Here is a 55,917-nt window from a genome sequence, read left to right as displayed (position 1 = left end):
TTTATGCTGTTTCAACAAGTAATAAATCACCTCGTTTCAACGGATGCGGATATTACCGAGTTGCTTAGCCTCAGTCAAACCTTTTTTATAAAAAAAATGCCGTTCGGTCGTTTTTAACACAAGTCGTTGAATTGTTCAGCTAGCAACTGTGATTTACTCGCTTATTTGACCTGATTTTCAACTAACATCATTTCCACTTCATATAAAAAACATTTAGCTTATAAGTTAACTTAAGCCAATATTGTTAATGTTATTATTAGTAGGGAAACACTGGAGGTACCTCTTCCTTACGCCTAGTTTGATATTTAATTAAGTTGCCTGTGTAATGACTCAGTATTGTCTAGTAAATAAATATGTCACCTTTACTCATTCTTAATTTCACAAATACGCTCTGATCTATATAATACCTGACTATTGTATACAATACTGACAATGCCAATAGAAATTAACTCATTTATGTAACGCTACTTATCTTGAGGTAATGTTAAGTAAAGTAAACCTACAATACGGCTGTAGTTTGTGGCAAAATAACCGTGTTTTTTTATTACTTAAACCAAGGCTAATAGTAGAGTTATGACAGCATCATTGATCGATGGCAAAGTAATTGCCAAACAACTTAGAGATTCAGTTAAAGAAAAAGTTAGCTTACGTATTAGTAAAGGCCTAAGAGCACCTGGTTTAGCCGTGATTCTTGTTGGTTGTGATGCTGCGTCACAGGTTTATGTTGGTAGTAAACGCAAAGCCTGTGAAGAAGTTGGTTTTGTTTCCCGCTCTTATGATTTACCTATAACAACGTCAGAGCAAGAATTATTAGCCTTAGTAAGTGAATTAAATAACGATGATTCTATTGATGGAATTTTAGTGCAACTTCCCTTACCTGCAACATTAAATGCTGATTTAATTATCGAGCACATCAATCCACTTAAAGATGTTGACGGTTTTCACCCTTCCAATGTCGGCAAGTTAGTATTAAGACAACCTGGCCTAAGACCCTGCACACCAAAAGGCATCATCAGCTTAATTGAATCTACTGGTATCGACCCTAGAGGTCTAGATGCACTTGTTGTTGGCGCCTCAAACATTGTCGGTCGACCTATGGGCTTAGAGCTTTTACTAGCCAAGTGCACGGTAACAACAGCGCATCGCTTTACCAAAGACTTAGAAGGTAAAGTACGAAACGCAGACCTTATTGTGGTAGCCGTTGGCAAACCCGGCTTTATCCCTGGTGAATGGATTAAAGAAGGCGCGATAGTGATAGATGTAGGTATTAACCGCCTAGATAACGGTAAATTAGTGGGTGATGTTGAATTTGATGTTGCTAAAGAAAAAGCTTCATTTATCACACCAGTACCAGGCGGCGTTGGCCCAATGACAGTGGCTAGCTTAATTGAGAATACCTTGCTTGCTTGTGAGCAAGCGTCTCAATAATAACTCGCTCTAAAGCCTAACAAATAAAGCGTACTCACTAATACTTAAAGTTAAGGTTAGAGTTATGCTTAAGCTTAGAGATAAAAAAGGGTGAACACCTTAAAGTGTTCACCCTTTTTGTTACTTAATAATTACTTAATGCATAATATTCGTAGCTTAGTGCAGTATGTATCAACACTAAAGTTCTTTTAAGCTTTACGCCATGTTGTTTTACCGGCGCTATCTTCTAACACAATATTCATCGCATTAAGTTTGTCACGAGCGTCATCTGCAAGTGCCCAATCTTTATCAATCCGTGCTTGGTTGCGTTGGACAATAAGTGCCTCAATTTCAGCCACTTCGTCATTATCATTGTCACCTTGCAAGAAAGCGGCAGGATCAAGCTGTAATAAACCAACAATATCACCAAGGGCAACTAATGTTGCCGCCAATTCGCCAGCTAAGGCTTCATTATTGGCGGCTTTAGCAACATTTAACTCTTTCGATATTTCAAAAAACACAGCTAATGCTTGTGGGGTGTTAAAGTCATCATCCATTGCTTGGCAAAATTGCTTAACAAAACTTAAATCTTTATCTAACACATGATTACTTGGGATATTTACATCACGTAGCGAAGTGTAAATTCGCTCTACTGACGATCTCGCTTGCGTTAAGTTATCGGTGGAATAATTTAATTGACTGCGATAATGCCCTGTCGTTAAGAAAAAGCGTACCGTTTCGGCATCATATTGAGTTAATACATCACGTATAGTGAAAAAATTACCTAATGACTTAGACATTTTTTCTTGATCGACCTGCACCATACCTGTGTGCATCCAATAATTTACGTAAGGTGTATCAAGGGCACAACAACTTTGTGCAATTTCATTTTCATGATGGGGGAAAGTTAAATCAGAGCCGCCGCCATGAATATCAAAATGATGACCAAGCTCTTTCGCGTTCATCGCCGAACATTCAATATGCCAACCAGGACGACCTTCTCCCCAAGGAGATGACCAACTAGGCTCACCGGGTTTAGCCGATTTCCATAAAACAAAATCAAGTGGGTTATTTTTATTCTTATCAATTTCTACACGTGAACCTGATTGTAATTGCTCAAGGTTCTGGCCACTAAGTTTACCGTAATCAGCATAACTAGAAACATCAAATAAAACATCACCCTGCCCGCTACTTTGAGCGTTAGCACCGGCAACATAAGCATATTTCTTAGCCACTAAGGTTTCAATCATAGTAATGATTTCATCCATATGCGTGGTTACTCTTGGCTCCAAATCAGGTCGTACCATATTCAATGCATCAAAGTCTTGATGCATTGCGGCAATGGTGCGCTCAGTTAATTCCTCTGGTGTTTCATTATTTTCTTTAGCACGGTTAATTATCTTATCTTCAACATCGGTGATGTTGCGTACATAATTAACCTCATAACCAGAAAACCTTAAGTAACGGGCAATATTGTCAAAGCTAATATAGGTGCGACCATGACCAATATGGCATAAGTCATAAACTGTGCAGCCACAAACATATAAGCCTACTTTACCTGGATTAATTGGTGTAAAGGTTTCTTTTTGACGACTTAAAGTGTTGTAAATCTGCAACATGATATTTTATGACTCCTACTGAGTATTTTTATTTGATTAGGTTGTAGATTGTACCTGAACAAATCTAAAGGATCACCAAGACTAATGCACTTTATAGCAAGTTAGCGTACAATTACGGCAATTAATTTATCAGAACAATTCATCAGAACTAAACAAGAGACAATTATGATCATATTAAAAACAAGCCTTGGCGATATTAAAATTGAATTAGACTTCGATAACGCACCTGTTTCAGCAAAAAACTTCCAACAATATGTTGAAGAAGGTCACTACAATGGCACGATTTTTCACCGTGTAATTAAAGGTTTTATGGCACAAGGTGGCGGTTTCGCTCCTGGTTTAGAAGAAAAAGAATCTCGCGCTAGTATCAAAAATGAAGCAAATAACGGTGTAAGTAATAAACGTGGTACTTTAGCTATGGCACGTACTCAAGAGCCACATTCAGCATCAGCACAGTTTTTTATCAATTTATCAGATAATGACTTTTTAGATTTCACCGCTGAAAATGTACAAGGCTGGGGTTACTGTGTATTTGGTGAAGTTGTCGAAGGCATGGATATCGTCGATAAAATGGCTTTAGTTGAAACAGGCACTTATCATGGTCACGGCGACGTACCAAAAGATGACATTTTGATTGAATCAGCAATTGTTGAATAAGTTTAGCCGCAAACAATGATTAACAAAACTAAATCAGCAATAACGTATTTTATTGCTGATTTGCATTTATGCGAAAACAGGCCAGATATAACGGCCTGTTTTTTACGCTTTCTAAAAGATGATGCCATTGAGGCCGAAAAGCTATATATCCTTGGCGACTTATTTGAAGCTTGGGTTGGCGATGATGATGATAGCCCTTACCTTAAAACCATTGCCGATGCGCTAACTAAGCTAAGTCAAATAGGCACAAAAATTTATTTTATACACGGTAATAGAGATTTTCTGCTCGGTAAGTCTTACGCTAAAAAAGCAAAAATGCAGCTACTGCCTGAAATCGATACTATCGAGCTTTATGGTCAAACTGTGGTCATTATGCATGGCGACACCTTATGTACGCGAGACATAAACTACCAAGTGTTTAGAACAAAATCCCGGTCTTGGTGGTGGCAAACAGCCGTTAAAAGTCTGCCATTATTTATCCGTAAAAAAATGGCGGCAAATTATAGAAAACAAAGTGCTGCTGCTACGGCAGTGAAATCGCAAGAAATTATGGATGTCACCGAAAGTGAAGTGGTTACATGCCTTGAGCAATACCAAAGCCAATTGTTAATTCATGGTCATACACACAGACCGGCAGTACATGAAATAATGGCTAATGGTGAAAATGCTCAACGCATAGTATTAGGTGATTGGTACGAACAAGGTGCTTGGCTAAAAGTCACACCTGAATCTATTGAATTGCTCAATCACCCTTTAGTTTAGTAACCCTTCCCAGAAGTACTATTATCTTATCGCTTTAACTCTCTCAATCAATATGTAGTTAAAGCGAAAACCGCTAAAGCGTTACCAATAACTTAAACTGGCGTGCCAGAGTGAAATTTAAAGTCTTCATCTGGGCTAGAAATAAGTTCAGCTTCTACCTTAGCAAAATAAGCAATACGCTCGCTAATATCTATCCCTTCACCGGCAACTTGTGCTGCTAAAGCTAAATAGTCTTGATAATGACGTGCTTCTGAGCGTAATAAAGACACATAAAACTTATTCAACTCATCATCTAAATGCGGCGCTAATTTCGCGAAACGTTCACACGAACGTGCCTCAATGTAAGCACCAATAATCAATTTATCAATTAACGCATTTGGCTCATAAGTTGTCACATGTTTGAGCATACCTTTGGCGTAACGTCCGGCAGTAAGACCATCAAAAGGAATATCCCGTTTAACCATAATCTCTAATACTTGATAAAAATGATGCAACTCTTCTCTAATTAACAGTAGCATTTTATCAATAAGATCTTGGCTATAAGCTGGCTTACCTTGAGAGCTACTAATTTTGGGTAAAAGACCCTTAGATAGCTTATTTCTCTTGGCAAGTGATGCTAAATCACCTCGCTTTCGATATAAAAAGTCTTCATAAGGTTCAAACCATGCCAGTAAGATCTTATGACTGGCTTTATCAATAGCATATTTTCGAATGAGAAACATAGCGGTTTGCCCGGCTTTAAGCTCACAGGCAAGATGATCTCGCAGAATGATCGGTAAATTTTCTTTTTTCTTCGCTTCATCTATCCAAGCATCAGGTGTTTCGCATGATAAAAATTTTAATATCGGTGTTAATAGTTGCTCTACTTCAGTCATCTGTTCTCTCAGCTCTATATAGCTAGGCAGCTCATTTATGCCAGTCCCCTATTTTAAAAGTCTATTTCTTGAGATACTAGCAAAATCTGTTTTTTAGCTTACATAGATCAAATTTATGCCTTCTATAATAAAAAAAACGCTTAGCAATAAAAATTCCGCTCAGAAACTTATTAAAAAACACGATAAGTTGGTGCATAGCGAACATATGAAAGTAAGCTCCCATGTGCAGCGAGAGTGTGATGATTGGATAGTCAATACACTGATATTAGATAATATAGATGTGCCCTTTAAATACAAACGTAAAAAGCTTTATAAAAGCTTGCAAGGACAAAGAGTCAATTTAACTTATTACCCTGAAACTGAGGTTGTCGCCGGATTTGATATAGAAGTAATGTCAATTGTACGTATAAAAATCAGTTAGCACTCACTCAAATCAAATTATTTTCGTTATCGCAAAAAAGTATTAAAAGCTCTTCCTATAGAGCTTTATTGTTTATTTTTACAGCAACACTTGACGAATCATCTTATATCTTTCATAAATAAAGAAGTAATAATAAGAGTACTGATGGCTTAATTATTTGTTGTTGTTTATTTTGACTAAAAAGTACTTTCCGAATACTTACGTGCGAGAGGAATGATTATGATACTGAACCACATATGGGGCTTATACACTCACCCTAAAGAAGAATGGCATGTTATTGAAAAGCGCCACGAAAGCTTAAGTTATAGCTTGATGCATATTTTAACCATAGCTTTGATTCCAGCGATATGCAGCTTTTATGCTGCGGCTTACATTGGCTGGACAATTGGCGTTGGCGACCCGATAAAAATAAGCGTAGAAAGCGCTAAAATAATGGCAGTGAGCATGTATTTTGCTTTAATTTCTGGCGTTTTTGCCTTAGCTTATTTAATCCAGTGGATGGCGAAAACTTTTGACTCAAAACCAGATTATGTTCAAGCACTTGAACTTGCTGCATATACCGCAACACCATTACTTATGGTAGGTATTACCACTTTATTCCCGGTACTATGGTTTGTCGCCCTAGCCGGCCTTGCAGCTGTAGTCTATTCAATCTATTTATTATATTCAGGCGTTCCAATCATGATGAATATTCCGGAAGAAAAAGGCTTTATCTACTCAAGCTCAGTGGTAACTTGCGGTTTAGTCTTATTGGTTGCCTTAATGGGGCTTACCGCAATGATGTGGACCATGGGATTTGGTCCTGAATTCGTCTCTTAGATTACGGAGATAGTTTTAAACTAGACAAAACTACTTAAGACCAACATTAAAAAAGCCTTATCTCTATTGCAGGGATAAGGCTTTTTTTACTGCATATTGTTAAAGCAGCTGATTTTTAACCGTTACAAGAGTAAAAGCTACTCTGCACCTTCATTATGCATATCAATGATCGAGTCAGCATTTTTATCTGATGTTTCTTTACTGGTATTATTGCGTAACGCATCTAACCGCTCTAAATAGGCCTGATCAATATCATTGGTCACGTAATTACCATCAAACACTGAAGTATCAAAAGATTTTATTTCTGGGTTACCAGCGCCAACAGCAGCAATCAAATCACCAATAGATTGATAAATCAGCTTATCTGCACCAATTAAATTACAAATATCGTCTAATTCACGACCATGAGCAATGAGTTCATTAGCACTTGGCATATCTATACCATAAACATTTGGAAATCTAACTTCAGGCGCAGCAGAAGCAAAGTAAACTTTCTTGGCTCCAGCAGCGCGTGCCATTTCAACTATTTGCTCTGAAGTCGTGCCGCGAACAATAGAATCATCTACCAGTAGAACATTTTTTCCTTTAAATTCAGTGGTAATAGCATTTAATTTTTGACGAACAGATTTTTTACGTTGTTCTTGACCAGGCATAATAAAGGTACGGCCAATATAACGGTTTTTAACAAAACCTTGACGGTATGGTAAGTCAAGATGATGAGCTATTTGTAGCGCTATATCGCAAGACGTTTCAGGGATAGGAATAACAACATCTATATCAAGATCTTGCCATTCGTCTGCAATTTTCTCACCAAGCTTAGTGCCCATTTCCACTCGTGATGCATAGACAGACATTTTATCCATGGTGGAGTCAGGACGAGCAAAATAAACAAACTCAAAAATACATGGGCTATAAACTGGGTTTTCAGCACATTGCTGGCTGTGGATTTGGCCATTTTCAGCAAAGAAAATTGTTTCACCCGGGGCAACATCACGAACAAAATCAAAAGAGCAAGCATCCAGAGCAACTGACTCAGAGGCAACCATATACTCAACGCCCAACTCAGTTTCTCGTTTACCAAAAACTAAAGGTCGAATGCCATTCGGGTCCCGAAAAGCAACCATACCATGGCCAACAATTAAAGCGACCGTAGCATAGGCGCCACGAACTCGTTTATGAAGCTTAGCTACTGCAGTAAAGACATCATCGGGGGTAAGTGAAATATTTTCACTTTGCTGTAATTCATGGGCAAAGATGTTTAATAAAACCTCAGAGTCTGAAGTAGTATTAACGTGGCGACGAGCATCATTAAATAACCAAGTTCTTAATTCTTCAGCATTGGTTAAGTTACCATTATGCGCTAATGATATTCCAAAAGGAGAGTTTGCATAAAAAGGTTGTGCTTCTGAAGAGCTTGAAGTGCCTGCGGTCGGATAACGAATATGACCAATACCTATATTACCTTGTAAACGATGCATATGGCGGGTATGAAAAACATCTTTTACTAAGCCATTGCCTTTACGAAGTCTGAACTTATTATTATGAATAGTTACAATACCTGCCGCATCTTGACCACGATGCTGAAGTACAGTTAATCCGTCATATAACAACTGACTAACTGAGGTTTTACCGACTATACCAACAATGCCACACATAAATTTTTCTCCACAAAAAAATTAATTACAATATTTATATGGGCTAAACATTGTGCTTAGCATGATGTGAACCATCATATAAATATTGAGTTATAGAATATTGAAATAATACCCTATAAATTACAGTATACGGAGTGACTCCGCATGAGCTTAGCCATTACGAGCAACAACTAAGTTAAAAAACTTGATGAACCTTTAAGGTACTCAAAAAACCACTCGACCACTAAGGTAAATTCAGGGATTAATTGTGAGCTTTGCCACCACTGTGTTGTGGCCGCACCGGTAAAAGCATCAACAAAAAATAACAGTGCACTGATAATAAGTACGCCACGAAGTGCGCCAAAAACTAGGCCTAATATACGGTCCGTGCCTGAAAGGCCGGTTTTACTGACCAGTTGCCCAATAAGGTAATTAACTAAAGCACCAAGTACTAAGGTTGTTATGAAGAGAATGGCAACGGCTGCAGCATTACGCAGGAATTGATCAGAAATGTTGGTTAACAGATTAGCGAGGTTGGCATAAAAAGTACTGGCGATGAAAAAGGCACTGATCCAAATCACTAAAGATACTGCTTCTTTTACAAAGCCCCGTATCAAACTAACTAGTGTTGATATGCCTATAATGGCCAAAATGGCGTAATCTATCCAAACCATAACTTGAGTGTCTCGTTGAGTTTCTCTAAATTAGAGGCGCGCATTCTACCAGAATTAGCCAATTAATGCCTAACATTTTATAAAATGTCTGTTATTTACTTGGTTTAAAATACGCTACTTTTCCTTGGATACCGGTAAGCTTGTGCAGAGCGGGTAGCTTTTTAACCATGGCGGACTTTATCAACTCTGGTCCGATAATGACTTTAGTTAATGTACCCTGCTTGGTTTGGATTGGTTTGGTAAAAGCGATATAACCTTTAGCCTTTAATTTTTTTAATAACTGAGCAACATTATCTTTATTTTTAAAGCTACCTAAATGAATCACCCAAGCCTCTTTGGCGATAGCTTTTTCTGGTAATGTTTTATTTAACTGACTCTTTGATTTTACTGGCGGTTTAGCTACAGGCTTAGTTACAGATTTAGCTATTGATTTAGTAACGGTTACTTTATCTTTGACTTTACTTGTCGGTTTCGTCGACTCTTCAATCGACTGAGCACTAACAAACTCATCGATGGCTTTTTCATTAGAAATAGTTATAGGTTTTTGTCTTACTAATTTATCTTCTGGAAAGGGTTTATTAGTTAATTTCCCCGTAAACACTTCTGCCTTTGGAATAGCTTCAAAATCTGCTTGGTGTGACTGTTTTTCGCCATCAAGTACATCAGGTAGGAAAATGATAACCACGGCGGCAACAATAATAGTACCGACCAGACGATTTTGAAACGGTGTAGACAAGAGACACTCCTAATTAATACAACTTAAACTATTCGGAAAAAATTTTAGTCAAAATGAATACCGCAAAGTTAATACGTCTAAGCTAAAATGGCAAATATAATATGGCTTAACTAACAGGTAATTAGCTGAGATCTGATTTGAGCAACGGTAAAAAATGAGCCAAAAACAAGAATCAAGTCAGACGAACTTGCCTGCATGTTCGCCATTTTAAATGCCTGGTCGACATTGTCAAAACAATTAGTCGCATTAGTGAACATTGCCAACTTCTTCTGCATGGTTTCTTTGCTGGCAGCCCTTGGCACATCAAGTGCACCTGCATACCAATAATCAACATCATCTTTGAGTGATAACAAACAGGCGCTGATGTCTTTATCTGCCAGCATAGCCACTACAGCATAAACATTTTCATAGCTAGCTTGCTCTTTTAAACGTTTAAGGTGATCCGCTAAGTATCGAGTCGCTTGCGGATTATGACCAACATCTAGAATAACATCACAATGGTTTGCTTGATGTATTAACTCTGTTCGCCCAGGGACTTTTGTTATCGAAATAATTTTATTGACAAACTCAGAGCTAAGAGCAATATCGAGTTTCTCTAACACCATTAACGCGGTCGCCACGTTATCTTGGGGGATAAAAGGTGTTTTTAGCTGGGTTAGCTGGGTTTGCTTGGATTGCCACTGCCACTGCAATTGGCTATGAGAAGGGGACTTTTCACTTTTAACCACAAACTCGTGTTCGCGTAAGAATAATCTTTCACCATGAATGGCCTGTAACGAATGGGCATGGGCTAGCACTGACTTAGGCACACTGGTATCACCAATAACAATGTCTTGCTCTTGTCGCATGATACCGGCTTTTTCAAAGCCAATGCTTTCTCTATCATTTCCTAGAAAATTTTGGTGATCGAGATCTATGGTCGTGATCACAGCGATATCGGCATCAATAAGGTTTGTTGCATCTAAGCGACCACCTAGACCTACTTCAAGTATGATATAGCGTGGCTTAGCGTCCATTAAAACCAGCAATGCGGCTAATGTTGTATATTCATAGTAACTAAGAGAAATCTCAGCACGGACAGCTTCAATTTTTTTAAAAGCATGCATTAACGGCTGTTCGGCAATATCTTGCTTATTTATCCGCAGGCGCTCATTAAAGCGCTCAATATGGGGAGAGGAATAAACAGCAACGCCATCTTGCGAGCCATGATTTTTGGCCTTAAGTAAGGCATTTTCGATAAAAGCACAGGTGGTACCTTTACCATTTGTGCCTGCAACGGTAATAACCTTAGCAAAGCTTAAGTCAATGGCTAAACGCTGGGCAACTTTGCCAATCCGAGCTAAACCAAGGTCTATCTCAATACTGTGTAGGTTTTCTAAATAATAAAGCCACTGTTCAAGATTGGTGAAATCTTGATAGTGGCTTGAATTTGATTTTAACATTTATGCTATCAACAACTGATTTGAGTTAAATAGACAATAATTACTATTGGCTTATTTTGCTTTAGCAACTACGCTAACCTGGCCCATAAACTTACCTAGCATTCTAGCTATAGTTGTTTTCATTTCACGGCGATCAATAATCATATCAATTGCGCCTCTTTCTAATAAAAACTCACTACGTTGGAAACCTTCAGGTAACTTCTCCCTAACGGTTTGCTCAATAACACGTGGACCGGCAAAACCAATAAGTGCTTTAGGCTCAGCAACATTAATGTCACCTAGCATAGCCAAACTTGCTGATACACCGCCCATTGTAGGGTCAGTTAATACTGACACGTAAGGAAGGCCTTTCTCACTCATTTTCGCTAAAGCGGCACTGGTTTTTGCCATTTGCATTAAAGAGAACAGCGCTTCTTGCATACGGGCTCCGCCACTGGCAGAAAAACAGACAAATGGTACATTATGCTCTAAACAGTACTCAACACCTTTAACAAAGCGAGCACCTACTACAGAAGCCATTGAGCCGCCTAAAAATCCAAATTCGAATGCAGCTGCAACAACAGGCATACCATATAGCTCACCTTTCATGACAATCAGCGCATCTTTCTCACCGGTATTTTTTCTAGCGGCAGTTAAACGGTCTTTATATCGCTTAGAGTCTTTAAACTTTAAGATATCTTGAGCTTCAAACTCTTCACCTAATTCCATGCGGTTATCTTTGTCAAGAAAGCTATCAATACGTTTACGTGCACTGATACGCATATGGTGATCACATTTAGGGCATACTGAGATTTGACGCTCTAATTCAGCTTTATAAAGCACGGCATTACATGAAGAACATTTACTCCATACACCCTCTGGAATATTACTTTTTTGTGTCGTTTTTGCTTTCGGGAGAATTCTTTCTATCCAGCTCATAATTTTATTTTTGCCTGTTGCAACGAAATATCTGTCGGTTTATTGATGGAAATACCCCACCAAACTCTAGTTTAAAGTTATACGAATTATAAACCGAACATTAGACCATACTATACCCCATAGAATATAGAAAAAACTGGTCTGCTTAGTAAGAAACTGTGAGTTCATAAACTTTTTTGTCTATAAAAACAATGGTCCCAAACGGCTTTTAGGTAAATTGAAGGTTTCTGGATAATCAACATCAACAAAGTATAAACCTTCTGGTGGCGCAGTAACTCCAGCGACACAACGATTTTTAGCCAACAAAACTTCTTGCATCCAAACGGTTGTTTCTTGTGATTGTCCAACCCGCATTAAACTACCAACAATATTTCTTACCATATGATGTAAAAAAGCATTCGCCTTGATATCAACAATAAGGTAATCACCCTGTCGAGTTACCCGACAATGTTTTATCGTGCGAACCGCAGAATGAGACTGACAATGTACGGTACGAAAAGAGGTAAAATCATGCTGACCAAGAAGGTAATCGGCGCCTTGCTGCATAAGGTTTTCATCTAAGGCATAGTGACAATGGCTGATGCCATGACTTAATATCGCTGAACGTAGCGGTTTATTATAAATGATATACCGGTAGTTTCTCGCGGTGGCACTAAAACGTGCATGAAATTCTTCATCAACTTGTTTTACCCATGCAACAGCAATATCAGCAGGTAAGTGAGTGTTAACGCCTAAAGTCCAAGCAACATCTTTACGCTTTTTTAAAGTATCAAAATGAATCACTTGATTAGTCGCATTCACGCCGGTATCTGTACGCCCCGCACAAACAACCGCTATCGGCTCATCAGCGATTATTGATAATGCTTTCTCTACTTTTTCTTGTACTGTGATAGCGTTATTTTGTCGTTGCCAGCCACAATAATTTTTACCATCATACTCAATGCCTAACGCGTAACGCATGTAAACTTGCCTTTCTAATAAGGAGGATATTTTCGCTGCACATTATCCTTTATTTTACCCAGTTAGGCTATTTTATACTTAACTTTCTGCTATGGGAATTTAGCGCCTTACAGTGAATCTAATAATGCTTGTGCCTCAACTTGCTGACTTGCATCACCCTTTACCATGACTTCTTGTAAGATTACTTGAGCATTTTCTTCATCACTCATTTCTATATACATTTTTGCTAAATCTAATTTACTCGACATTGAGCCATCTTTATCAACATCAATACCACTGTCATTTTCAGCAAACTGTCCTAGGCCAACATCAATATTGGTTTTTTCGTAAGGCTCTGCTGTACCAACCTCATCGAAAGTGTCAGAGAGCAGATCATCGACTGATACATAGTCTGGTGTTGCCTCTGTTGCTTTTACGCTTGGCAGACTATCTTCGCCAAGACTTTTTTCTGTGAGGTCGTCACCAATATCATCAAGGATTAATTCAACTTCATCATCAGTTGATGTACTTGGAGCCGACTCCTCTTCAATATTAGCCAGCAGTTCATCAAAATCGACATTATCTAACTCTTCAATTATGTCTAGAGCATCAGCGTTTTCAATGCTCTCTTCTTCCTCCAATTCAGCCGTCTCGGCCAATAAATCAGCTAAAACCTCTTCATCAGAAAAATCAGGCGCTAATTCAATACCTTTAAAAGGGCTTACTTCTGTTTGTTCATCTGATTGCTCAGCCGTTTCATCTAGCGCTTCTTCTGCCAGTAATTGAGTTAATGCTGACTCAGTAAGTGATTCATCACTTTGTTCATTAGATACTTCATCTGCTACATAATCCGTTAAGCTATCACCAATATCTTCTTGCGTGGCTGCTTGCTCATTTTCAACAACTTCATCTTCACTTTGTGTATCAGCAATGAGGGCATCAATATCTAGTTCATCATCGACTTCAGCGCTGTCATTACTCGCGGGCTCTTCAGTAGCTAACTCCGCTTCATTTTGTTTCGCGAGAATATCGCTAAAATCTGCAGTGAGAAATGGTGTGACATATTCGGCAGTAAACTCGGCAATTTTAGCTTCATTTTCTGCGATTTCCTTTTGGATTTGTAACTCTTCGGCACTTAATTCACTATCTTGTGCCATTGCCTTATCCTCAATGTCTTGCTCAGCCACTGCCATATCAGATTTTGCTTGATTCTCTGGCTCTGTCACATCTGCTTGCTTCGGCGTAGGAGCGTTATCTGACATAGAGGCTAGCAGCGCATCAATATCATCGGGATCTGTGACATCAACGTCTTCAACTGGCTCTTCAACCTTTTCTTCGGCAGGTGCATCACTTGTCTGATCACTTCCCTGTTCAGAAGCTGAGGCAAGTAAAGCATCGATATCATCAGGGTCAGTTACATCAACTGGTTCTTCGGCTTTTTCTTCGACAGGCTCTTCAGCAACAGGAGCAGCAGCTGAGGCAAGCAAAGCATCAATATCATCTGGGTCAGTTACATCGACTGGTTCTTCGGCTTTTTCTTCGCTAGGACCTTCAACATCTAAGTCGTCATCATCAAGATCGTCTAAACCGCCAAGCAGGTCATCTAAGTCGTCTTGGCTTAATTCTCCGCCTTCAAGCTCGTCTTCCTGATCATTTTTTTCATCATCGGCTGAAGGCTTATCAGAGGCAGGAGCGTCATCATCTAATCCGGATAACAGGGAGTCTAAATCATCTTGACCTAGCTCGCCGCCTTCAAGAATATCGTTGTCATCATCTAGTAGTATATCTTCAAGATCGTCGAGATCATCTAGACTATCATCGTCATCTAAATGAATAACCTCGTCATCGAGTAACTTTTCATCATCATTTTCAATGAGATCTATTGAAAGATCATCATCTAAATTTAACTCATCATCGAGAGATAATTCATCATCCAATGATAAGTCATCACTTAAATCCAGCTCGTCATCCAAGCTCAACTCATCGTCTAATGACAATTCATTATCAAGTGATAGTTCTTCCGCAGCGACTTCTTTCTTAGGAGCAGGTGTTTTTTTCTTCTTATCTAACTCACTAAAAAATGCTTCATCTGAGACTTGTTGCCTACGTTTAAACAAAAAACCCAATAAACCGAGAATTAATAACGCTGGCAATGTGCCCATAACAATCTTAAACCACAAGCTTGAGGTAATGTCTTGCTCAGCTAGCTCGGCAAGTTGTTTTTCGAGTAGCAGTTCTTTTTCTCGAGCTTCCGCTTTTGCTAATAAGGCTTGCTGTAACCTGATCATATCGTCCATTTGCAACTTAATTTCTTTGCCTTTAGCTACCTCATTTTGCATAACACCAAGCTTGTCATTAAAAGAGGTTAGTTGCTGACGTAAATGATCATTTTCTTTTAATATAGCTTGCAGGCCATCAATTGAGTCTAAGACGTCATTTTGAATAGTTTCTAAACGCTTTTGCTGTTCATTATCAATTTTTGTCAATTGCTCGTTGATTTGAGTTTTTACCGTATCTAAATCTTTTTTATTGACACTAGGCTCGGTGATTACCGCCTTTTTAGTTACTTTCGGTTGAGCTTTTTGCCAAGTTTTACTGTCTCGGGCTGATTTCTTTTTCGCACTTGCAGTATTAACCGCCATCATGTTATTAAACGATGGGATTTTTAAATATTGTCCTTCAATTAAGTGGTTGATATTACTATCAACAAACGCTTGTGGGTTTTCTTGATATAGCGCCTGCATTACCTGGTAAACACTCAAGCGAGTATCAGGTTTCACTCTAGTGGCAATATTCCACAAAGTATCTTTTGAGGTGATGGGGCCATAACGGTCATAAGGAAAAACATCACTACTTTTAGGCCCGCGCATGCGAATGCCGCGCTCTTCTTCTGCACTAACTGGGAAATGAGCAGTGAGTATGCCAATAATAATCGCCTGCCATAGGCACAGGCGTAATAATTTTTGCATCAGGATTCCTAATTAAGCTAATTTAACTATTTTATGTTACGAGCGCTAATCAATATATTTTGGCGCCAAAAAAATACCGCTTTACTCCACCTTTATCAGATAAAGCTTATCTCAAAGATAAAATGCAATCTTTATTCCAAAAAATCATTAACTAACAAGATAATAGCAAATTCACTCAATAAGTCTTCTATTTTTGTAACTGTTCCGTAAACAAAATCCTCTATGCGCTAGCGTTGTAAATAATTAGCTAGAGGCCTTAACTAACTTGTACTCTGGATAAGCAGCGCTTGCCTGAGTAATAAGTTATTTATCGAGAGCTAATAGAGCTATTAAACGAAAAAAACTCGCCGTGCACTATAGTGCTCGACGAGTTTTGTTTATCTTTCTTAGCTTTATATCACTTAAAGTTACTTAATTAATATAGTTAAGTAACTTAGGTCACTAGCTTAAATAATCTTTTACCAATAATTCAGCGATCTGGATACTATTAGTTGCCGCCCCTTTGCGAACATTATCGGCAACAACCCACATATTAATGCCGCAATTGTGACTGATATCTTCACGAATCCGGCCAACATAAGTATCATCTTTACCACTAGCATCACCAATTTGGGTTGGAAAGTCTTCATCATTACGACAAAGCACGACACCAGGAGCTTGCTCTAATAAGTCTTTAACTTCATCGGCTGAAATAGGTGAGTTAGTTTCAATGTGTAAAGCTTCGCCATGACCAAAAAATACCGGTACACGTACTGCGGTTGGGTTAACTAATATATTTTCATCACCTAATATCTTCTTAGTTTCCCAAACCATCTTCATTTCTTCTTTGGTGTAACCGTTTTCTAAGAAGACATCGATTTGTGGAATTACATTAAAAGCGATTTGACGAGAAAAGTTTTTACTTTCTACTGGCTTGCCACTTAATAAGGCTGCAGTTTGTTTGGCCAATTCATCCATAGCCTCTTTACCACCACCAGAAACTGACTGATAAGTGCAAACATTGACTCGGCTAATACCAACGGCATCATAGATAGGCTTTAACGCCACCATCATTTGAATGGTTGAACAATTTGGGTTAGCAATGATGTTGCGATTGCGGTAATCAACTAACGCTTCTGGGTTGACTTCCGGCACTATCAGAGGGATATCTGCGTCATAACGGAACTCTGAAGTATTATCGATAACGATACAACCTGCTTCACCTGCTATTGGTGCGAATTTGGCAGAAATATCACCACCCGCTGAAAAGAAACCAATTTGCGCTTGGCTCCAATCAAAATGTTCAGCATCAAGCACTTCAATACTTTTGCCATTAAACTCAATGATCTCACCAGCAGAGCGAGCACTTGCTAATGGATAAAGTTTATTAATTGGGAAATCTCTTTCTTCTAAGATTTCCATAATGGTTTTGCCAACTAATCCTGTTGCGCCAAGTATACATACATCAAATTTCTGTGCCATGATTCTCTCTCTAGTTGGACGTTTTACTAAAACCTAAGCGATGTGGCACATCACTTTCGGTATTGGATGACAAGTTAACAGTAACCGCGGAAAACTCCCTGCGAACGGGGTAATTTTTACGTAAACTGTCAAAACCTTGTATTGATAACTGTTGACGAAATATTGCATCGTCTCGCCTAACATCGTAAACCATTTTAACAAGCTGGTTTAGTAGTATTTGACTAAATTCTTGATTAATTTCAATTATTGGGATACTTGCTGACGGTAAAAAATTTGCTAGCTGATATTTCGGCTCAACGTGAAGCTGTTGACATAATGCCTGATAGAGCATTTCACTACCACGAGCTTTTCCTTCTAAGCTATAACCCGCAATGTGTGCTGTGGCTATTTCGGTAAAAGGAATCAGTGCAGTAAGAACATCGGGCTCTCCTTGCCAAACATCAAGCACAACTTTTAAGCCATGCCCTGCCTTTTTAAGCGCCAATAAAGCGTGGTTATCTATAACATCACCACGACAAGCACTGATCAATATTTGCCCGTCGCGCAGCCGTGCTAAATTATCTTTATTTAATAATTGGTATGTTGGGTGTTCACCACCAACCACCTTAGGCACATGCAAGGAAATCACATCACAGGCTAATACTTCCTGCAGTGATACATAACTGCGTTTATCTACTTCAGTTTCGCTAATGTCTTGCGCTTGTTTGTTAACCTGCTCTTGGGCCTGTTTTTCAGCAAGCAGTGGGTCGCATATTTTATGCCCAATACCCAATGCCGTTAGTTTTTCACTTAAACGAGTACCGGTATTACCACCACCGACAATACCGACGGTTAATGACGATAAATCAAGTAAATAGCGTTCAGCTAAAACCACTAATGCACTCAAAACATATTCAGCCACTGAAACAGCATTACAACCTGGTGCTGAATGAAAGGAGATATTTCGTTTAGCTAAGTAGTCTTTATCAATATGATCTGTACCGATAGTAGCACTACCAACAAAGGCGAGTTTACAGTTAAGGTGCAGTAACTGCTCATTAACCTGAGTAATTGAGCGTACCAGTAACACATCAGCATCGGCAACTTGCTCTGCTGTTAATGTGCGGCCAGAAAACGGCACTAACTCGCCCTGCTCTACGGTATCAATACCGCCACTATTACCGTCTCGAGTAGCAAAATGAAGGTGACAAAGCTCACTAAAAAACTCTTCGGCAAAATGCATATTTTCATCAAAATATATTTTCATTGATTTTAACTAACTGGCTTGAGGCATTAAAGAGCCCAATTATACGCGAATTTATTGATTAAACGCTAGAGGTAGCCAAGTACCAAGCTAAAGTTTTAGTGACTTTACCAACAAAAAAGCCACGTTAAATTATATTTAACGTGGCTTTCTTTTATTTTTATGTTGTTTTTTACCTAGAAAATAAATCTAAGTAAGCAGCTTAGCGGCAACAATATAAATTATTTAAACAAGCTTATTTATACTTCTTCATTACTAAGGTGGCATTAGTACCACCAAAACCGAAGCTGTTAGACATAATAAGATCTAATTCAACATCACGTTTTTCAGTAACAATATCTAAGCCTTGTGCTTTTTCATCTAAATTTTCAATGTTAATTGATGGCGCAACAAAGCTGTGTTCCATCATTAAAATTGAGTAAATAGCTTCGTGAACACCAGCCGCGCCAAGTGCATGACCTGTCATTGCTTTGGTCGCGCTAATTGCTGGTGAATCATCACCAAATAATTCTTGAATTGCGCCTAATTCTTTAACATCGCCTACCGGAGTAGAAGTACCGTGGGTATTTAAGTAATCAATTTTACCTTCAACACCTTGCATTGCTTGTTGCATACAACGAACCGCGCCTTCACCACTTGGTGCTACCATGTCATAACCATCAGAAGTAGCGCCATAGCCAACAAGCTCAGCGTAAATGTGTGCACCACGAGCAAGGGCATGTTCAAGTTCTTCAACAACAACCATACCGCCGCCGCCAGAAATAACAAAACCGTCACGGTCAGCATCATAAGTACGTGATGCTAGTTCAGGTGTATCATTACGACCCGCTGATAATGCGCCCATGCCATCAAACATCATAGCAAGTGACCAATGAACTTCTTCACCACCACCAGCAAAAACGATATCTTGTTTGCCTAATTGGATAAGCTCCATAGCGTTACCAATACAGTGAGCACTCGTTGCACAAGCAGAGCTAATTGAATAGTTAACGCCTTTAATTTTAAATGGCGTAGCTAAACAAGCTGATACTGTACTACCCATAGTTTTAGGTACGGCATAAGGGCCAACACGACGAATACCACGGCTACGTAATGTATCTGTTGAAGCAACAATATTCTCTGATGACGCGCCGCCTGAGCCAGCAACAATACCAGTACGAACATTTGAGATTTGCTCTTCAGTTAGCTTGGCATCTTTAACTGCTTGGTCCATAGCAATGTAGGCATAACCTGCCGCATCACCCATAAAACGAACAGCTTTACGGTCAATGTGATCTTTAATCTCTACAGTTGGCTTACCCCAAACATTACTTCTCAAGCCTTGCTCCGCAAAACTTTCAGAATGAGTGATACCTGACTTACCAGCTTTTAATGAGGCTAATACTTCATCAGCATTATTACCAATACTTGAGACAATACCTAAGCCTGTTATTACGACACGTTTCATTTAACTAACCATCTATAATTATAAAATTTTGCGCTATTATACTCGAAATAGCCGTTGAACTGGTAGTACTAGTTGCTCATCACAACGTAAACCAGCGTACACTTGTACACCATAATATGATATCCATTCTGATTTATCTATGACATTTTAACTTATCAATCGTTATTTTCTGTTCAATATCAATATATCGGATAAAACATATAAGGTAAACTAGCCTTAAACATGCACTAAAACTATCACTTAAGCAAAAGAATTTTTCATGAAAAAACTAGATAAAACAAATGCCCGCAGTAAATTATCCTACCAAGAAGATGGTAGCCCTTATTGCCAGCGTTTTGATGAAGTTTATTTTGATAGAGAGTCTGGTTGCCAGCAAAGTGATTTTATTTTCATACAAAAAAGTCACATAAAACTACGTTTACAAGCAGCAGAAAAAACTTTCACAGTAGCTGAAACCGGCTTTGGTACTGGCTTAAATTTTCTATTAACCTTACAGGCGTACCAAAAAGCGAAACTAGCCTCAACGACACCACTTGCTCCCTTGCATTTCATTAGTGTTGAGAAATATCCGCTGTCAAAAGAGCAACTAGTTCAGTCTTTATCTCTATTGCCGCAATTAGAGCAATTAGCTTTAGCACTCACCAATAGTTACCCCGAAGGTGCTGTTGAGCAATTTGAACAAGAGTTTCAAGCAACCTTTTTAAATGGCCAAGTACGTTTAACACTTATATTTGATGATGCAGCCTTAGGTTACTCTTCGCTAAGGTGCTCAAAACATGGCTTAGTCGATGCTTGGTATTTAGACGGTTTTGCTCCACAAAAAAATCCTGACATGTGGAGCAGTGATTTATTTGTTCAAATTGGCCGGCTGTCAAAAGAGCAAGCGACACTCACCACATGTACTACAGCAGATTTAGTAAAAAGACATCTTGGCGATATCGGCTTTCGCTTTGAGCAGAAATTAGCCGCCGATAAAGACCAAGCGATGCTGGTTGCTGTCATGCAAAGTAACCCGTTAACAACTAAAGGTTACCAATTAAGACCCGCAATTATAAAACCTAAACATGTGAGTATTATTGGCGGCGGTATAGCTTCGGCGTGCTTAGCTTATGCGCTCACTAAACAAGGGGTAGACGTTACCTTATATTGTAAAGATGCCTCACTTGCTCAAGGTGCTTCAAGTAATGCTATTGGCGCTTTATACCCTTTATTGCACCAACAAAAAGATGATATCAGTGCTTTTTATCAGCAAGCCTTCTGGCGGGCTAAAGCGCTCTATACAGAAATTTCTGAGCAAGGCCATTCATTCGACCATCAATGGTGTGGTTTATTAGAAGTATCTTATAAAGCAGCATTAGCGAAAAGACAATTAACATTTGAACAGCTGAATACTTGGCCTAAAGAACTAATCCATGGTGTTAATGCTAAACAAGCCAGTGAACTTGCCAATATAGAATTACCTTATGGCGGACTTTTTATGCCTAACGCCGGCTGGATATCACCACAAGACTTAGTTAAAAAAATGTTTAACGCGGCTAAAGCAAGTAAGCGCTTAAAAATAGTGACCGATACCCATATTACTAAGATACAACAAGTGCCTAGTTTAACTGCAGCTAGCACTGTAGGAGAAAGCAGTACGGCTGATAAAAGCGGCACCACAAATGAAAGTAGTACCTCATGGCGTTTATCGAGTAAGCAAGGCGAATTTAACGCCAGTGTTTTGGTCATCTGCGGCGGCGCAGACTCGATTGAAATTGAGCAACTAAAATCCCTGCCTCTGACAGCTACCCGCGGTCAAATCACCAGTATGACGACAAATAACAAGATAAATAAGCTAGCTACCGTTATATGTCATAAAGGCTACTTAACCCCAGAAAATAAAGGCATCCACTGTATAGGTGCTACTTTTCAGAAAAATGATACCAATATCATCCCGAATAAGGCTGATGATAACTATAACTTAACCATGTTAGACAAGTGTTTACCCGAGTTATCAGCGACAATAAATTGGCAAGAACAAGATATTACTGCCAGTAAGGCGAGGTTACGCTGTATGTCGCAAGACCATCTGCCCCTAGTTGGCGCAGTGCCCAATATCAGTGAACATATAAAAGCTTATCCACATTTAGCCAAAGATAAGAATTGGAAATACAGTCAGCCTGCGCCGTGTATAGATAACCTCTATGTTTTACTTGGGCTTGGTGCCCGTGGCTTGTGCTCAGCGCCGTTAGCTGCCGATATTTTAACAGCCGAGTTGTGTAACATTCCCTACCCTATGGATAACCAAATGATATTTAACTTAAGCCCTAACCGCTTTATCATCAGAGACATTATTAAAAGAAAAGTCTCGGAGCAAAGATCGTGTATGCTGTAGGTAATATCCATCGATTTTTTCTCACTATGTTCAAAAACACCAAGGTAATAACCAGTCTTAGCAAGGCATTACAACAGTTGGCACTGGTAATGATGATGGGGTTATTTTGTCATTCAGCTTTGGCAAGCGAAGCTGAGATTTCTGAAAGTAACATTACTGAAAATAACATTGCTGAAAGTAGTGTTGAAGGTAATGTTGGCGAAAGTAACATCGAAAAAAACACGTCCAATAAAATACGGGTTTTATTAGTTAATCCATCTATTGAAAATGATCCTTTCTGGCATAAAATCGAGAAAATAACTAAGCAAGCAGCTACTGAGTTAAATATTGATTTAGCAATAATTTACGGTCATGGCACGCGCTTTTTCCAACTAGATGAATTAAAAAAATACTTTGAGCATAACCCAGTCCCTGATTATATTGTATTGCTAAACTACCCAGGCCATGCAAAATTAACTATGGATTTTCTCCAGCAGCAACAAGTGAAAGTAATAACCTTAGAGCAAACCATAGCTAAAGAAGAAAAGACCCTTATTGGTACTCCTGGCAATAAATATAAAAACTGGCTTGGTGAAATATATTTCAATAATAGCAGTGCTGGTCACATGTTAGCAAAATCATTGATAAATATGGTTAAAAGCGCTAACAAAAAGCCTATTGTCGCCGGAATTAGTGGTCACTTTGGTTCAGAATCTAGCTTAAGAAATAGCGGATTACAAAAGGCAATCAAGGAGAGTGGTGCTCAATTAACACAAATTGTTCATGCTGGTTGGTCTGCAGAGGACGCCTATCAAAAGACAATAGGATTATTAAAACGCTATCCTAATATCAACATCATTTGGTGTGCCTCTGATCATATGGCCTTAGCAGTAGTTGACGCAATTGAAGACAGCGGCAAGGTAGTAGGGGTTGATATTTTAGTAGGTGGTTTTGATTGGACGCCAAAAGCAATAATAAGCATAAATAATAATAAGTTGACGGCAAGTATTGGCGGCCACTTTATGATGGGAGCTATGGCAATAATGGCAATTTATAATGAAGAACAAGGCATAAGTCATAACGTTTTTGTCAATGAACACTACAATAGCTTTGAACTAGCTCTTATTAGCAAAAAAAATATTAGTGAGTACATTCACTTACTGCAAAGCGAAACACTGACCCAAGTAAGTTTTAAAGAGCTGGTGCAACTTTATAGCACTAGAGCGGGTAAATCATCGGGCAACTTGTTAGAAATGCTAGAAAAAACATCTCTAAAAAAGAGTAACATCAATCACTAACCGCTCATTATAAATATAAAAGTGCGTAAAGCTTGGACTAAAGTGGAAACCGCTGTTGAATCTTCAGCCAAAAATTAGTCACTATAGCGTGATCTTGTGGTGATAATTCGGTTTTAGCTTGAGTTAATTTTTCGTTTACTCCTGTAACCAAGGCGCTTGTAATAGCTTGGCTCTCATCGCCAAACTCGGTAGCCACTAGAGAAAATAACCCGCGCAAGTAACCTCCCGAAAATAATGTATCACTGTCAGTATCATCTAGATCGAATAAACCATCTAAATACTGATAAAAATCGGCAATGGTCGTTAATTTCTCACTTGAATTGTTTGAAGAGCTTGTATTTGTTGGCATGTAAATCACTTTAAATATGTTAAGTTATAAAATTATTGTTGCTGTGTATATTACTGAGGGCTAGCAAGTGGGTAAAGTACTTGGTCTTTATAGCCTGTTGTTATTGGCATAAATCCAGATAACTGCTGATCTAACTCGGCATCACCGGTATCGCTAATCAATGGCTTATTTGCCAAAGCCGCTAACTTGGCTTTAGTAGCGATAATCATAATATTATCACGGCCGCCTGGCTGCGCTAAAATAGTACGAATAACACGGGGACTTAATTGTTGATTACCTCGACCAAAAACATGACCTTGGCCGCCAATTAAGGTGATAACCAGTTTGCTGATACCTTGATAAGCACTGATCGCTTTAAAGAGCTGGGCTTCAGTAACATCAGCAGCAGAAAGTGTTTGCTCGCTAACAATATCAACACCGAGCAAGGTATTATCAAGATTCAATTCTGCCATTAAAAAAGCAGTAGTAGAGCCAGAGCCGATGATAAACTGCCTATCATCGTAATCGTTCATTTCTTCGATAACATTGGCGGCAATATCTTGCAGCACAAATTCATCACTTTCTTTACCGCCCGATTTAACGGCTTGCACATAGCGCAATTCACTGGGAATTTTCATCTCGCTATAACGCTTGGCTTTAACGATACCTTGTCTGAATAAACTCTCATCGATATCCATGACATCACCAGTGGTTAAAGTCACTAACTCCTTGGTGACCATCAATTCAATAATACGACCTGCAGCTTTTGGCGTTATGGCATAAACACCAGAATGAATTTTACACCCTGCCGGTATACCTAGCACAGGCACTTGCTGATAATCGTCATCACTGGCGACAACATTAGCAATATCTCGGGCAGTGCCATCGCCACCCGCAAATAATATAATATCTACCCCTTCACGAAGTAAAGCCTGCGCGGCTTGCTGGCTATCTGCACTGTTCGTCTGTATGTGTTCTGCTTGATAAAGTACTTCAACGCTAAAACCCAACTCACGAGCACACTGCTCACCCATTTGATCATTGGCTGTATAGATAACAACTTCATCTTGATAAGGCAGTAATATTTCAAGCGCCAATTTTGCTCGATCATTGGCTTGCGGTTTTGCTCCTAACGCTAATGCATGCATAACCATGCCATCACTGCCTTTTAGAGCAACACTTCCACCTATGCCGGCAATAGGGTTGATCACTAAACCTAGCTTAAATTTTTTCATGATTCTACCTGCTTAATGCTACAGCGCAAACTGTACTCGGGTTAATGGTAATGGCGTTTGATAAAAGTCAGCCAGCGCTGCAATATATATTTGTGCATCACGGGGGAAGCCTGAGCTTAAGTAAATTTCCACTTGCTGATAAACAGCCAGTTTAAAGGCAACACGGTCAGTATTACCCGTGCCAGATAGGTTATCTACCGAGACATCAAATTTTTTCCCTACAGCAACACAAAACGCCCATTCAATTGCCTGTGGCTTTATTTCTACTTGTTCAAATTTTAGTTGCTGTGCTTGATCACGCCCATCGGGAATATACCAATAACCAAAGTCTTCCAATAAACGCCGCGAAGCTCCAGCCAAACACCAATGTGCAACCTCATGTAAGGCACTCGCAAAAAAACCATGAGCAAAAATTATGCGGTGATATTCGTATGTGTCACTTATTGGCGCATATAAAGGTTCATCCCCCCCTTTAACCAACTGAGTATTCATACTGGTAGTGAAAGTGTGATTAAAAATACGGATTAAATCTTGATATTGATATGACATGCGCAGTGCAGCTGAAAATAAAAAGCTTATTCTATCTAAAAGCCTTAGTGCTTGCACTGGCTATTTTTATGAAACTGTCGAAGGTTTCATTACTCAAGGTCAAATCATCTTAACCCTGTATGTTGCTAGCCATGCAATTATTTACCGCTAGAGGTTTAACCGTATTTACCTGTACACGTAAATGTTACATTTATGTAAATATAGATAGCTTATTATCAATGTATCATGGTATTAATTAACAGTAGTGTCAGTTTTTAAAAAGATACAAATTATCATCAAGGAAGATATAATATATGGGCTTAATTAATACGCCTAAACTCAAGGCATTTTTTTTAATCAGTGGTGGCGAGAATAATATCAATACCGGTGAGTTTCATCATTCCATTCATCATTTTACTGGTTTAGTGCAAACCTGTAATATTGATACCACAGTAGAAAAATCATTACCTGATGACAGCCAAAGCAGAAGCTATAATTTAATTTTTATCGATTTATATCACTGCACTTGGGGTGATGTGATCCCCTTAGCCATACAAAAAACAATACATAACGTACGAACTATTTTTTTTAATGCGCCAAAAAACAAATTCGATGAAAAGAAGTTGTTATTATCAGGCCTTGCCGGCATTTTTTACCTCAATGATCGTCTTGATATTATCTTACGTGGTATCACCAAACTACAAAAAAATGAGCGCTGGTTTAAGCGAGAAACGATGAATAGTGCATTGAATGAGCTACTTAAAAAAGAGAGACGACCGAGTCTGCTTACAGCTCTCGACCCTAAGAGACTCACACACTTACCTAGCCTTACCCGACGAGAAAACACCATAATTGGCTTAGTTTCATCGGGTGCCAAAAATCAAGAGATTGCCGATCAGCTGCACATTAGCCCTAATACAGTAAAAACCCACCTCTACAGTATTTTTCGAAAAACCAGTTCCAGAAATCGCATCGAATTGATTAGTTGGACATTAAATTATGCCGTAACTATCTATTAACGAAAAACAGCACAAAAAAGCCAGTGATTAGTCACTGGCTTTTTTATTTCGAAACAACTACAAACTTAAGCTGTAGTTGTAACAAACGCATTAAATATTAGCGCGCCAAACGTTTCTCTTTATCCCCTTAATAACTAATTCGGTAATGGCTTTTTCAATCGCTTGTTGCACACAAACATGCATAGGCTCATTGTCACTAAAGCCACCTTCTACTTCAGCTAAACGCTTAAAACTAACATAGCGAAAAAAACCAGCACGCATTTCTTGACTCAATACTTTTTTATTGGTTGATACTGACACCAGTACTTGTCCTGTGCGCACGTCAACGGCACGAAGGTAAACCGTTATTTGATCTTCACGATAAAGCTCAGAAGCACCAATGCCGAAATATTCCGCACCAAAGCCACCGGTCCTGGTATTAGAGTCATAACTAATAATACCGCCTTCAAGGAGTATTTTTGCCGAAGTTAATGGCGGTAATTCAATATGTTCTGTGGCTTTGTTAGCCTTATTTGCCGCACGGGTAATTTTTCGCTCAGTTAATACATTTTGTAGACCTTCTCGTTCCACCGGTAAAAACCAATCAGAATCACTTAATGCTTGCATCAAAATAGACGTTGCCCCTTGTGTTACCGCGGTAGAGAATGAGCTTACATTAGCTTGCGGTTTGTATTGACCGGTTTGGTCTCGATAAGCATAAACCGAAACAGGTATTGCACCTTTAGGTTTAGGTAGCGCTTTCAGTTCCTTAAAGCTTTCTAATGGCATCATCTTCGTCGCTAACGACTTGTCTGGAGGAATGAGGCGACTGGTCGATTCAAGTACGCTACAGGCCGACAATAAGCTAAGTAAGCCGATTAACATAATTATTTTTATTGGCTTTTTTATTGGGTTTCTCATTGAATTTTTCACTGGCTTTTTTATTGAATATTTCACTGAGTTACCCAAACTTCGGTATTTCAATTATGGTCACTTTATCTGTCAATAGATCAGTGATTTCAATCGTGATAGTGTCACTATTAGACGATAAAATATCAATTTGATAATCACCACTAATAAAAGTGCTATCTTCAGCATTATTAATGACCACACTTTCACCCAATACTGTATCTTTATATTTTCGGACAATATCGCTGATAGTTGCACGTTCAATGGCATTAGCTACCTTTTCCTCAAAGCTTTTCGTACTTTGTGGTGCCTTATGTTTATTTTGGCCTTGTGCTTTACCTAACAGAAAATTGCCGTTTAATGGGCTGCCACCAAAACTTGGGTTAATGGGTTTGTAAACCAATTCAGAGCCCGATGCATAACCACTTACGCTAATGCTAATCACTAACGCCAAAATTAACTTCTTCATTATTACTACCTTTCTGATTCTATTAATGACTACCAACCATCTCCAGCCATATCAAGACTATCCTGTTGATATTGAGACCTTTTCATGGCATCAATCAATATAAATATCGCTTGTTCTACTTTTTCTTTAACAGGTGTTTGCCGGCGGCCAAAATGGGTAACATAAATGGTTCGACCATTCAGCCTAAGGCTAAGTCTAGTACCTGCCCTTGGTACAAGTTGCTCAATTATTTGCACATTGATACCTTGCGTATTTGGAATATCTCGCCATAACTGACTGAACTCATAATAAAAATCATGACCTAAACGGCTCTTAGTATTATCCAGTAGTAAACCACCAATTTCGACTTCGCTAGTAGCATGACACAAAGAAGTAAATAACAGGGTAATAGCTACCAGCAAGGAACATATATATTTAGTCATATTATGATAGATAAAAGGGGCCATAAGCCCCTTATTCAAATACCTATTAATTGCAATTATTGCTGAACAATTACAGCAGTATTCCAATCACCCAGTTGGGTAATAGAAATCACACCAGAATCACTGATAAATGAGCCTTCAACAATGTTGCCATTACCTATTTGGCTTATATTAAATTCAATATTATTGCCTCCAATAAGCATAGTGGCACCACCCTCGCCAGTGATTAAGTTTTCATCACCTATTTGCTCGATACCAATTTGATGGTTACTGCCTTCAACTAAAATATCTAATGAGTTCAACTCACCTGTTTGATCAATATCAATGGTGTTGGCATTACTATCAATAATCGTACTCAACATAACTACAGCGTCATTAGCAAAACCGGTTTGAGAAATATCAATATCATTTTCGCTGGTAAGTAACTCCTTATTCTCAGCTGAAGCTTGCACAACAACAACATTTTCACTACCTGATTGCATCACGTCAATGTCATTATCATCACCATTAAAGTTCATCACATGGCTTTCGTTTAAGTCACCTACTTGCACAGAGCTGTACTCATTATTCATACCAATAGTAGCAATGTAACTAATATTGCTGTCACCTACTTGGGTGAAATTAAAGTCGTTATCATCACCAATGGCATCAAAGCTGGCACTGTTGCCATCACCGTTTTGCATGACATCAACAGAGTTAGACATCCCTGTATATATCGAAGATTCAACGATGTTGTTATTGCCTTCTTGGTCGATAGAAATTTCGTTGTCATCGCCCTCAATTGAAGCAATAGTAATCTTATTTCGATCACCTTCTTGCTCAATCGATAACTCATTGGCATCACCTTCAATTGAAGCAATAGTAATATTATTTCGATCACCTTCTTGATCAATCGATAACTCATTGGCATCACCTTCAATCGAAGAGATAGTTGTAACACTCCAATAGCCATCTTGAGTCACTTCAATGGCATTATCGTCACCGACAATAGTCGTTAAGTAGCTCTCATTCCATTCACCATCTTGGACAATATCAATAGTATTATTAGAACCTTTTATTTCTGAGTTAATAGCCCAATGACCACCTTCACCTTGGTCAATAACAACCTCATTACCGTCACCAACTATTTCATTGACGGCACGATTACCAATACCTAAGTAACCCGCACCTAGCTGAGTCACTTCAACGCTGTTTTCATCACCTGTTACGTTATTTTCAGTTTCGTTAATTTCACCATCTTGTGCAATGTAGAGCTCATTGTTATTGCCCTTAAAAGTACCAACGACTAGGTTGTCATTGCCTATTTGATTAATTTCAGCGACATTACCTTCACCGATTACAGTAAAGCCAGTGCCGTTTACATCACCTTCTTGGAAAATAGTCGTTTCATTACCGATATTTGAACCTTCGCTAGAAGTTTGTGACAAGGTAATCACATTACCTAAGGCATTGACCATCAGATCTGATTGAATAACAGCTACGGCTTTTTCTTCTTTCACAGTTTCAGCCGCGAAAGCCGTTTGACTTAGACCGAGTGCCATAACAACAGCACAAGTGATTATTGATTTATTAAAATTCACAATATATCCCTATTCTTTTTGTTTTATGTAAGCAAACAATTAACTCACAAAGATTATTTTTAATAGATAAGCAGTTTATGGTTTTAGCTGCTAGTGTCGTTTTCATCTTTCCATAGTAGTTTTAACAACAATAACCAAGGATATGGTTAAAAAAAACAAGTAGTATTATTAAGATAATTTTGTCGTGTTATGCAAAGGTTTTACGGTAAAGACCTTTATCTATATCACTGTAGTTAACTCCCCTTATCGATGGATGTAACACCTAATTTAATTGGTGTTACTTCAGCTTTTTACAATCACTAAACGATTATAAATAAGCACTTCATCTAGATTCTCCCCACAAACCTAAACAATCCAAAAATAAGCTAAGTTAGCTTTAGTACGTTGCATTAAAAACTCTACAACATTCTATTAACAATAAATATCACCCTATTTTAGTATTCAAATTTAAAACAATAAAAACAAACAGATAGAGTAATAACAAACAATAACCCTAAAGAATATTCTAGATTAAAAACCAAAAACCAATACAAAAGGACTAGTTAAAGCACTCTAATAACAACACATATAAAAGTAGTAAAAAAGTAGTAAAAAACATGAAAATCTATCTTTAAAGTCATGAAAAAGTCGTGTTTATCTCCTTTCTATAGAAACAAGCCTGTTTTTATGATTAAAGTAATGACGTTGCACAAATCCATAGTAAGTAGAAAGTTAAAATAAAAGCATGCTGCCTAGTAGTTACCCCCCTAGGTTAAAAATACTTTAAACATGATATTAATTAAAACATGGAGCAAAAAAATGAAAGCAAAATTATCAGCGCTAACATTAGCGTTAATACCTGTATTGGCGAATGCATCAATAGAGCTCAGCTCAGCACAAAGCCCTAGTTATAGAGCAGACTCTATTATTGTTGTCTATAAAGACACTGCATCTAAACTTGACCGACGCAATGCACGTAGCATTGTGCAAGCAAGAATTTCTGATCTAAACAATGATGAAATAGATGATAAATATCGCAACTTGAAAAAAGGTCGTATAGCGAAATTTAGCCTTAATGGTGTTTCAGTAAAAAATGCCCTTGAAAAGCTACGTAAAAACCCAGCGGTGCTATATGCAGAGCCTGATTATATTGTTACTGCCAGCGTAACGCCTGACGATAGCAGCTTCTCCGAGCTTTGGGGTTTGAACAATACTGGACAAACAGGTGGTGTAGCCGATGCTGATATCGACGCTCCTGAAGCATGGGATATTTCAACAGGTAGCCATGATGTCATCGTCGGTGTTATTGATACCGGTGTTGATCATAGCCACCCAGATTTAATGGCAAATATCTGGACTAACCCTGCAGAAATCGCCGGTGATGGTATTGATAACGACGGCAATGGCTATATCGATGATGTTCATGGTATCAATGCTATTACCGGTATTGGTGATCCTATGGATGACGCAGGCCATGGTAGCCATGTTTCAGGTACTATCGGTGCAACAGGCAACAATGGTTTAGGCGTTGTTGGTGTTAACCACAATGTTTCAATTATTGGTTGTAAATTCCTTGATTCATCGGGATCAGGTAGCCTTTCAGATGCGTTAACCTGTATTGATTATTTTGTTGATTTAAAAAACAATGGTGTAAATGTACGTGCAACCAACAATAGCTGGGGCGGCGGTGGTTTTAGCCAAGCACTTTCTGATGCGATCACCTCTTCTGAAGAAGCAAATATTCTATTTGTTGCAGCTGCAGGTAACAGTGCTTCCGACAATGATGCACAAGCAAGCTATCCTTCTGGCTATCCACACGACTCAGTCGTATCCGTTGCAAGTACAACGCATACTGATGACATGTCTGGTTTCTCACAGTGGGGTTTAACAACAGTTGATTTAGGTGCGCCAGGCTCAGACATTCTATCGACAGTACCGGGTGGCGGCTATTCCTCGTATTCAGGTACTTCAATGGCTGCGCCACACGTTACTGGTGCCGCAGCGCTAGCATGGTCAGTGAACCCTGAACTAAGCGCAGTTGAAATGAAAGCGTTATTGATGAGCTCAGGTGATGATAACGCCGCACTTGCCGGAAAAACTGTATCAGGTAAACGCTTAAACGTTAGAAGTGCACTTGAAAATGCCGATCCAACCCCTGGCTTCACACTATCACCAACACCTGGTTCAAGTGTTATTACAGCCGGCGAAACAGCGATTTACAGTTTCGATGTTGGTTCAATTGCCGATTGGACTGGCGAAGTTAATCTAACCTTAGCTGACTCATTAGGTGGCGCAACTCTATCAACTAATACCGCAACGCCTGGAGCTACATTTGAATTAACAGTACCAACTACGGCTGAAACACAATGGGGCGACTATAGCTTTACGGTAACAGCAACCAGTGGTGATTTAGTCAAAGAATCTACAGTTCGCTTAATGGTTAACCCACAAGGTTTAAATGAGTTTACCTACACTAATGACACCCTTGTTGATATTCCAGACAACGATGCAACAGGTATAACGTCAATCATTAATGTCGCCGATGATATTACCGTCTTTGCCTCTGATATTTATGTAAATATCACTCATACTTGGATTGGCGACTTAACGGTTATGTTAACGTCTCCTGCAGGTACCTCTGCAGCATTACACAGTGGCTCAGGTGGCAGCAACGATAACATCGATAGTACCTTTAGTTCAGCGGCATTCAATGGCGAAGTAGCAACTGGCGACTGGATATTAACTGTTAGCGATAATGCAGCAGCTGACACCGGAACATTAAATAATTGGGCACTTACCATTACCGGTCTTGGTGATACACTTCCGAGCGCACCAGAGGTTAGCTTTACTTATGAAGCTGAACAACTAACCGCTACCTTTACTGATAATAGCTCTGATAGAAATGACGATATGGTTAGCTGGGACTGGAACTTCGGTGACGGTACAGTATCGACTGAACAAAATCCTGTGCATACTTTCGCAGCAACGGGTAACTATGACGTTACTCTTACCGTGACTGATAGTGAAGGCTTAAACAGCAGCGAAACTATGTCGGTAAGTGTATCCTCAGCCAATATTGAGGCTGCGGTTAAACGTGCATATAAGTCTCGTTTAGGTCGCTTACGTGTTGATATTACTTGGCAAGGTACTACTGCCGAAATGGTAGACATCTTCCGTAATGGTATAAAGATTGATACCGTTGAAAATGCGGGTATTTATCGTGATCGTGAACGTCGCATAGATGGTAACCAGTTTATTTACCAAATCTGTGATGCATCAACTGCATGTTCAAATGAAGTAACCGTTAACTTTTAACTTTTAACTTTTAACTTTTACTTAAGAGCTGCTTAATAATAGAACTGTTATCAAGCGATGCTCAGGCTAACAGTAGCCGCTAATAAAAATCCCTAACAATTAAAACTGTTAGGGATTTTTTATCTTCAAAAATAAATTGACTACTAACTTGGCGAAACTAAAAAGTACTTATTAATACTTAGCCTTACCGAACATTAACTAACATTACTTAGCGTTAGCTAATTTAATTATTTTAAACCAGCAAGCTACAGAGCATTAAACATCATCTTCGATGTTATCTATGCCTTTAGTGCGCTCTATACTATCGAGTTTATGATGAATGGCCGCTTTAATCATCATATAGCCACTGATCGGTGCCGTTAGTAAGAGAAATAACGAGATCAGTATTTCTTTAGCACTAAATCCTGCTTGTGTAGAGCTAAAAAAGACCATTGAAGCAGTTAACAACAATGCCATGCCTAAGGTTGTCGCTTTAGTTGGACCATGAAGGCGCATAAAGAAATCAGGCATTTTCACTAAACCAATAGAGCCAACCAGTACAAAAGAACCACCAAGTAATAATAATATTGAAATAATCCATTCAATCATGAGCTAAGTTCCTATTCTATTTTCTATTCGAATTTTCATTCGTCTTTTATTCGATTATCAATTCTGCTATTTATTCGGCTAACTATTCGACGACCTATTCAATTATATCGCCACGTAGCAGGTACTTACATACAGCTACCGTACTTACAAAGCCTAGCATTGCTATTAACAACGCGGCTTCAAAATATAATGCCGTGCCCATACTCATGCCGTACAAGATGATCAAGGCAATGGTATTGATATACATAGTATCGAGTGCAAGTATCCTATCGGGTACAGAAGGTCCCACCAATAAACGCCATACATTTAATAATAACGATAAACCTATCATGGCAAAGACAATTAAAATCACAGTTTCTAGCATTGGAATATCTCCTTAAGAGGCGCTTCATAACGTTGCTTAATTGTGTTTATTAAGGCCTGTTCATCTTCAAGGTTTAACACGTGTATCAGTAAAAAACGTTCTTCTGGTTCTTTACCTTCGGTCAAACATTCTCGCCAAGGGTACACTTCAGCACTGACTGTGCCCGGTGTTAATGACACTGTACTAGCCAAAATAGTAATAGGCATATCATGTGTTAAATCTAGCGGCACCTTAACAAAACCGGGGGTTAATTTTTTATTAGGACCTAATATCAAAATAGCAACCTGAACATTGGCAGTAATGATGTCATATAGAACCAGCATTAAATGACGAAACGCCAAACCGGGTTTTAAAACTAATGGCTGCTTTGTCCTAAATGGGCTAGTCGCCAATGGAATAACTATGGCTAAAATAACCGCTAAGACAATATGTCCAGCTGAGACACTGTTATTCAATAATAACCAGACAATAAATAATAACAGGCTCCTTAAAGGAGTCGGTAGCCATCTAAACTTTGCTTCTAAGCGCATTTGTGACCGCATTAATGACCTCCTGAAAGGATAATTTTAATATTGTTGTTAAAGTCATGTAATTGGCTAGCTGCGCCAATTGCATACTCACTTAATGGTCCAGCAAAAATAGTCATCAATGGCGCACCCGAAATAAGAATAATCAATGCCGCTAGCTGTGCCGGATGAACGCGGCTTTGCTCAACACTATCAGTTGCATTACTTTCTATAAGTGAGTCCTGATGATGCCAAAAAACAGTACTGCCCGCTTTAGCCACACTAAGCAATATTGCTAAACTTACCAGTAAATAAAGCGGCCAAAAAACAAAAGTATATTCAGCATCTAAGGTTGCTTTCAGCAGCCACACTTTACCAATAAAGCCAGACAATGGTGGCATACCTATTACTGCAATAGCAGCAACCAAGAAGCAAACACCTAACAACCTTGGCTGAGCCACTGCCGGACCTGCAGTTATACGGTCAGCAACATCACCACGTTGACGACCAATTAAATCAGCTAACAGGAATAGTGCCGCCGTGACTAACGTTGAATGAACTAAGTAATAGATAGCGGCAGAAGTGGCTTCAATGGTTTGTACGGCAACCAGTGCCACTAAAGTACCTACAGATACAATCACCAAATTGGCGGTTAATTTCCTTAAATCTTTACTCGCTAAAACACCCACTCCGCCCATTGCAATAGTTGCCATTGCGAACCACCACATCCAAGTTTGCGCTATATGACTCAACTCACCGGCTTCATCGCCAAAAATTAGCGTATAAACACGCATCATTGAGTAAACGCCGACTTTTGTCATAATGGCAAATAATGCCGCGACAACAGGCATAGCGGTAGCATAAGTATTGGGTAACCATAAATGTAGCGGTAACAAAGCGCCCTTTAAAGCAAACACCACCAGTAACAACAGACCACCTATCTTAGCGAGGTAAACGTCATCACCTTGTAGAAGTGCCACTTTCTGAGCCATATCAGCCATATTGAGTGTACCTAAGACACCGTATAGCACACCCAGAGCTATCAAAAATATTGCCGAGCCGACCAGGTTCAAAATCACATAGTGTAAGGCTGCGCGGGTATTTCTTTTGTCTCCGCCATGCATTAATAATGCATACGAGGCAATAAGTAACACTTCGAAAAATACAAATAAATTAAATATATCTCCGGTTAAAAATGCGCCGTTTACACCTAAAATTAAGAAGTGCACTAAAGGATGAAAGAAGCTGCCTTTTTCATCATCTCCCGCACTGGCATATAAGACACATACTAGACCGAGTAAGGCAGTTAAACTCACTAACAAGGTAGATAACGGATCAGCTACCAGCACAATTCCAAAAGGTGCACTCCATTCACCGATTGCATAAACTTGCGTGCCATCGGCTTGAACTTTTAGTAATAAAGCCAATGAAACTAAAAAGGTGATTGTGCTTAGTACTACAGACGTAACTCTTCTGCTGGTTATATTCTTACCAAAAGGTGACGTTAATAAAATAACACCTGCCAACATAGGCAATAAGACAGGTAAAAAGGCTAAATGCTGGGTCATACTTTAACCTTGTTATTATTGTCGTTGTTGTGGTTGTTTGTGTCAGGCACCTGACCATCTACATGGTCGTTGCCTAAATCTGTTCGCCCTCTGATTGCTAAAATAACCACAAAGGCCGTCATGGCAAAACCGATAACAATAGCGGTCAACACTAGAGCTTGCGGCAGTGGATCAGCATATTCTGTACTGGTGCCAAGTACCGCAGCTTGGTTAAGGCTAAGTCGTCCAGAAGAGAAAAGAAATAAATTAACCGCGTAAGAAAACATAGTTAACCCTAAGACAACAGGGAAAGTTCTAGAGCGTAAGATTAAAAACACGCCACAAGACACTAAAACGCCAACGCTGGATGCGTAAAGTAATTCCATTAAATATTTACCTCTTTACTAGGAGCATTAGCCGGCTCATTTGCAGTTAATTTACCGAGACTTGCCAAAATCATTAATGTGGAGCCGACAACCGTAATATAAACACCTATATCAAATACCAAGGCACTGGCTAGTTCAATTTCGCCAATAAAAGGAATATCAAAGTATTCAAACCAAGTAGTCATGAAAGGTCTGCCAAAGAACCAACTGCCAACACCAGTCAATAGCGCAATAGCAATGCCTGAGGCAATAATTTTGCGATAATTTATGGTTAAGCGCTCAGCAATCCAGTTTGAGCCATGCGCTATGTACTGCAAAATAAAGGCGACTGCGGTCACTAAGCCAGCGATAAATCCACCACCGGGCATATTATGGCCACGTAAGAAAATATAAAACGATACCAGTAATGCTAACGGTAGTAAGGATTGAGAAATACTAGCCAATAACACCGGGTAGCGTTCTTTCGCCCAAGGCCGCCCTTCACTATCAGTAGCAGGAATATATAACGGTAAATTAATTAACAGCTTGTAAATACCCAGCGCGGCAATACCTAATACACAAATTTCACCTAGGGTATCAAAGCCACGAAAGTCCACCAAAATAACATTAACAACGTTAGTACCACCGCCACCTGTTTTAGCATTTGCTAAGAAAAAGTCTGAGATTGACTCAAGTGGGCGGGTAATTAATGCATAACAGATGCTCGCAATTACAATGCCCAAACCGGCAGATATGCCTATGTCACGCAACACACGCATAGAGCTGGATTCTTTTGGCGAGTTCTGTGGTAAGAAAAACAATGCCAGCATAAGTAAAATAACGGTGACTACTTCAACGGTTAATTGAGTCAAGGCTAAATCGGGTGCTGAGAAGCGAGTAAACGCGATAGACACCATTAAACCCACGACCGAGAGCATCAGTAATGATATCACTCGTGTGCGATACCAAATCACGGTACTAATTGCACCTATCATTAATAATGCCGCCCCCATCGCATTATGAACATCAACCGGAGTCAGGGGTTTTTGCCCGCTTAACTGATTCATTTCAAATAATGGCCAGCCAGCAAAAAATAACACCACGACAAACATCAACACTAAATAGCGTTGTAAAGAGCCATTTTCTATAGTGTTTATCTTAACTTGGCACCATTTAGTCAGCGCACTAATACTATTATCGAACAGTTTTTTACCGTTCAAAGACGGCAATGAAGCATGAAATTGAAACAAGTAATGGCGCTGGGTATACATCAACAAACCACCGCTTACTGCTATGGCGCTCATCAATAGTGGTAAATTAAAACCATGCCATAAAGAAACTTCAAACTCAGGTACATAGCCACCGAGTACAGCAAAGGAAGCTGACTTTAAAATGTCGTCGATAACAAAGTTTGGCACTATGCCCACGACTAAACATAAAACAACCAGTATTTCGATTGGCAACCGCATGTATCTTGGTGCCTCACTGGGTTGTTTGGGTAAATCAATCGGGTCGCCATTAAAGAAAACATCATGAATAAAGCGTGCTGAATAAGCCACCGCAAAAGCCCCAGCAATAGTAGCAAGAACTGGAATAAGCCAAGACATAGAGCCAAGCAACTGTTGATGTAAAGTTTCAGCAAAAAACATTTCTTTCGATAAGAAACCATTTAACAGTGGCACACCAGCCATCGCCGCTGCCGCAACCATTGCCAAAGTAGCGGTATAGGGCATAAATCGCCACATACCATTAAGTTTCCGCATGTCACGTGTACCCGTTTCATGGTCAATAATACCCGTTGCCATAAACAAAGAAGCTTTAAAAGTTGCGTGATTAATTATATGGAATATCGCCGCTACTGCCGCAAGCTTGGTATCCAAACCAAAAAGTAAGGTGATCAAACCTAAATGGCTAATGGTCGAATAGGCTAATAAACCTTTTAAATCATGTTTAAATAACGCTACATATGCGCCAAACAATAACGTTGTTAGACCGGTTAAACTGACAATAATAAACCATATGTCAGTACCCGCTAAAGCCGGATAAAAACGCGCTAATAAGAAAACCCCTGCCTTGACCATAGTGGCCGAATGCAGGTAAGCACTTACCGGTGTTGGTGCCGCCATCGCATGTGGTAACCAAAAATGAAAAGGAAATTGTGCTGACTTAGTGAAAGCACCAAGTAGTATTAATATTAAGGTTACTTCATACCAGTCATGTGCTTGAATAATATCTCTGCTGGCTAAAATAATATCTAAATTATAACTACCAACGATATTCCCCAACAACAGCAAACCGGCTAATAATGCTAGCCCACCACCGCCGGTGATAGTTAAGGCCATTATTGCGCCATTACGCGCTTCTGCTTTATGCCACCAATAACTAATTAACAAAAATGAGCTAATACTGGTAAGTTCCCAAAAGAACCACAGCTGGATAACATTATTTGACATAACAATACCCAGCATCGCCGTCATAAATAACATCAGATAGGCATAAAGCTTAGGCATAGAATCATTACTACTGAGGTAATAACGGGCATAAAAAATAACTAATATGCCAATGACTAATATCATAAATACAAACAGCAGCGCTAAGCCATCTAAACGAAAGGCGATATCTATACCGAGTAAAGGGATCCAGGAAAATGTTGATCGAATAACTTCGCCAGAGAAAACAGCAGGCGCTAAGCTAATCGTCATTAATAATGCGGTGATTGGCATTAACAACGTCAAACCAGTAGATTGATTACGCGTTAATTTACCCGTCATTGAAGAAATAATACTGCCAAGTAAGGATAACAAGGGTATCCAAAGCAAAGTCATAGAGTTAACCTTTTTTATTTTTCTAGCTAGAAGTAATCATATCGAAAGATATACTGCCATAATATGTCACAATGGATAGTACAGGCAATCATTATCGATGTGAATATTTGTAACGATTTTATCACGCTATAGCACAGGAATACTGACAAAAGTCTAAAAATAATTCGGATAATTTAACTTTTTACGTCAAAAATTCAAATAAACCCTATATTTCACTAGTCTCACTACCTGCATTAAGTGTAATATTTAGCGAAAGAAGCGGTAATAAATTCACGGGTGACTAATGAAAAAGCTTGATGGCATCGATTTACAAGTATTAACCATATTATATGATGATGCAGATATTACGAATAAAGAACTTGCAGCCCAAATAGGTATTGCCCCCTCTACGTGTTTAGAGCGAGTAAAACGCCTAAAACAAAGCGGTGTTATTAAGGGTGCATTTATCGATGTTAACTTAAAAACCATTGGCGGTAATATAGAAGCCATTGCAGCTATACGTTTGCAGCCTTATTCTGAAGAAATAGTTAATAGCTTACGTGATGATTTATTGATGTATCCCGAAATATTAAATTTATACCACATGGGTGGTAGTTATGATTACTACATTCACATGTCGGTTAAAGATAGTGAGCATTTACGTCAGTTTGTTTTCAAAAACATCACCTCGCGCGAAGAAGTCACTACAGTAGAAACATCACTGGTGTTTGATCATAGCCGCAGTGGCGTACTGCCAAATTTCGACGAGTAACAGCTTTAATTTTTATACCATAAAAATAAAGCATAAAAAATCCCGCTGTTATTGTTTAATAACGCGGGATTTTTTATTATCACAGAGCTAATACTTAAAGCATTAACATAATGATTTAGCTTTTCAGGTCATCAAAGAATCTTTTAACACCATCAAAAAAACCAGTTTCTTTTGGGCTGTGTTTTTTACTGCTATTCGCCATTTTCTCTTCTAATTGACGTAATAAGTCAGCTTGATCACCTGATAAGTTAACAGGTGTTTCAAGAACCACTTTACACATTAAATCACCGGTAGTAGAACTACGTACTGACTTAACACCTTTACCACGTAAGCGGAACATTTTACCTGTTTGTGTTTCTTTCGGAACCTTCAGCTTAACCTTACCGCCAAGTGTTGGCACTTCAATGTCACCACCTAAAGCAGCTGTTACAAAGCTAATTGGCACTTCACAATATAAGTGATTTTCATCACGAACAAATATCTCGTGGTCACGTACATTCACTTGTACATACAAGTCGCCTGCAGGGGCGCCATGCTCACCCGCCTCGCCTTCACCTGATAAACGAATTCTATCACCGGTATCAACACCTGGTGGAATTTTAACTGATAAGGTTTTAGTTTTCTCAACACGGCCTTGACCGCGACATGAAGTACACTTCTCGGCAATAACTTTACCTTTGCCACTACAGGTAGGACACGTTTGCTGTACAGCGAACAAGCCTTGACGCATTTGTACTTGGCCGTGGCCGTGACAAGTGCTACAAGTCTTAGCCGAAGTGCCTCTTTTAGCACCAGAGCCGTCACATGGATCACAACTAACATAGGTAGGTACTTTAATTTCTAAGCTTTTACCCTTAACCGCAGCTTCAAGTGTTAAATCTACGTTATAACGTAAATCTGAGCCACGTTGCTGGCGTTGACGTCCACGACCACCGCCGCCAAAAATATCACCGAAGATATCGCCGAAGTCTTGGCCAAAACCACCACCGCCGCCGCCACCACCGTGACCACCTTGTTCAAAAGCAGCATGACCATATTGATCATAAGCAGCACGTTTTTGATCGTTATTGAGGATTTCATAGGCCTCTTTAACTTCTTTAAACGTCTCTTCTTTAGCCTTATCACCTTGGGTACGATCTGGGTGATACTTCATTGCTAACTTTTTATAGGCTTTTTTGACTTCTTTCTCAGTGGCGCTTTGGCTAACCCCTAGAGTTTCATAATAATCACGTTTTGACATAAATCTGTTTCTTTACTTCAAGTTGATTGAGGCTAATTTTCTTCATTTCTCCGTGATTTATTTTATTGTCACGATAAAAAATCAAGAAAATCAGCACCAAATAAAAATTATTTTACTAATGCTTTACACACAAAAAGCGCCGAGAAATATCGACGCTTTATTTTTCTATACAAGTACAGATGACATAGCTTAACTCTTTTACTCGCTAAGATTAAGTTATATCGCTTTAGTTCAAGAAGAAGGCACGGAGCGTATGACTATACGTGAGTACCTTCGCCGCAGAAATTAAGCGATATAACGACAGCTAAGCGAATAAAAAACTAATTACTTGTCGTCTTTAACTTCTTCAAACTCAGCATCTACTACGTCGTCTGCCTGTGCGCCAGCATCAGTTGCTTGATCAGCACCTTCTGGAGCAGCTTGTGCTTGTTGCTTAGCTTGAGCAATTTCCATTAACTTAGCTGATGCTTCCATTAACGCTTGAGTTTTTGTATCAATCGCTTCTTTATCATCAGCTTTAACGGCTTCTTCAAGCTCAGTTAATGCTGTTTCAATTTTCTCTTTGTCTTCTGCTGGTAACTCTTCGCCCGCTTCTTCGATTTGCTTGCGAGTGCTATGAATCATGCCATCAGCTTGGTTACGTGCAGTAACTAACTCTTCAAACTTAGCATCGGCATCAGCATTTGCTTCAGCGTCACGTACCATTTGCTCTACTTCTTCATCAGATAAACCAGAAGAAGCTTTGATAGTGATTTTTTGCTCTTTACCCGTATTTTTGTCTTTAGCAGTAACATGCAAGATACCATCGGCATCGATATCGAAAGTTACTTCGATTTGCGGCTGTCCACGAGGAGCAGCAGGAATACCTTCAAGGTTAAATTGACCTAAAGATTTGTTAGCTGAGGCTTGCTTACGCTCACCTTGACAAACATGTACAGTAACAGCAGATTGATTATCATCAGCTGTAGAGAAAGTTTGTGATTGCTTGGTTGGAATAGTCGTGTTTTTATCAATAACATTTGTCATCACACCACCTGCAGTCTCAATACCTAAAGACAAAGGTGTAACATCAAGCAACAATACATCAGTTACTTCGCCAGAAAGAACACCGGCTTGAATCGCAGCACCAGAAGCTACTGCTTCATCTGGGTTAACATCTTTACGAGGTTCTTTACCAAAGAAGTCAGTTACCGCTTTTTGTACCATAGGCATACGTGATTGACCACCAACTAAGATAACATCATCGATGTCACTTACTGATAAATCAGCATCTTTAAGCGCCTGTTTAAGCGGTACTAACGTTGCTTTAACCATGTCTTCAACAAGAGACTCTAACTTAGCACGTGTTACTTTAATGTTCATGTGCTTAGGACCTGAACCATCAGCCGTGATGTAAGGTAAGTTAACATCCGTTTGTTGTGCTGAAGAAAGTTCACATTTCGCTTTCTCTGCCGCTTCTTTAAGACGTTGCATTGCAAGAGGATCAGACGTTAAGTCCATGCCTTGGTCTTTTTTGAATTCAGCTACAAGATAGTTGATTAAACGGTTATCGAAATCTTCACCACCTAAGTGAGTATCACCATTAGTCGCTAATACTTCAAAAGTATGTTCGCCGTCCATTTCATCAATTTCAATGATTGAAATATCGAAAGTACCACCACCTAAATCGTATACCGCAATAACTTTATCGCCTTCTTGCTTGTCCATGCCGTAAGCAAGAGCAGCAGCAGTTGGCTCGTTGATAATACGTTTAACATCAAGACCAGCAATACGACCAGCATCTTTAGTTGCTTGACGTTGTGAATCGTTAAAGTAAGCAGGAACGGTAATAACCGCTTCAGTTACTGTTTCACCAAGAAAATCTTCTGCAGTTTTTTTCATTTTCTTTAAAACTTCAGCAGATACTTGTGGCGGCGCAATTTTTTCGCCCTTTACTTCAACCCAAGCATCACCGTTGTCGGCTTTAACAATGCCAAATGGCATAATTTTAATATCACGTTGAGTTTCTTCATCTTCAAAACGACGACCAATTAAACGCTTAATAGCATATAAAGTGTTTTCTGGGTTAGTTACTGATTGACGTTTAGCAGGTTGACCTACTAATATTTCGCCTTCAGCCGTATAACCAATGATAGAAGGAGTTGTACGATCGCCTTCTGCATTTTCAATAACACGTACACTGTCGCCGTCTAATACAGCAACACATGAGTTAGTTGTTCCTAGGTCAATACCGATTATTTTGCCCATCTTGGGAGCTCCTATTCATTAGTCTTTATCTGGAAAAGATAAAGTAATATTAATTAAATTGTTTGTTGAATAGTAAGTGGGGTCGGCGAAATGCTTTTCAATAGATAACTTTAAAAAACTTTCTTTTATGTTGAAATATAGTGCAAAAAAAATTAGTAAAATAACAAGCCTTGAGCTTTACCCTGCTCACAGAGAAGCGTGCAACGACAAATAACATTAACGTCATCAGACTAATTATTTTACTTTAGCTTAAGTTCGAGTTATTGACTTAAGGCTAATTTATCCAGGTATATAAATTTTAATGATGAGGGTCACAGTTCATAATTTAAATTTTAATTATTTCTTTTAATGCTAATTCAAGGCGAGGATCGGCTTTATTGGAGCTAGACGTTTTAAAAATTATTTCATGTTTTCTATTAATGAAGAATGTTGTCGGAGTACCTCGAACATCATAAAGTTCAGCAACCTCCTCTCCCATTACCGCCGTGATAAAAAAATAACCTCTACTGTTAATTTCATCTTGGGGCAATGTTCCTTCATCTTCGTTAAAGCTAATGGATATTAACTCTACGCCTTGTTCTTGATATTTTTTTTGTAACTCGACCAAGGTGGGTTGAATTTTTTTACAATAAGGACACCAAGTAGCCCAAAAATGGAGAATAACTGGCTTGTTTTTATATTGGGCTAAACTAATTAGCTGCCCGTCTTGGGTTTTTAGCTGCCAAGGTTTTGCTGTTTCATAGGCTTGCAGGCTAAAACTGATGACAATTAAAGTGCTAATAAAAATATAAGATACGGTTCTTAGCAGTTGATTCATTATAAAAATCACGAATAAAAGAATGGTATAGTAAAAGACCTGCTTTTCGCCAATATCTTTCAGCGTGATTCATACATAAAAGTGTGTAGGTAAAAAGTACATATAAAAAAAGCAAAGGCATAGACCTTTGCTTTTTTATTTAAACAACGTTAACTCGTTTAAAATAATAAGTTAACGCTATCTGTTAATACTCTTGTTAAAAGAGGGTGTTAAGCCGTAGCGTCAACAATCGGTGCCGCTTTAGATACCATCACCATAGCTGGACGAATTAAACGACCATTAAGCTCATAACCTTTTTGCATTACCGCAATAACTGTATTTGGCGCTACATCTGGAACTTCTTGCATAGACATGGCTTGATGAAGTTCAGGGTTAAAAGGTTGGTCTTTTGGATCAACCGCATTTACGCCAAATTTTTCTAATGAGGAAATTAAACCTTGCAGGGTTAATTCAACACCTTCGATAATACCTTTGTTACTTTCATCTTCTTTATCGATACTTTGTAAAGCACGTTCTAAGTTATCAACGCTTGTTAACATTTCACCGGCAAATTTTTCTAAAGCAAATTTACGTGCTTTTTCTACATCTTGCGCTGCGCGACGGCGAATATTATCAACTTCTGCCTTAGCACGAATAACCGAGTCTTTTTGATCGGCAACAGTAGATTTTGCTGCAGCTAACGCTAACTCTAACTCGTTAATTTTTTCTTGCTCAGCACTAATCACTTCAGCAACAGGCTCAGCCTGCTCTTCTACTTGTCCTTCAACTTGCTTTACAATGTCATCGGCTAATTGCTCAGCGTTTAACTCTTCTTCGTTGTTTTTTGACTCTGTTGTCATGGAATAAACCTCAATTTGTGTAACTAATGCAAACATTATGGGGGCTGTGAAAAAGGATTCAAGCGTGATTTAATACATTTTATAAAAAAGTGAACTTTACAAGCGGATAAAATCCAGCGAAACTGGCCCTATACCTAGCAAACTAAGTAAATAATCGTTATGGCTCAATTATATAAAACTATAGGCCTTATTGGCAAACCAAATCACGATGGTGCCAGTGCCACAATAAAAACCTTACATGACTATTTATTAGCTAATAAATATCACGTGATTGTTGAACAGTCTGTAGCACAATCTCTCGATATAAAAAATATGACCATCGGTAAATTAACCGACATTGGTGAGCAAGCAGATTTAGCCATTGTTGTTGGTGGTGATGGCTACATGCTCGGCGCTGCTCGGGTGCTTGCTTGTTTTGATATCGGAGTAATTGGTGTGAACCGCGGTAACTTAGGTTTTCTAACCGATCTTTCACCTGCTGAAATTATCGAACCCCTAGCACAAATACTCGCGGGTGAGTCTCGTAGTGAACAACGCTTTATTATTGAAGCTGAAGTGTATCGCCATGGCAAACTGAAAAGCTCAAACAGTGCCGTTAATGAAGCGGTACTGCATGCCGGTAAAGTTGCCAGTATGATCGAGTTTGAGGTTTATATTGATGATAGCTTTATGTTTAGCCAGCGCTCTGACGGCTTAATAGTGTCCACTCCAACTGGCTCAACGGCTTATTCAATGTCTGCTGGCGGACCTATTTTAACTCCTAACCTTAATGCACTATCACTGGTACCAATGTTTCCGCATACGCTAACCAGTCGTCCTATTGTTGTCGATGGTAATAGTGAGATTAAATTGATACTCGCCAATGATAACCATGAAAATTTACAAGTAAGTTGTGATGGTCATGTGATTTTATCGGTAATGCCTGGCGATGAAGTTATTATTAAAAAGAGCGAATGCAGTATTCGCTTAATTCATCCGCTTGATCACAATTACTTTAACGTATTAAGAAATAAATTAAGTTGGGGTAATAAACTCTATTAGCCCGTTTTATCTGCTCTACAGATAAATAACGGTTAGACACCTATCAAAAAATAAGCCAATAGTTTCAAATAAGCTTGAATAAAACCCAGTTACTGTATAAATTAACAGGTACTGGTTTTATATTCATGCTTATTGCTAAAGGTTAACTATGCTACTGCAACTTAACATTCAAAATTTCGCCATTGTCCGTTCTTTAGATATTGATTGGCAAGCGGGCATGACGACAATTACCGGTGAAACTGGCGCGGGTAAATCCATTGCCATTGACGCCTTAGGTTTATGTTTAGGTGACCGAGCTACAACCAATATTGTTAGGCCAAACTGCAAAAAAGCGGATTTAGCAGCAACCTTTGAAACAAAAAAAAATAAAATGGCGAAAGCCTGGTTAAAGAAACATGAGCTTCTTGCCGAGCATGACAGCGAATGTATACTGCGTCGCGTGATATCAGCCGAAGGCCGTTCAAAATCTTATATCAATGGTAGCCAAGTGCCCTTGGTGCAATTAAAAGAAATCGGCCAACTATTAATTAATATCCATGGCCAGCATGATCATCAACTTATTGTTAAAGCCAATCAACAGTGCCGTTTACTCGATAACTTCGCTAATCACCCAAGGTTACTTAGCGAGGTAAAACATTACGCGCAACAATGGCATAAACTCAATAAAGAACTAGAAATGTTACAGCAAAGTAAGCAACAACGCGAAGCTGAACAGCAACTCATTCAATATCAAGTCACTGAACTTGATGAGTTTTCTCTTCAGCCAGATGAGTTTACCACGCTAGAAAAAGATTATAAAAGGCATAGTAACGCCCAAGATTTGCTCGATTCAACGCTAAGTTCACTACAGATTCTCTCTGAAAATGATAACTTCAATATTTTGGACTCACTTCGAGAATGTAGCGAAAATATCAGCTCCATCGCGCGGGTTGATAATCAATTAAACGATGTCGCCACTATACTTGCTGACACACTCATTCAATTAGATGAAGCAAATAACGACTTAAAACACTATTACCAGCAATTAGAGTTAGACCCACAAAGTTACGCCATTATTGAAGAGCGTTATTCCACCGCTTTACAATTAGCGAAGAAACATCAATTGTCACCAGAAAAACTAGTTAACTTTCATAGCGAATTAAAGCAGCAACTTGCTTCAATATCGGGTGATGAAACACGAATTAATACCATTATTGAAGAGTTAGAGCTGACTAAAGAGCATTATTACGAAAGTGCGGCTGCCCTATCAGCTTCAAGAATAAAGTCAGCACAAAGTCTAAGCAAGCGGATCAGTAAAAGCATGCAAGAGCTAAATATGCCCCATGGTCAGTTTTATATTGCTGTCGAGAGTAATAAGCAACAAGACAATCACACCCCGAATGACTGTAATAAAGGCAAAGAACCTATCAGTACCAATGGTGCTGATAATATTAGTTTCCAAGTGAGTATTAACCCAGGTCAAGCACTTGAGGCTATGCACAAGGTTGCTTCAGGTGGAGAATTATCACGTATCAGCTTAGCCATGCAGGTAATTCTGGCCGATAAAGTGATTACCCCAACATTAATCTTTGATGAAGTGGATGTCGGTATTAGCGGTCCAACAGCTGCCATGGTCGGTAAAAAACTACAACAGTTGTCGAAAAACACCCAAGTTATTTGTGTCACTCATTTACCACAAGTGGCTTGTAAGGGTCATCAACAACTTTTTGTCAGTAAAACAACCGATGGTGAATTAACAGAAACCCACGTAAGTGAACTAAGTGAGTCAAACCGGGTCAAAGAAATTGCTCGCTTGTTAGCTGGTGATAAAATATCACAGCACAGCTTAGCAAATGCACAAGAGCTATTAGCTAGCTAACTGCATTTATCTGCGATTGGCTTCAATAAAATGAAGCCGCTAATAACAGTAATATTTTTACTTTCAATAGCGTAGTGTAAATAGCGTTTTTTTAACTGATGTAATAAATAGCTTTGCATCCAAGCTGGGCTTGGGTATTATCCCTGCTCACACTTTTAGCCTATTTTTTAGCGCTACTTTAAGGTAAGTAAATTTTATGTATTTTCGTGTTGCCATTGTTATCACAGCCCTGACGTTATCTGCCTGCTCTAGTTGGGTATATCGCTACGATGTTCCACAAGGAAATTACCTTGAGCAAAAAAGTATTGATAAACTGCAAGTGGGTATGACCAAGGAGCAAGTTAAGTTTATTCTCGGTAGCCCGGTTGTTGTAGACGCTTTCAATGATGATACTTGGAATTATATCTACAAGTTGAAATCTGGCCGAAGTAAAAAATTCGATAAAAGAAAACAATTCACCATTAACTTTTCCGACGACAAATTAATTTCTGCTGCGGGGGACTTTGAGCTTTCTGAAAAGTTTAATACCCCATTCAATGCGCCGGCTGTACAAGCTGAGCCGGCCAATGCCAGCAAGTTCAGCACAGAGCAAGCTGATGCTGTAGAGGTTAAGCCGATGGAAGATAAGGCTGTAGAAAGTAAGCCTGCTGAAAACAAAGAGACGCTTAATAATTAGCATTACTTTTAATTAAGCTGATTTAGCAGAGATTAAAATATTGCAACAAAAAAACGGCATTTATGCCGTTTTTTATTGCCTGAATATAGCGGTTATTGAATCACTATTTCTTTGCATCTACCCGTAGTGGGTTAACCCGACCACCGGTGGTTTTATCCGCTCGCCCTTCTAATTTTGCTTTCTCTGCACGACGTTTCCTTACATCTTTAGGGTCGGCAATCAGCGGACGATACACTTCAATTCTATCAAGATCATTTACCGTATCCGTTAGCTTTACTGCTCTATTCCACACACCAACCTTGTTTACCGTTAAATCAATTTCAGGAAACAAATCGATTATTCCTGATTCAATAACGGCTTGCTCTACTGTTATACCAGCAGCAAGCAATAAGGTTAATATTTTCTGTTTATGCGGAACACCATAGACAACTTCTATGGCAATTTTATCATCTATTAATGCATCATCAGCACTATTTAACGCGGAACTAGCTAAAGTCATAATGAGACATTAACTCCGTATATCTCTTTTGCTCGTTGAGTAAACACCTGCACTAAGCTGTTACTAAAGTGACCAAAGACCTTACCGAAGGCTAATGAAACAAGTTTATTTGAAAACTCATACTCTAACTCTAAGCTTATTTTACAAGCTTCGTCTGACAAGGGTGTTAATAACCAATAGCCCTCAAGACTTTTAAAGGGTCCATCAACTAAAGATAGTTTTATTTTCTCATTAGAAACCATAGTATTTTTAGTGGTAAACCACTTACTTAAACCGCCCTTAGATACCAGTAAAGCTGCAGTAACCGTATCTTCATCTTGAGAGATAATTTTACTGTCATTACAATCAGGTAAAAAAGTAGGGTAAGCGACAATATCATTTATCAACTGATACATTTGATCAACACTGTGCATAACTAACGCACTACGACTTATGGTTGGCATTCTCTCTCCACCTTTTCTTATTCATATACTGGCCACCAATTAATGGCACTATCATAACAAAACGCAGCTAAAATCGCATTAATCTAGTCATTTATCTAAAAAACACTAATTTGCCATGTTAAAAAGCCTTTATGTCGGTATAATCACTGCGCTTGCTGCTTGTTATAGCAACGATAAATGGAACGAAAAATGGCCAAAAAGAAATCTAAAAATAAATCCAATAGCAATACTATCGCTTTAAATAAAAAGGCGAGGCACAACTACAGCCTAACTGATAAGTTTGAAGGTGGTATGAGCTTGCAAGGTTGGGAAGTAAAGAGCATCAGAAGTGGTAAAGTTAACATCTCTGATTGTTACGTACATGTTAAAAACGGTGAAGCCTATTTATTAGGAGCTGAAATATCGCCACTTAATGCCGCCTCTAGTCATGTGGTCTGTGATCCAAATCGTGATAGAAAATTATTGCTTAACCGTAGAGAGTTAGAGAAAATTACTGCTGCTGTTGAACGTGACGGTTACTCTTTGATTGCAACCGCGATGTACTGGAAAGCCTGTTGGGTAAAGCTCGAGTTTTATCTGGGTAAAGGTAAAAAAGATCATGACAAGCGCTCCGACATAAAAGACAGAGAATGGGCTGTTGATAAAGGCCGTTTAATGAAGAACAAAAACCTAGATCGTTAACTTGCTAGGTAACTTGTTAAGTAGCTTGCCATGTAAGTTGCTAGATAAGTGGTTAAAAAATACCACGTTGTCTATTCAAGTTAAGCGCTGTATACTGTGCTTATAGGCATATCGAGCCTTTGTTAGAAAAGAAATAGAAAATAGTAAACTTTGGGGCGGATCTAGGATTCGACAAGATTCATGAAACCCAAGGTGCATGCCCAGGGGCGGTTTGCCTGGTAAAAAGCCGTAAAAACTATAATTGCTAACGACGATACGTTCGCACTAGCCGCTTAGGCTAGCCATCGCCTTTAAATCTCTCCTATTGGTTAGAGGATCGATGGTCACCCCAAATAGGATAGCGAGGGAAGCACGCTTAAGGCTGAACCGCGAAATAGTATTAAGCTCACCATGACGAAGCCTGTCGCTTGGCGTCTAATTGGTTAAATAAATAAGCGACTAAGCATGTAGTACCGAGGATGTAGGCTTTTTGGACGGGGGTTCGATTCCCCCCCGCTCCACCAAAAAAACCATTTGTAACTCAATAGGTTACAAAAGAATAATTTATCGACGTCCCATTTACGTCCCTAGCGTATATGGGAATACATAAAAAATAGAGAAAAAGAAAAGGATGCCTCGGCATCCTTTTTTATTGCCTGCAATAAATCACATAAGGCTTTATTAATAGGCAACCAAGCTAACACCCTCAAGACAGTAAAATCAAAAGTACCCAATAAGTACCACTTGTTTTATAAATTACGTTATAACCTTTGAATCATACCGCAAAAAACTAAATAGTGAGCTATAAGGCTATTTGAAAAAGGCTATAGCATTGAATAAGTAGCACAAATTACAGGTGTAATATAGGCGTTATTATTTATTTTTGAAATAAAAACGGCACTAAAAAGTGCCATTAATAAAATAATAATCATTCGATAAAATTGTAGTACCTAAATTAATTGGTTATACAACCGTTCTATAAACCTATATTTAATAGTTAGATTACTTTAGTTTTTTTGCTACAAAACTCAAGCTTAAAAATTCAACTTTATTCTCTATCTTTATGCCCCATCTCGCTTCCATAAAACTTAATAACTTCACCCCTCTATCAAGGATTTCTTTAGCGGTCCACTGTTCATTTTGTGCAATTTCATTTTCTGAAAAACATCCATAAACAAAGCCAACTGTATTAGTCTTATTCGATTTTTTATCTGCAAAAGGTTTATTAGAAAAGCTTGAGTTTTTGGGTTTAGATAATGGAACCAAATTTCCTAATGAATGTCTTAAAGTTGCTTTTTGTTTAGTAGTAAATTGCGAATACAAACAAGTCCACTCTTTCTTACGAGCCTTCTGTGGATAAATATGCTCTATCGTATGAGAGTCCCTGTCATCTTGTATCAGAACATCCCAAAATAATTTATCACCATAAGTTTTTGATTGTTCTCTTAAACTTACTTCATATTCATATAAGAAATACTTAAGACCAGACCAAGTATAAAAACCGCTATTACGCTTGAAATTATCAGCTATATGTTTAATTAAATCCGTTCTCCTAATCGCCTCTTCAAGTTTTGATGTAAGTTGCTTTATAGCTATTTCAGTAGTAATTTCTTTACTATTAATTTTATTAGACAAATCAGTGAATTCAGAATCATCGACATCCATAGAAAGATGATATGAATACTGTACTAATGAAATATAAAACGCGTACCTTTCCAAAATATTTAATAAAGAAATATGTATTTTTTTATTAGTAGACGTTTTAAAAACAGTCATAATTAAAGGTAAAAATGGATTTATCCGAAGTCTATTCAACCTACCCAAACATAGATTAATCTCATCACAATAGTAACTCGACTCTGGATTCAGCATCTGATACCAAGTTTCAACTGAAACTTTTAAGCTTGTAACATAATCATTCACGTCTTTTAATGATAAGTTTTTGGTAATGTTAATGCTTTTAACAGTGAAAATTTCTTCTAATAAATAATCTTTGAAAGAGTTACGATAGCCCCTTCTAAATTGTCTACTTGATAATGTATGTTCTTTAGTTAATTTATATCCAAAATATATGATAAAGTGATTAAACAAAAATTGGTCATCATCTAATGGATTATCTTTATTTCTACCTAATTGGTGATATATTGCTTTCCAGCATAGGTTTATAGTTGTTCTTAACTGCTTCTTCTCATGAACGTCAGTATCAAACTTAGTCGATAAATATATTAGTCGATTTTTAAGTAGTTCTAAATGAGATAAAGGTTTACCCCTATTATTCATCGTTTCAAAAGTAATATAAACATCAATATCATCAGACATTGAGTAAATTGCAAAAAGAAAGTGCTGAGTTATCTTTTTGTATATAACTTCAATTTCATCAGTAGATAAATCACCAAGTTTTTCTAAAAAAAGATTTTTGGCATTAATTAAATTTTGAGTATAGATCGTAGATTCAAGAGGATATGCAACATTGTCCTTTTCATTGAAAATTTCAGCTTTTAAGAAATTGTAACTTGGGTTATCTGATTCATAACCAAATAAATAAGATCTTGAAATACCACCATCTTTGGAGTCATAAATAAATTTCTTTTTAATTTCAGGGACTGTTGTGTAATTAAGTGTACCTTCATCGCCTATGATTTCACATATACATTGAATCAATATTATTGTCGTTGTTAGACGCTGTTGTCCATCAACAACATGGAAAGGTGAGAAGCTTTTTGATTCTATAATCCAATGGTCATCAGTCCAACGACTTAATGATTCTTCAGGAGTCTCTTCTAGTGTAATAACGCCAACATAATGGTTTTTGTCTGTTTCTAATTGAATTAAATCATTCCAATAATCTTTTAAATGTTTATCAGACCAAGCATACCCCCTCTGATAATCAGGAATTCTAAATAATCTTTCCGTAAATATTTTAGAAATGGAATACAAGTCAGTTTTCATTAATCGATCCTAATAAAAAATTAAATAACATTAATAGGTGTAGATTATTAATGTTATTTAATTTTAAAACAATAGGTTAATACAATTATATAGAAGATAAGGCAATTTAATCAGACACAAAAAGATATCGTATATTACTACTGAACTCTTTTTACTCTGAAGGTTTAGCTACTAGTTAGCATTATCAAATATGATAAGAACACAGCTGTATAAAGTATATATACAAATATTAATGCCAAAAACTAAATCACTTGGGGTATTGCGCAGCACTCGCTACGCGAAGAAAAACGAACAAACAAAAACAAGACAAATCACTGTACCCCTTGGCACTTAACACCTACAGAGGAAGTCAGGAAAAACTTTACCCCCGTATTACTAAACGGGAGTAAAACCTTTCATCAATAAAATAACTGTTTCTAAGAACATTTTTTATTAACGGATAAATCCTAAAAAAATATCATACACTCCGAGGTTTTTCTTTGACTAAAGTTCTCAATCACTCTGTTTGATTAGCATCAAATTAAGCGCGACCCCCTATGCTTCTACGAAACGGGCACTTCTTAAATTGACACTATCAAGGAACTAACAGAATGCATTTATGGTTTGGCTTCTACATGCCATTTTTCAGGGCTTGAAGGATGATTTAATAGTGGGCGATGTGAGCTAAATGTAGCTAAATAAACATCAAGTGTACCCGCCTTTGCTGTGGTAAGTTTACTGATGAGTGTAACTAAGTGGCTGCTGTTTAAATCAGATGCAACACCATCTAAATGTTTAGATCTACCCGCTCCACATCTACACGGTTGGCCGCAGGATTTTAAACTAATTAATATATATTGCCCGCAGTTTTGAAGTTGTTTTATCTAATCCTAAAACCACAATGTGTTCAACATCGCCTTGGCCACGAAAAAAAACAACTAGTTTCAGAGATCCCCAGTGGTAATCAATACCGGCAAACTCATCTTTAAAATCTGTAAGAGTAAACTCCTGTTCTAAAGGATATTCACCTTCTATTTCGACCTGTTCTAATACTCTAAATACTTCGTCTAGATCTTTAGTATTCTTTGCTATTTGAGTATGTTTCGCACCCAAAACATAACCATATCCATCATTAGCCGTTTCCCAGTCTTGCTTACTAAGAGCTAACGGCAGGGTAATAGAGTTAGATAATAAGGCAAAGTCGTTTGTATTTATTGCGTTACGAAGGGAAACAGCCTGATCATCAGGTGTTACTGTAACTGATTGGTTAATGCAGCCAGAAATAAACATGGCTAAGATAGCAGCGAATAAAATATGAATATATTGACGCATGAAAGAAATCCTCCTTGAATTTCAGACGAGTATATCTCAGAAAACTATGCACCTCAAAGCAAGCTAATGACTCTAAAAATCAAAGTATGCCACTACAAAGTGTTACACAAATGCATTCAACTAAAATATAATATCTATATAAGGCAACAAGTAGGCCATTCGTGGTGGCGTTTATTGGTGGATATGGTATATCCCGCTCCACCAAATAAAGACCTTTTTAATCCATTAGTTATACCTAGTAACTTTTAGATTTGGCTATAGACAGACCACCGTCTATGATAAGAAACCGTTTAATTGCGGTTTTTTTATATCTAAAATTTATCATGTACTCGTTTTATTTATCTTCAGTACACTAATAGCTAGTAAGTAGTTTAAATGAGCACTGAAAAAGTTAGCTGGAAGGCACATAAAAATAGGAAGATATATTGTTATAATAAGTGGGGAACTCTCGAGATAAAATTTACCCTGACCACATTTACTCACGAGCTTTAAAAGTTGACTTAGAGACCGTAGTGACAGTTTACTTAATAAAAACACTTAGCTTAGCAACGCAAAGATAAACAATAAAAGAATATCCAGGTAATAAAATATGACAACGAAAAAACCGAAAAACAACCCATTATTGGAAATTATCTTTAATGTAGCCCTACCTTCTTGGGTTCTAATGAAGTTTTCCAGTCCTGAATATTTTGGGGTAGTGGCGGGATTAATCATAGCGCTAGCATTCCCTCTCGGGTATGCCGTTTATGATTACCTTAGAACTAAAGAAATGAACCTAATATCTGTATTTGGCTTTTTAAGTACCCTATTAACAGGTGGGATTGCCTTGTTTGAGTTAGGTGTCCATTGGCTCGCAATCAAAGAAGCCTCTATTCCGGCGTTAATCGCTGTATTTGTCGTGTTCTCTGGTGTGTATGGTAAACCTTTAATCGCAAAATTATTATTGAATGAATC

49 protein-coding genes and 1 other RNA gene (1 of these 50 cut by a window edge) are annotated in these 55,917 nt (G+C 38.4%); 17 read left to right on the top strand and 33 right to left on the bottom strand.

Annotated elements, in window-relative coordinates:
- The first annotated feature begins 573 nt into the window (after window positions 1–573).
- Window positions 574–1,428, top strand: coding sequence for a bifunctional methylenetetrahydrofolate dehydrogenase/methenyltetrahydrofolate cyclohydrolase FolD (gene folD / locus HRT55_RS00490; protein WP_291618006.1), 855 nt, complete (start codon window positions 574–576; stop codon window positions 1,426–1,428).
- A 188-nt stretch (window positions 1,429–1,616) separates the two neighbouring features.
- Here folD and cysS read toward each other — a convergent pair whose 3' ends face one another.
- Window positions 1,617–3,026, bottom strand: a complete 1,410-nt coding sequence (gene cysS, locus HRT55_RS00485) for a cysteine--tRNA ligase (RefSeq protein ID WP_291618004.1) — start codon at window positions 3,024–3,026, stop codon at window positions 1,617–1,619.
- 165 nt (window positions 3,027–3,191) lie between these two features.
- Here cysS and HRT55_RS00480 point away from each other — a divergent pair, with 165 nt between their 5' ends.
- Both HRT55_RS00480 and HRT55_RS00475 read left to right on the top strand, forming a co-directional pair.
- A complete protein-coding gene (locus tag HRT55_RS00480; RefSeq protein WP_291610236.1) occupies window positions 3,192–3,683 on the top strand; it encodes a peptidylprolyl isomerase in 492 nt (163 codons plus the stop codon).
- A gap of 15 nt (window positions 3,684–3,698) precedes the next feature.
- Complete coding sequence (locus HRT55_RS00475; RefSeq protein ID WP_291618002.1) at window positions 3,699–4,445, top strand: UDP-2,3-diacylglucosamine diphosphatase; 747 nt, start codon at window positions 3,699–3,701, stop codon at window positions 4,443–4,445.
- A 92-nt stretch (window positions 4,446–4,537) separates the two neighbouring features.
- Here the strand turns inward: HRT55_RS00475 and HRT55_RS00470 are convergent, their stop codons facing one another.
- A complete protein-coding gene (locus HRT55_RS00470) occupies window positions 4,538–5,320 on the bottom strand; it encodes a tRNA isopentenyl-2-thiomethyl-A-37 hydroxylase MiaE (RefSeq protein ID WP_291618000.1) in 783 nt (260 codons plus the stop codon).
- Between the two features lie 115 nt (window positions 5,321–5,435).
- On the opposite strand from HRT55_RS00470, the gene HRT55_RS00465 reads away from it, so the two are divergent.
- Together HRT55_RS00465 and HRT55_RS00460 are read left to right on the top strand one after the other, a co-directional pair.
- Complete coding sequence (locus HRT55_RS00465) at window positions 5,436–5,741, top strand: hypothetical protein (protein WP_291617998.1); 306 nt, start codon at window positions 5,436–5,438, stop codon at window positions 5,739–5,741.
- 219 nt (window positions 5,742–5,960) lie between these two features.
- Window positions 5,961–6,560, top strand: coding sequence for a Yip1 family protein (locus HRT55_RS00460; RefSeq protein ID WP_291617995.1), 600 nt, complete (start codon window positions 5,961–5,963; stop codon window positions 6,558–6,560).
- Window positions 6,561–6,697: 137 nt separating this feature from the next.
- Here HRT55_RS00460 and purF read toward each other — a convergent pair whose 3' ends face one another.
- The 10 genes from purF to fabB form a co-directional block, all read right to left on the bottom strand.
- Window positions 6,698–8,215 carry an amidophosphoribosyltransferase gene (purF, locus tag HRT55_RS00455; RefSeq protein ID WP_291610226.1) on the bottom strand — a complete coding sequence of 506 codons (1,518 nt, stop codon included), beginning with the start codon at window positions 8,213–8,215 and terminating at the stop codon, window positions 6,698–6,700.
- Window positions 8,216–8,385: 170 nt separating this feature from the next.
- Window positions 8,386–8,868: a CvpA family protein gene (locus HRT55_RS00450; protein ID WP_291610224.1), complete on the bottom strand. Its 483-nt coding sequence runs from the start codon at window positions 8,866–8,868 to the stop codon at window positions 8,386–8,388.
- Between the two features lie 91 nt (window positions 8,869–8,959).
- Complete coding sequence (locus HRT55_RS00445; protein ID WP_291617993.1) at window positions 8,960–9,604, bottom strand: SPOR domain-containing protein; 645 nt, start codon at window positions 9,602–9,604, stop codon at window positions 8,960–8,962.
- 110 nt (window positions 9,605–9,714) lie between these two features.
- Window positions 9,715–11,046 (bottom strand): bifunctional tetrahydrofolate synthase/dihydrofolate synthase, encoded by a 1,332-nt coding sequence (gene folC / locus HRT55_RS00440; protein ID WP_291617992.1) that lies wholly within the window; start codon window positions 11,044–11,046, stop codon window positions 9,715–9,717.
- A gap of 51 nt (window positions 11,047–11,097) precedes the next feature.
- Complete coding sequence (accD, locus tag HRT55_RS00435) at window positions 11,098–11,964, bottom strand: acetyl-CoA carboxylase, carboxyltransferase subunit beta (RefSeq protein WP_291617990.1); 867 nt, start codon at window positions 11,962–11,964, stop codon at window positions 11,098–11,100.
- Between the two features lie 180 nt (window positions 11,965–12,144).
- Window positions 12,145–12,924 carry a tRNA pseudouridine(38-40) synthase TruA gene (gene truA / locus HRT55_RS00430; protein WP_291610216.1) on the bottom strand — a complete coding sequence of 260 codons (780 nt, stop codon included), beginning with the start codon at window positions 12,922–12,924 and terminating at the stop codon, window positions 12,145–12,147.
- Between the two features lie 107 nt (window positions 12,925–13,031).
- Window positions 13,032–15,872, bottom strand: a complete 2,841-nt coding sequence (locus HRT55_RS00425) for a FimV/HubP family polar landmark protein (RefSeq protein WP_291617988.1) — start codon at window positions 15,870–15,872, stop codon at window positions 13,032–13,034.
- 441 nt (window positions 15,873–16,313) lie between these two features.
- Window positions 16,314–17,333, bottom strand: a complete 1,020-nt coding sequence (locus HRT55_RS00420) for an aspartate-semialdehyde dehydrogenase (protein WP_291617986.1) — start codon at window positions 17,331–17,333, stop codon at window positions 16,314–16,316.
- Window positions 17,334–17,343: 10 nt separating this feature from the next.
- The gene (locus HRT55_RS00415) at window positions 17,344–18,579 is read right to left on the bottom strand and encodes a 4-phosphoerythronate dehydrogenase (RefSeq protein ID WP_291617983.1); all 1,236 of its coding nucleotides are present in this window, start codon (window positions 18,577–18,579) and stop codon (window positions 17,344–17,346) included.
- Between the two features lie 232 nt (window positions 18,580–18,811).
- Entirely contained in the window at window positions 18,812–20,023 is a 1,212-nt protein-coding gene (gene fabB, locus HRT55_RS00410; protein WP_291617981.1) for a beta-ketoacyl-ACP synthase I, read from the bottom strand.
- Window positions 20,024–20,282: 259 nt separating this feature from the next.
- On the opposite strand from fabB, the gene mnmC reads away from it, so the two are divergent.
- Both mnmC and HRT55_RS00400 read left to right on the top strand, forming a co-directional pair.
- On the top strand, window positions 20,283–22,397 hold the full coding sequence (gene mnmC / locus HRT55_RS00405) for a bifunctional tRNA (5-methylaminomethyl-2-thiouridine)(34)-methyltransferase MnmD/FAD-dependent 5-carboxymethylaminomethyl-2-thiouridine(34) oxidoreductase MnmC (RefSeq protein ID WP_291617979.1): 2,115 nt from the start codon (window positions 20,283–20,285) through the stop codon (window positions 22,395–22,397).
- A complete protein-coding gene (locus tag HRT55_RS00400; RefSeq protein ID WP_291617977.1) occupies window positions 22,385–23,674 on the top strand; it encodes an ABC transporter substrate-binding protein in 1,290 nt (429 codons plus the stop codon). The genes mnmC and HRT55_RS00400 overlap by 13 nt, the downstream gene beginning before the upstream one ends.
- Window positions 23,675–23,711: 37 nt before the next feature.
- On the opposite strand, the gene HRT55_RS00395 is transcribed toward HRT55_RS00400, so the two are convergent.
- Genes HRT55_RS00395 through HRT55_RS00385 form a run of 3 tightly spaced genes read right to left on the bottom strand, consistent with a single transcriptional unit; the run spans window position 23,712 to window position 25,786 of the window.
- On the bottom strand, window positions 23,712–24,023 hold the full coding sequence (locus HRT55_RS00395) for a YfcL family protein (RefSeq protein ID WP_291617975.1): 312 nt from the start codon (window positions 24,021–24,023) through the stop codon (window positions 23,712–23,714).
- Window positions 24,024–24,073: 50 nt separating this feature from the next.
- Window positions 24,074–25,237, bottom strand: coding sequence for an ATP-NAD kinase family protein (locus HRT55_RS00390; protein WP_291617973.1), 1,164 nt, complete (start codon window positions 25,235–25,237; stop codon window positions 24,074–24,076).
- Between the two features lie 18 nt (window positions 25,238–25,255).
- Window positions 25,256–25,786 carry an elongation factor P hydroxylase gene (locus HRT55_RS00385; protein ID WP_291617972.1) on the bottom strand — a complete coding sequence of 177 codons (531 nt, stop codon included), beginning with the start codon at window positions 25,784–25,786 and terminating at the stop codon, window positions 25,256–25,258.
- Between HRT55_RS00385 and HRT55_RS00380 the strand changes: the two genes are divergently transcribed.
- Both HRT55_RS00380 and HRT55_RS00375 read left to right on the top strand, forming a co-directional pair.
- Window positions 25,785–25,937, top strand: a complete 153-nt coding sequence (locus HRT55_RS00380; RefSeq protein ID WP_291617970.1) for a hypothetical protein — start codon at window positions 25,785–25,787, stop codon at window positions 25,935–25,937. The two genes, HRT55_RS00385 and HRT55_RS00380, sit on opposite strands and share 2 nt — an antisense overlap.
- A gap of 142 nt (window positions 25,938–26,079) precedes the next feature.
- Window positions 26,080–26,784 carry a LuxR C-terminal-related transcriptional regulator gene (locus HRT55_RS00375; protein ID WP_291617968.1) on the top strand — a complete coding sequence of 235 codons (705 nt, stop codon included), beginning with the start codon at window positions 26,080–26,082 and terminating at the stop codon, window positions 26,782–26,784.
- 90 nt (window positions 26,785–26,874) lie between these two features.
- Here HRT55_RS00375 and HRT55_RS00370 read toward each other — a convergent pair whose 3' ends face one another.
- The 4 genes from HRT55_RS00370 to HRT55_RS00355 are packed head-to-tail and all read right to left on the bottom strand — an operon-like array spanning window position 26,875 to window position 30,143.
- Window positions 26,875–27,684 (bottom strand): CsgG/HfaB family protein, encoded by an 810-nt coding sequence (locus HRT55_RS00370; RefSeq protein ID WP_291618786.1) that lies wholly within the window; start codon window positions 27,682–27,684, stop codon window positions 26,875–26,877.
- Between the two features lie 40 nt (window positions 27,685–27,724).
- Window positions 27,725–28,141, bottom strand: a complete 417-nt coding sequence (locus tag HRT55_RS00365) for a curli assembly protein CsgF (protein ID WP_291617966.1) — start codon at window positions 28,139–28,141, stop codon at window positions 27,725–27,727.
- Between the two features lie 29 nt (window positions 28,142–28,170).
- The gene (locus HRT55_RS00360) at window positions 28,171–28,587 is read right to left on the bottom strand and encodes a curli production assembly/transport protein CsgE (protein ID WP_291617964.1); all 417 of its coding nucleotides are present in this window, start codon (window positions 28,585–28,587) and stop codon (window positions 28,171–28,173) included.
- Window positions 28,588–28,619: 32 nt separating this feature from the next.
- Complete coding sequence (locus HRT55_RS00355; RefSeq protein WP_291617962.1) at window positions 28,620–30,143, bottom strand: curlin repeat-containing protein; 1,524 nt, start codon at window positions 30,141–30,143, stop codon at window positions 28,620–28,622.
- Between the two features lie 798 nt (window positions 30,144–30,941).
- On the opposite strand from HRT55_RS00355, the gene HRT55_RS00350 reads away from it, so the two are divergent.
- Entirely contained in the window at window positions 30,942–33,437 is a 2,496-nt protein-coding gene (locus tag HRT55_RS00350) for a S8 family serine peptidase (RefSeq protein ID WP_291617960.1), read from the top strand.
- Window positions 33,438–33,692: 255 nt separating this feature from the next.
- Here the strand turns inward: HRT55_RS00350 and HRT55_RS00345 are convergent, their stop codons facing one another.
- From HRT55_RS00345 to HRT55_RS00320, 6 genes are all read right to left on the bottom strand, one after another.
- Window positions 33,693–34,025: a Na+/H+ antiporter subunit G gene (locus tag HRT55_RS00345; RefSeq protein WP_291617958.1), complete on the bottom strand. Its 333-nt coding sequence runs from the start codon at window positions 34,023–34,025 to the stop codon at window positions 33,693–33,695.
- Between the two features lie 94 nt (window positions 34,026–34,119).
- Window positions 34,120–34,389 (bottom strand): K+/H+ antiporter subunit F, encoded by a 270-nt coding sequence (locus HRT55_RS00340; protein ID WP_291617956.1) that lies wholly within the window; start codon window positions 34,387–34,389, stop codon window positions 34,120–34,122.
- Window positions 34,383–34,919 (bottom strand): Na+/H+ antiporter subunit E, encoded by a 537-nt coding sequence (locus HRT55_RS00335; RefSeq protein WP_291618785.1) that lies wholly within the window; start codon window positions 34,917–34,919, stop codon window positions 34,383–34,385. Before HRT55_RS00335 ends, HRT55_RS00340 begins: the two co-directional genes overlap by 7 nt.
- A gap of 11 nt (window positions 34,920–34,930) precedes the next feature.
- A complete protein-coding gene (locus tag HRT55_RS00330) occupies window positions 34,931–36,463 on the bottom strand; it encodes a monovalent cation/H+ antiporter subunit D (RefSeq protein WP_291617954.1) in 1,533 nt (510 codons plus the stop codon).
- Complete coding sequence (locus tag HRT55_RS00325; RefSeq protein WP_291617952.1) at window positions 36,460–36,828, bottom strand: Na+/H+ antiporter subunit C; 369 nt, start codon at window positions 36,826–36,828, stop codon at window positions 36,460–36,462. Before HRT55_RS00325 ends, HRT55_RS00330 begins: the two co-directional genes overlap by 4 nt.
- Window positions 36,828–39,632, bottom strand: coding sequence for a monovalent cation/H+ antiporter subunit A (locus HRT55_RS00320; protein ID WP_291617950.1), 2,805 nt, complete (start codon window positions 39,630–39,632; stop codon window positions 36,828–36,830). Before HRT55_RS00320 ends, HRT55_RS00325 begins: the two co-directional genes overlap by 1 nt.
- 283 nt (window positions 39,633–39,915) lie before the next feature.
- Between HRT55_RS00320 and HRT55_RS00315 the strand changes: the two genes are divergently transcribed.
- Window positions 39,916–40,383, top strand: coding sequence for an Lrp/AsnC family transcriptional regulator (locus tag HRT55_RS00315; RefSeq protein WP_291610176.1), 468 nt, complete (start codon window positions 39,916–39,918; stop codon window positions 40,381–40,383).
- 115 nt (window positions 40,384–40,498) lie between these two features.
- Here HRT55_RS00315 and dnaJ read toward each other — a convergent pair whose 3' ends face one another.
- The 4 genes from dnaJ to grpE all read right to left on the bottom strand — a co-directional run bounded on the left by dnaJ (window position 40,499) and on the right by grpE (window position 45,526).
- Window positions 40,499–41,623, bottom strand: coding sequence for a molecular chaperone DnaJ (dnaJ, locus tag HRT55_RS00310; RefSeq protein WP_291617948.1), 1,125 nt, complete (start codon window positions 41,621–41,623; stop codon window positions 40,499–40,501).
- Between the two features lie 324 nt (window positions 41,624–41,947).
- Window positions 41,948–43,870, bottom strand: a complete 1,923-nt coding sequence (dnaK, locus tag HRT55_RS00305) for a molecular chaperone DnaK (protein ID WP_291617946.1) — start codon at window positions 43,868–43,870, stop codon at window positions 41,948–41,950.
- 325 nt (window positions 43,871–44,195) lie between these two features.
- Window positions 44,196–44,687, bottom strand: coding sequence for a peroxiredoxin (locus tag HRT55_RS00300; protein ID WP_291617944.1), 492 nt, complete (start codon window positions 44,685–44,687; stop codon window positions 44,196–44,198).
- A 209-nt stretch (window positions 44,688–44,896) separates the two neighbouring features.
- Entirely contained in the window at window positions 44,897–45,526 is a 630-nt protein-coding gene (gene grpE / locus HRT55_RS00295) for a nucleotide exchange factor GrpE (protein WP_291610169.1), read from the bottom strand.
- A 159-nt stretch (window positions 45,527–45,685) separates the two neighbouring features.
- On the opposite strand from grpE, the gene nadK reads away from it, so the two are divergent.
- The 3 genes from nadK (at window position 45,686) to HRT55_RS00280 (ending at window position 49,101) form a co-directional block, all read left to right on the top strand.
- Complete coding sequence (nadK, locus tag HRT55_RS00290; protein ID WP_291617942.1) at window positions 45,686–46,567, top strand: NAD(+) kinase; 882 nt, start codon at window positions 45,686–45,688, stop codon at window positions 46,565–46,567.
- Between the two features lie 148 nt (window positions 46,568–46,715).
- Entirely contained in the window at window positions 46,716–48,425 is a 1,710-nt protein-coding gene (gene recN, locus HRT55_RS00285) for a DNA repair protein RecN (protein ID WP_291617940.1), read from the top strand.
- Window positions 48,426–48,621: 196 nt separating this feature from the next.
- The gene (locus tag HRT55_RS00280) at window positions 48,622–49,101 is read left to right on the top strand and encodes an outer membrane protein assembly factor BamE (RefSeq protein ID WP_291617938.1); all 480 of its coding nucleotides are present in this window, start codon (window positions 48,622–48,624) and stop codon (window positions 49,099–49,101) included.
- A gap of 103 nt (window positions 49,102–49,204) precedes the next feature.
- Here the strand turns inward: HRT55_RS00280 and HRT55_RS00275 are convergent, their stop codons facing one another.
- Both HRT55_RS00275 and HRT55_RS00270 read right to left on the bottom strand, forming a co-directional pair.
- Window positions 49,205–49,600, bottom strand: a complete 396-nt coding sequence (locus tag HRT55_RS00275; RefSeq protein ID WP_291617937.1) for an RnfH family protein — start codon at window positions 49,598–49,600, stop codon at window positions 49,205–49,207.
- A complete protein-coding gene (locus HRT55_RS00270; protein ID WP_291617935.1) occupies window positions 49,597–50,043 on the bottom strand; it encodes a type II toxin-antitoxin system RatA family toxin in 447 nt (148 codons plus the stop codon). The genes HRT55_RS00275 and HRT55_RS00270 overlap by 4 nt, the downstream gene beginning before the upstream one ends.
- Before the next feature lie 189 nt (window positions 50,044–50,232).
- Between HRT55_RS00270 and smpB the strand changes: the two genes are divergently transcribed.
- Window positions 50,233–50,724, top strand: coding sequence for an SsrA-binding protein SmpB (smpB, locus tag HRT55_RS00265; RefSeq protein WP_019025713.1), 492 nt, complete (start codon window positions 50,233–50,235; stop codon window positions 50,722–50,724).
- Window positions 50,725–50,876: 152 nt separating this feature from the next.
- Window positions 50,877–51,227, top strand: a transfer-messenger RNA (tmRNA) gene (gene ssrA / locus HRT55_RS00260).
- A 478-nt stretch (window positions 51,228–51,705) separates the two neighbouring features.
- Here the strand turns inward: ssrA and HRT55_RS00255 are convergent.
- Window positions 51,706–53,652 (bottom strand): DUF262 domain-containing HNH endonuclease family protein, encoded by a 1,947-nt coding sequence (locus HRT55_RS00255; RefSeq protein WP_287206327.1) that lies wholly within the window; start codon window positions 53,650–53,652, stop codon window positions 51,706–51,708.
- 822 nt (window positions 53,653–54,474) lie between these two features.
- Window positions 54,475–54,963 (bottom strand): hypothetical protein, encoded by a 489-nt coding sequence (locus HRT55_RS00250; RefSeq protein WP_287206324.1) that lies wholly within the window; start codon window positions 54,961–54,963, stop codon window positions 54,475–54,477.
- Between the two features lie 589 nt (window positions 54,964–55,552).
- Between HRT55_RS00250 and HRT55_RS00245 the strand changes: the two genes are divergently transcribed.
- A protein-coding gene (locus HRT55_RS00245; protein WP_291613031.1) for a VC0807 family protein crosses the window boundary here: on the top strand, window positions 55,553–55,917 show its 5' portion. Its footprint extends 328 nt past the window's final position; 365 of the gene's 693 nt are visible here — the first part of the coding sequence; it begins with the start codon at window positions 55,553–55,555; its stop codon lies off the right edge, out of view.

It is taken from the genome of Colwellia sp., from assembly GCF_013214175.1.
Classification (GTDB): Bacteria; Pseudomonadota; Gammaproteobacteria; order Enterobacterales; family Alteromonadaceae; genus Colwellia.
The sequence above is the reverse complement of the archived record's forward strand: the minus strand, read 5'-3'. Positions and strand labels throughout refer to the sequence as shown.

What these genes read in the sequence shown, in the direction of transcription:
- folD (WP_291618006.1), top strand. Translation starts at nt 574, where the DNA reads ATGACAGCATCATTGATCGATGGCAAAGTAATTGCCAAACAACTTAGA.
- cysS (WP_291618004.1), bottom strand. Translation starts at nt 3,026, where the DNA reads ATGTTGCAGATTTACAACACTTTAAGTCGTCAAAAAGAAACCTTTACA.
- HRT55_RS00480 (WP_291610236.1), top strand. Translation starts at nt 3,192, where the DNA reads ATGATCATATTAAAAACAAGCCTTGGCGATATTAAAATTGAATTAGAC.
- HRT55_RS00475 (WP_291618002.1), top strand. Translation starts at nt 3,699, where the DNA reads ATGATTAACAAAACTAAATCAGCAATAACGTATTTTATTGCTGATTTG.
- HRT55_RS00470 (WP_291618000.1), bottom strand. Translation starts at nt 5,320, where the DNA reads ATGACTGAAGTAGAGCAACTATTAACACCGATATTAAAATTTTTATCA.
- HRT55_RS00465 (WP_291617998.1), top strand. Translation starts at nt 5,436, where the DNA reads ATGCCTTCTATAATAAAAAAAACGCTTAGCAATAAAAATTCCGCTCAG.
- HRT55_RS00460 (WP_291617995.1), top strand. Translation starts at nt 5,961, where the DNA reads ATGATACTGAACCACATATGGGGCTTATACACTCACCCTAAAGAAGAA.
- purF (WP_291610226.1), bottom strand. Translation starts at nt 8,215, where the DNA reads ATGTGTGGCATTGTTGGTATAGTCGGTAAAACCTCAGTTAGTCAGTTG.
- HRT55_RS00450 (WP_291610224.1), bottom strand. Translation starts at nt 8,868, where the DNA reads ATGGTTTGGATAGATTACGCCATTTTGGCCATTATAGGCATATCAACA.
- folC (WP_291617992.1), bottom strand. Translation starts at nt 11,046, where the DNA reads ATGTTAAAATCAAATTCAAGCCACTATCAAGATTTCACCAATCTTGAA.
- accD (WP_291617990.1), bottom strand. Translation starts at nt 11,964, where the DNA reads ATGAGCTGGATAGAAAGAATTCTCCCGAAAGCAAAAACGACACAAAAA.
- truA (WP_291610216.1), bottom strand. Translation starts at nt 12,924, where the DNA reads ATGCGTTACGCGTTAGGCATTGAGTATGATGGTAAAAATTATTGTGGC.
- HRT55_RS00425 (WP_291617988.1), bottom strand. Translation starts at nt 15,872, where the DNA reads ATGCAAAAATTATTACGCCTGTGCCTATGGCAGGCGATTATTATTGGC.
- HRT55_RS00420 (WP_291617986.1), bottom strand. Translation starts at nt 17,333, where the DNA reads ATGGCACAGAAATTTGATGTATGTATACTTGGCGCAACAGGATTAGTT.
- HRT55_RS00415 (WP_291617983.1), bottom strand. Translation starts at nt 18,579, where the DNA reads ATGAAAATATATTTTGATGAAAATATGCATTTTGCCGAAGAGTTTTTT.
- fabB (WP_291617981.1), bottom strand. Translation starts at nt 20,023, where the DNA reads ATGAAACGTGTCGTAATAACAGGCTTAGGTATTGTCTCAAGTATTGGT.
- mnmC (WP_291617979.1), top strand. Translation starts at nt 20,283, where the DNA reads ATGAAAAAACTAGATAAAACAAATGCCCGCAGTAAATTATCCTACCAA.
- HRT55_RS00395 (WP_291617975.1), bottom strand. Translation starts at nt 24,023, where the DNA reads ATGCCAACAAATACAAGCTCTTCAAACAATTCAAGTGAGAAATTAACG.
- HRT55_RS00390 (WP_291617973.1), bottom strand. Translation starts at nt 25,237, where the DNA reads ATGAAAAAATTTAAGCTAGGTTTAGTGATCAACCCTATTGCCGGCATA.
- HRT55_RS00380 (WP_291617970.1), top strand. Translation starts at nt 25,785, where the DNA reads ATGCGCAGTGCAGCTGAAAATAAAAAGCTTATTCTATCTAAAAGCCTT.
- HRT55_RS00385 (WP_291617972.1), bottom strand. Translation starts at nt 25,786, where the DNA reads ATGTCATATCAATATCAAGATTTAATCCGTATTTTTAATCACACTTTC.
- HRT55_RS00375 (WP_291617968.1), top strand. Translation starts at nt 26,080, where the DNA reads ATGGGCTTAATTAATACGCCTAAACTCAAGGCATTTTTTTTAATCAGT.
- HRT55_RS00370 (WP_291618786.1), bottom strand. Translation starts at nt 27,684, where the DNA reads ATGAGAAACCCAATAAAAAAGCCAATAAAAATAATTATGTTAATCGGC.
- HRT55_RS00365 (WP_291617966.1), bottom strand. Translation starts at nt 28,141, where the DNA reads ATGAAGAAGTTAATTTTGGCGTTAGTGATTAGCATTAGCGTAAGTGGT.
- HRT55_RS00360 (WP_291617964.1), bottom strand. Translation starts at nt 28,587, where the DNA reads ATGGCCCCTTTTATCTATCATAATATGACTAAATATATATGTTCCTTG.
- HRT55_RS00350 (WP_291617960.1), top strand. Translation starts at nt 30,942, where the DNA reads ATGAAAGCAAAATTATCAGCGCTAACATTAGCGTTAATACCTGTATTG.
- HRT55_RS00345 (WP_291617958.1), bottom strand. Translation starts at nt 34,025, where the DNA reads ATGATTGAATGGATTATTTCAATATTATTATTACTTGGTGGTTCTTTT.
- HRT55_RS00340 (WP_291617956.1), bottom strand. Translation starts at nt 34,389, where the DNA reads ATGCTAGAAACTGTGATTTTAATTGTCTTTGCCATGATAGGTTTATCG.
- HRT55_RS00335 (WP_291618785.1), bottom strand. Translation starts at nt 34,919, where the DNA reads ATGCGCTTAGAAGCAAAGTTTAGATGGCTACCGACTCCTTTAAGGAGC.
- HRT55_RS00330 (WP_291617954.1), bottom strand. Translation starts at nt 36,463, where the DNA reads ATGACCCAGCATTTAGCCTTTTTACCTGTCTTATTGCCTATGTTGGCA.
- HRT55_RS00325 (WP_291617952.1), bottom strand. Translation starts at nt 36,828, where the DNA reads ATGGAATTACTTTACGCATCCAGCGTTGGCGTTTTAGTGTCTTGTGGC.
- HRT55_RS00320 (WP_291617950.1), bottom strand. Translation starts at nt 39,632, where the DNA reads ATGACTTTGCTTTGGATACCCTTGTTATCCTTACTTGGCAGTATTATT.
- HRT55_RS00315 (WP_291610176.1), top strand. Translation starts at nt 39,916, where the DNA reads ATGAAAAAGCTTGATGGCATCGATTTACAAGTATTAACCATATTATAT.
- dnaJ (WP_291617948.1), bottom strand. Translation starts at nt 41,623, where the DNA reads ATGTCAAAACGTGATTATTATGAAACTCTAGGGGTTAGCCAAAGCGCC.
- dnaK (WP_291617946.1), bottom strand. Translation starts at nt 43,870, where the DNA reads ATGGGCAAAATAATCGGTATTGACCTAGGAACAACTAACTCATGTGTT.
- HRT55_RS00300 (WP_291617944.1), bottom strand. Translation starts at nt 44,687, where the DNA reads ATGAATCAACTGCTAAGAACCGTATCTTATATTTTTATTAGCACTTTA.
- grpE (WP_291610169.1), bottom strand. Translation starts at nt 45,526, where the DNA reads ATGACAACAGAGTCAAAAAACAACGAAGAAGAGTTAAACGCTGAGCAA.
- nadK (WP_291617942.1), top strand. Translation starts at nt 45,686, where the DNA reads ATGGCTCAATTATATAAAACTATAGGCCTTATTGGCAAACCAAATCAC.
- recN (WP_291617940.1), top strand. Translation starts at nt 46,716, where the DNA reads ATGCTACTGCAACTTAACATTCAAAATTTCGCCATTGTCCGTTCTTTA.
- HRT55_RS00280 (WP_291617938.1), top strand. Translation starts at nt 48,622, where the DNA reads ATGTATTTTCGTGTTGCCATTGTTATCACAGCCCTGACGTTATCTGCC.
- HRT55_RS00275 (WP_291617937.1), bottom strand. Translation starts at nt 49,600, where the DNA reads ATGACTTTAGCTAGTTCCGCGTTAAATAGTGCTGATGATGCATTAATA.
- HRT55_RS00270 (WP_291617935.1), bottom strand. Translation starts at nt 50,043, where the DNA reads ATGCCAACCATAAGTCGTAGTGCGTTAGTTATGCACAGTGTTGATCAA.
- smpB (WP_019025713.1), top strand. Translation starts at nt 50,233, where the DNA reads ATGGCCAAAAAGAAATCTAAAAATAAATCCAATAGCAATACTATCGCT.
- HRT55_RS00255 (WP_287206327.1), bottom strand. Translation starts at nt 53,652, where the DNA reads ATGAAAACTGACTTGTATTCCATTTCTAAAATATTTACGGAAAGATTA.
- HRT55_RS00250 (WP_287206324.1), bottom strand. Translation starts at nt 54,963, where the DNA reads ATGCGTCAATATATTCATATTTTATTCGCTGCTATCTTAGCCATGTTT.